This is a genomic window from Stenotrophomonas sp. EMP41 (assembly GCF_047495535.1).
Lineage (GTDB): Bacteria > Pseudomonadota > Gammaproteobacteria > Xanthomonadales > Xanthomonadaceae > Stenotrophomonas > Stenotrophomonas sepilia.
This window is the reverse complement of the sequence record NZ_CP179923.1, coordinates 3843502-3899997: the sequence shown is the minus strand read 5'-3', so window position 1 is coordinate 3899997 and position 56496 is coordinate 3843502. Positions and strand designations below refer to the sequence as shown.

Genomic DNA, 56496 nt, shown 5'->3' with positions numbered 1-56496 from the left:
CTACATCGTCGAGCGCGCCCGCCAGTGGGTGCGCGACGGTGGCAGTTACACCGAAGTGGCCGTGCTCTATCGCAGCAACGCGCAGTCGCGCGCGCTGGAAGAAGCGCTGCTGAGCGAGCAGGTGCCGTACCGCGTGTATGGCGGCATGCGCTTCTTCGAGCGTGCCGAAATCAAGGACGCGCTGGCCTACCTGCGCCTGCTGTCCAACCGCAACGATGACGCCGCCTTCGAGCGCGCGGTCAACACGCCGACGCGTGGCATCGGCGACCGCACGCTGGACGAAGTGCGCCGCGAGGCGCGCGCGCAGGGCATCTCGCTGTGGGAAGCAACGATGCTGGTCACCCAGGGCAACGCGCTGGCCGCGCGCGCGCGCAATGCACTGGCCGGCTTCCTGGGACTGGTCAACGAGCTGCAGGCGCAGACCGTGCACATGACCCTGGCCGAGCGCGTGGACCACGTGCTGGCCCGCTCGCAGCTGCGCGAGCACTGGAGCAAGGAAAGCCGCAATTCGCTGGATTCGGAATCGCGCACCGACAACCTCGACGAATTGGTCTCGGTCGCCTCGCGCTTCGTGCGCCGCGCCGACGACATCGAGGAAGTGGGCGAGGACATGGACGAGCTGGTCGCGTTCCTGGCCTATGCCGCGCTGGAGGCCGGCGAGGGCCAGGCGCAGGCCGGCGAGGACGGTGTGCAGCTGATGACCCTGCATTCGGCCAAGGGCCTGGAATTCCCGCTGGTGTTCCTGGCCGGCCTGGAAGAAGGCCTGTTCCCCAGCGCACGTTCGCTGGAGGAAAGCGGGCGATTGGAAGAAGAGCGCCGCCTGGCCTACGTCGGCATCACCCGCGCGCGCCAGAAGCTGGTGCTGAGCTACGCCGAATCGCGCCGCATCCACGGCCAGGACAACTACAGCCTGCCGTCGCGCTTCCTGCGCGAGATTCCGCGCGAGCTGCTGCACGAAGTGCGTCCGAAGGTGCAGGTCTCGCGGCCGGCCTCGATGGGCGCCAGCCGGGTGATGGGCCATGCCTCGATCGAGGCGCCGCCGCTCAAGCTCGGCGCACTGGTCACCCATCCCAAGTTCGGCGAAGGCATGGTGACCGACTACGAAGGCAGCGGCGCGCACGCCCGCGTGCAGGTCGAATTCGCCGACGCCGGCAGCAAGTGGCTGGTGATGGCCTACGCCAACCTGACGGTGATCTGATCACCGTCGGGGGGCGGGAATTCCTGTAGAGCCGAGCCCATGCTCGGCTGCTTCTGGCGGGAAAGAGCAGCCGAGCATGGGCTCGGCTCTACAACAGCGGTCGGCTGTCAGCCGATGGTGAATGTCTCCACGGCTGCCACCAACCCGGCGCGGTCCATCGCTTCTTCATCCTGGCGGTTGCGGATCAGCACGTAGTGGTCTTCCGCCGGCGACAGTGCCTCGATCACCTCGCCACGGTAGTTGGTGATCTCGATGAAGCCGTTGCTCACTCCGCTAACGTTGTCGATCTCCGCTATCAATGTCTCCAGACTCACAATGGCACCGTCCTTGTCCGTGCCGCCACCAGTGCGGGGATTGTCGAAGTACACGCTGATCTTCGGCTGCTTGGTCCTATGCCAGTTGTTGACGTCAACGATGTGATGTGTGGACCACTTGAAGTCCTCTGCTGATTCGTTGCCGTTGAACTCACACCGGAAGATCGGCAGGCACAGGAACAGCCCCGTGCGCTTCTCGATCCGATTCAGAAGTCCGTGATAGGTGCTGGGAACCGCCATCGCATGAGTGAACCCATAGGCGTTGGAAGGAATCTCGAAGATCGTTGGCCCATCATGTGAAAGATGGTGCGGTGCGTTCAGTACAACGCTGGCGGCGAATTCCGGATCATCGACATTCTTGGACGCGATCGCGAGGTCATGTCCCTTGGCATTCCTCACGCAGCAATAGAGTACGTACGTCGCGACTACGTACTTGCAGAAGTAGCAGCCGTAGATTTCGGCCACCTCTCCGAACGTCGTTAACAGGTCATCCTTGGTAATCATGGGAATCCGGGCGGTGGAAAAACCCATGATGGCCTTTCGAGTGTTTTCCCGCCATGCAACTTGACCGAATGTACCTGAGTGGGGTCAGAGCCCCTTTCCGTTGGAAAAAGGAGTCCGACCCCGATACGCTGCGGGCATGACCCGCAACGTGCTCTTCCTCTGCAGTCAGAACCGCCTGCGCAGCCCGACGGCCGAGCAGGTATTCGCCGGTTGGCCGGGCATCGAGACCGCCTCGGCCGGGCTGCTGGCCGATGCCGAGGAAGTGCTCAGCCCCGAGCTGCTGCAGTGGGCGGATATCGTGTTCGTGATGGAGCGCGCCCACCGCAACCGGCTGTCCAGCCGCTACAAGGCATGGCTGAACGGCAAGCGGGTGATCTGCCTGGATATTCCGGATGACTACGAGTACATGGACCCGGTGCTGGTGGAACTGCTGAAGCGCAAGGTCACGCCGTTCCTGCGTTGACAGGCTGTTGTAGAGCCGAGCCCATGCTCGGCTGCTTTTCCGGCCAGAAGCAGCCGAGCATGGGCTCGGCTCTACAATAGGCGGCACTTCTTTCAGGAACGCTCCCATGACCGAACCCGCGCTGCACGTCACCGTGACGTTGAATGCCCGGCTGCAGCCCGAACATCGCCACGAACTGTTCGAGGACCCACTCGATGCGCTGCTGCAGGCGGCCAATGTCGGCGAGATCACCGGCGGCGGCACGGCGATGTCCGACCTGGGTGAGGTGGAATACGGCGATATCGAAGTGGCGCTGGTCGATGCCGATGGCGTGCCCAAGCTGATCGACCTGCTGGAACAGCTGGGTGCACCGAAGGGTTCGCAGCTGCAGGGGGCTGGTGAGGCCGACCGTAGTTTCGGCGTGACCGAGGGCCTGGGCATCTACCTGGATGGCCTGAACCTGCCGGACGACGTCTACGAACAGTGCGACTCCAACCACGTGTTCGAGCAGCTGTCCGAGCGCATTGATGGCCTGGGTGAGATCTGCAGCTGGTGGCAGGGCCCGAGCGAGACCGCGCTGTACATGTACGGCCAATCGTTCGAGGCGATGCGCGATGCGATTGCCGAATTCGTGGGCAGCTATCCGCTGTGCCAGAACGCACGCGTGGTGCAGATCGCCTGAGACGTTCAATTGTGGAGCCGAGCATGGGCTCGGCTCTACAGAACCAGGTTATCGGCCGGCTGACTGCCGGGCGTTGTCGCGCTGGGCAAGATCCTTGCCCAGGTAATAGCCGCCGCAGAACAGGGCGAAGATGGCGGCGAGGCTCCACAGGATGATCCTGAGGGTGCTTTGTGATGTCGGCTTGCTGTCCTGCATCAACGTTCTCCCGGGGCGGCCCGATACCGCTGGGTCAGCATGCGCCGCGGTCAGTGAGTACGCAAGCCGGTAGTGCGCACAGGCCGCTGCACGGCGCCGGATTGATCCTGCTCAAGGCGCCGCCTGCACATCCGGTGTGCAATGGTGGCGTTCCCATCTGGCAGACCGCCACGGAGCCCCACCATGTACAAGCGCATCCTGATTGCCACCGACGGCTCCGAGCTGGCCGACAAGGGCCTGGCCAAGGGCCTGGAACTGGCCAAGGACCTCAATGCCGAGGTCGATATCGTGACTGTCTCCGAGCCGTGGGCCGTCGGCATGTACGACGCCATGGGCTGGAGCGTGGGCTACATGAACAGCCCGGAATACAAGGCTGACCGCGAGGAAGGCGCGCAGAAGGTGCTGCAGCCGGCGCTGGCCAAGGCCGCCGAGCAGGGCATCACCGCCAACCCGGTGCACGTGCTGGACCGCTACGCGGCCGACGGCATCATCGAGACGGCGGCAGAGCGCAACAGCGACCTGATCGTGATGACCTCGCACGGCCGCCGGGGCGTGACCCGGGTACTTCTGGGCAGCCAGACTGCCGAGGTGCTGGCGCGCAGCACGCTGCCGGTGCTGGTCATCCGCTGATCCACACCCGCAGATTCAAGCGTTCCCGGGGAGGGGACCCGACGCCGGCCGCAGGATGCGCGCCGGCGTTGCTTTTTTTGTGGGGGGATCGGCGGCCGTGCCGATGGCTTCGAGGGGGTCAGAGCCCTTTCCTGTGGAAAGGGATCCGACCCCGGTCACAACCCCGGTCACCTCACCAGCTGTACAGCTTCCAGTACACCGGCGACACGCCGTCCTTGTCGTTGTCGAATCGGCCATCGCCGTTCTTGTCGTACATGTAGAACGGGGCACCGCGCGACGGCGTCACCTTGACCATGCGCAGCTGGCCGGACACACGGTATTCCTCGATGACATCGCCGTTGTCCATGGTGCGCTTGGAGACATCGGCGCCCTTGACGTCCACCGGGGGAGCACCTGCGCCACCCATGCTGGCGCAGCCAGCGAGCAGGAGCAGGAGCAGGGAAGCCAGCATCAGGGTCTTCATCGGCGGGGGCCTTTGCCTGGAGAGAGCCCTGATTATGCCCCATCGCCAGGTGCGTGCCGTGTCGTCGCGGTGCAGGCACGGGCGCGTAGAATCGGCGCATGAGCAGATTAGTCCTGATCGACGGGTCCAGTTACCTGTACCGCGCGTTCCACGCGCTGCCGCCCCTGTCCAATGCACAGGGTGAGCCCACCGGCGCGCTGTTCGGCGTGGTCAACATGCTGCGTTCGACGCTGAAGGAGCGCCCGGCCTACGTCGCGTTCGTGGTCGATGCGCCCGGCAAGACCTTCCGTGATGACCTGTACGACCAGTACAAGGCCAACCGCCCGCCGATGCCCGATGAGCTGCGCAGCCAGGTCGAGCCGATGTGCCGCATCGTCGAAGCGCTGGGCATCAGCATCCTGCGCATCCCCGGCGTGGAAGCCGACGATGTGATCGGCACGCTGGCGCTGCAGGGCCTGGCGCAGGACCTGAAGGTGACCATCTCCACCGGGGACAAGGACTTCGCCCAGCTGGTGCGCCCGGGCATCGAGCTGGTCAACACCATGACCGGCAGCCGCATGGATTCCGACGCGGCGGTGATGGACAAGTTCGGCGTGCGCGCCGATCAGATCGTCGACCTGCTGGCGCTGATGGGCGACGCGGTCGACAACGTGCCGGGCGTGGAGAAGTGCGGGCCGAAGACCGCTGCCAAGTGGCTGGCCGAGTACCAGCACCTGGACGGGGTGATGGCGGCCGCGCCGACCATGAAGGGCAAGATCGGCGAGAACCTGCGCGCCGCGCTGGAGCGCCTGCCGCTGAACCGCGAGCTGGTGACCATCCGCACCGATGTGGAACTGGAGGCCAGCCCGACCACGCTGGCGCTGCGCGAGCAGGACGTGCCGGAGCTGACCGAACTGTATACGCGCTACGGCTTCACCCAGGCGCTGAAGGAACTGGGTGCGCCTGTGCCGGCGCCGGCAGCGGCCAGCGAGGCCACCCCGAGCCTGCGCGGTACCGCGGCCGGCTTCGCACGTGGCAGCGTCGAGGCGCCCGCCGCCGGCACGCTGGATCCGGCACTGTCCGCGCCGGGTGAATACGAGACCGTTCTGACCGCCGAGCAGCTGCAGGCCTGGGTCGAACGCCTGCAGCAGGCCGACCTGATCAGCTTCGACACCGAGACCGACGCACTGGATGCGATGCGCGCGCGCCTGGTCGGCATCAGCCTGGCGGTCGAGCCGGGCAGGGCGGCCTACATTCCGGTCGGCCACGATTACCCGGGTGCGCCGGCCCAGCTGCCGATGCAGCAGGTGCTGGACGCACTGCGCCCGGCGCTGCAGGACCCGGCGAAGAAGAAGCTGGGCCAGCATGGCAAGTACGACCTGCATGTGCTGCGCCGCCACGGCGTGGACGTGCGGGGCTACCACGACGACACCATGCTCGAGAGCTTCGTGCTCAACTCCACCGCCACCCGCCACGACATGGATTCGCTGGCCCTGCGTTACCTGGGCTACAGCACCATCAAGTTCGAGGACGTGGCCGGCAAGGGCGCCAAGCAGATCCCGTTCTCGCAGGTGGGCATCGACGAAGCCAGCCGCTATGCGGCCGAAGACGCCGACATCACCCTGCGCCTGCATCGCGCGCTGCAGCCGCAGCTGCTGGCCGAGTCGGCGCTGGACAGCGTGTACCGCGACATCGAGATGCCGCTGGTGCCGGTGCTGGCCAGTATCGAAGCCAATGGCGTGCGGATCGACACCGACGAACTGCGCCGGCAGAGCCAGGACCTGTCCTCGCGCATGCTGGCCGCGCAGCAGAAGGCCACCGAGCTGGCCGGCCGCAGCTTCAACCTGGATTCGCCCAAGCAGTTGCAGGCGGTGCTGTTCGACGAGCTGAAGCTGCCGGCGGTGGTGAAGACCCCGAAGGGCCAGCCCAGCACCAACGAAGAGGCGCTGGAGGCGATTGCCGACCAGCATGAACTGCCGCGGGTGATCCTCGACTACCGCGGATTGGCCAAGCTGCGCAGCACCTACACCGACAAGCTGCCGGAGATGGTCAATCCGGACACCGGCCGGGTGCACACCAGCTACCACCAGTCCGGCGCCGCTACCGGCCGCCTGTCCTCGTCGGACCCGAACCTGCAGAACATCCCGATCCGCACCGAGGACGGTCGTCGCATCCGCCGCGCGTTCATCGCCCCGGAGGGCTGCCAGCTGCTGGCCGCCGACTATTCGCAGATCGAGCTGAGGATCATGGCGCACCTGTCCGAGGACCCGGGCCTGGTGCGCGCCTTCGAGCAGGGCGCCGACGTGCACCGTGCCACCGCCGCCGAGGTGTTCGGGCGCACGCTGGAGGAGGTGACCCCGAACGAGCGCCGCGCCGCCAAGGCGATCAACTTCGGCCTGATGTACGGCATGAGCGCCTTCGGCCTGGCCCGCAACCTGGGCATCGACCGCGGCCAGGCGCAGGATTACGTGGCGCTGTACTTCAGCCGCTACCCGGGCGTGCGCGACTTCATGGAACGGATGCGCCAGCAGGCCCGCGACCAGGGCTATGTGGAAACCCTGTTCGGCCGCCGCCTGTACCTGAACGACATCCACGCCCGCAACCAGGGCCTGCGTGCCGGGGCCGAGCGCGCCGCGATCAACGCGCCGATGCAGGGCACAGCCGCCGACATCATCAAGCGCGCGATGGTGGATGTGGACCAGTGGCTGCGCGACAGCGGGGCACCGGCACGGATGATCCTGCAGGTGCACGATGAACTGGTGTTCGAAACCGAAAGCAGTTTCGTCGAAGACTTGCGCTTGCAGGTGGTGGAACGCATGTCGCAAGCGGCCAAACTGCGGGTGCCGCTGGTGGTCGACACGGGCGTCGGCAGCAACTGGGATGAAGCGCACTGACCGCATTCCGGGCCGAAAACGACGTGAATTTGTTCATGAGTCGGGGGTTTCTGACTCGACCATGAATGTTGCCCCGATTGAATTTCATTAAATGGGGCCCCTTCACGAACCGTTAGTGTTCGGAGTGCTTCTATAACTCCCGACAGGCGCAATGCCTGTTGTGGATCTCTCCCATCCCCTGGAGCAGATCTCGGAACGGGGACTCCTCCCCAAGTGCCCGTTCCCCGGCCCCGTTGACCTCCCCCTGGTCAGCGGGGCTTTTTATTTGTGCCGATGGCATACCCCGGGCGCTGATGGGGCAAAGGGATCTGACCCCAGGTGCTAGGCTGGGCCACCGTTCCGCAGGGGAAGACCATGCCCGACCTGTTCGCCCTGGCCATGCCGTGGTGGGAATTCATCCTGCGCGCGGTGGTGGTCTACGTCGTGGTGCTGGGCATGGTCCGGCTGGGCGGCAAGCGGGCTCTGGGGCAGATCACGCCGTTCGAAGTGCTGCTGATCGTGCTGCTGGGCAACGCGGTGCAGAACGCGCTGCTGGGCACGGATACCTCGCTGGGCGGCGGCCTGCTGCTGGCGGCGACCCTGATCCTGCTGAACTACGGGGTGGGCTGGCTCACCACCCGGAATCGGCGCATGGAGCGGTTGATCGAAGGAGAACCCACCGTAATCGCGCGCGATGGTCGCCTGTTCGAGGCGGTACTTCGCCGCGAGCTGATCAGCCGCGCCGACTTCGATGCCGCGCTGCGCCAGCAGGGCGGGCTGCAGATTGAAGATGTGCAGATTGCCCTGCTGGAGACGACAGGGCACATCACCATCATCGCGCGGAAGGGCAGCTGACCAGCGCCGAGCCCACGCCCCGCGCGAGGACACCCCTCAGAGCCAGTCGCGCGGCACCAGGTAGTCGGCCAGGCGCGATTCGGGGCTGCCGGGTTCGGGCGAGAAGCCGTATTCCCAGCGCACCCGCGGCGGCAGGCTCATCAGGATGCTTTCGCTGCGGCCACCGCTCTGCAGCCCGAACAGGGTGCCGCGGTCGTAGACCAGGTTGAATTCCACGTAGCGGCCGCGGCGGTACAGCTGGAACTCGCGTTCGCGTTCGCCGTGGGGTGTGTCCTTGCGCTGCTGCACGATCGGCAGGTAGGCGTCGAGGAAGCCATTGCCGACCGCGCGCAGATAATCGAAATCGCGCTCGAAGTCGCCGTGCAGGTCGTCGAAGAACAGGCCGCCGACGCCGCGCGTTTCGTTGCGGTGGCGCAGGAAGAAGTACTCGTCACACCAGCGCTTGTGCGCGGCGTAGCGTTCGTCGCCGAACGGCGCACACAGATCGCGTGCGACCCGGTGCCAGTGCTGCACGTCCTCGTCGAACGGGTAGAACGGGGTCAGGTCGAAGCCGCCGCCGAACCAGCTGGCCACCACTTCACCGTCGCGCTGCGCCTGGAAGAAGCGCACGTTGGCATGGGTGGTCGGCACGTACGGGTTGAGCGGGTGGAACACCAGCGACACGCCGGTGGCGCGCCAGGAGGCGCCCGCCAGTTCCGGGCGGTTGGCCGAGGCCGACGGCGGCAGGCGGCTGCCAGCCACGTCGGAGAAGCCGATGCCGGCCTGCTCGAACACCGCACCGTCGCGCAGCACGCGGGTACGCCCGCCACCGCCCTCTGCACGCTGCCACAGGTCTTCCTGGAAGCGGGCCCGGCCATCGACGGCCTCGATCGCCGCACAGATGCGGTCCTGCAGCTCGGTGAGGTAGGCGCGAACGCGCTCGAATTCGTTCATGGCGCGTACTTTACCGCAGGGCCCGGCCAACGCTGCGGACAGGCCCTGGCAGGCTCAGCGCTTGCGGTTGGAAGCGCGCGGCGCCGGAGTGTCCTCGGCCGTCGCTTCGTCCACCGCCTCCTGCAGGACGCGGCCCAGCTCCAGGGCGCTCCAGTTTCCGGTGTCCAGCACGTCGCAGGCGACGTGGCGCCCGCTGCGGTCGGCGGCACACAGCCGCTCCAGCGTCGCATGGGCGTCGACGTCGCTGCTGCGGCCCTGCGCTGCGACCAGGTTTTCGCAGCCCTCGCGCACGCCGGCACGGCACACGGTGGTGTAGTGCTCTGCCGCCTGTCGCCATTGGCCGGACAGCGCAAGACGGTTGCCAAGAATGTTGCAGCCCTGCAGCTTGCCCTGCGCGCAGCAGGCTTCGGCACCGCCGCTGGCCAGCGCCTGCGGGCAGTCCTGCGGCAGCGGCAGCACCGTGTAGTGTTTCGGCGGGCTGCAGGTGCTCGCGCCCTCGCCGGTCGGCACGAACACCTGGAAGCGTGTCCACGTGTCCAGGCCCAGCAGCTGGCCCCCGGGCAACGGCCGCAGCACGAAGTCGCCGCCCTTGTCGTGGCGGATGCGGATGTCGCCGTCTTCGACACGAGCACGCAGCTGGCTGTCCCAGCCGATGCCGACCCGTCCTGCATCGCCGAAGTCCAGCGTATCCATCAGGCCACCTGCGGCGCGGAAGGTGCCGCAGGGCAGCGCCGTAGCCGGCTGCGGTCGCAACGAGGCGCCCAGCGCCTGCAATGCAGGCAGGCGCTCGCAGGCGGCGCTGTCCTTGCCGGGCGCGCACGCTGTGGTCAGTGCCTGCACCGCCTGCAAGGGGTCGCCGGATTCCCACGAGAGCTCGGCCACGCGGCTGCAGAAGCCGCCATGGCCGACCTGCTGGCACAACTGCAACAGCTGCTGGCGCTGCACGGCCGGCACCACTACCGGCGTGGAGGGTGACAGCACGGAGCTCACGGCTTCGACCATCGCCGCACCCATCGCGGCCTTGACGATCTGCTCCTGCAGCGCCGGATCCGCTTCCAGCGCCGCTGCACAGGCCGGTGTCTCGTTGCTGAAGCCGCCATTCCGGCACGGCACAGGCAGTTCGATGCCGGCCAGTGCGGTATCGAGGAGGGCCTGTTGCTGCGCCTCATCCGGCGTGGCCGGCGCCCTGGCCTCGTCATGCCAGCGATCGGCCAGCTGCAGGCACATGCCGGGCACGCCTTCCCGGCACGCCGCTGCCAGCACGGTCGGGGTCGCCTCGTGGCGGTTGTCCAGGCAGGCCGCCGCATCGGCCAGGCAGCTGCCCGCAGCCGGCGCAGCGGCTGCGGCGCACTGTGCAGGGGCCTGCAGGGTGTAGACCGTGCCGTCCAGCTCGAGGGTGCGGCCACGGTCGCGCACCTGCAGCGCGCTGGGCAGGCCATATTCCAGATTCACCAGCTGCAGCTTGCCTTCGATCTGCTGGAACGCGACCGGGGTCGGAGCGCTGCCGAAGTGCTTCTGCTCGCCACGGTTGGATGAGCTGACGCGCAGCGTGCTGCTGCCTTCGTCGGCCTTGAACAGGCCGCATTGCGGTGCCTGTGCCGCGGCCACCGGCGTGGCCAGCAGCAACGCCCAGGCCAGCCAGTGGCGGTACGGTGCGAGTGAGAGCATGTCGACTCCTTGACGATCAAAGGCAAAACGCCGGGTGCTGCCGGAGGCCCTGGCCCACACCCGGCAGAACTCAGCGGAAGCGCGCGCGCAGGTCGGGGCGCAGCAGGCGCCAGGCCAGCCAGCCCTGCAGGCCGAGAAGCACGAACGACATGCCGACCACGGTCAGCGTGATCAGCCAGCGTTTCAGCTGCAGCTCCTGCAGCAGGGCCGGGTCATCGGCCAGCAGCGGAATGAAGTCGCCCATGAACAGGTCCAGCCACCAGGCGGCTGCGAAGTTGGTCAGGGCACTCAGCAGCAGCAGTACCACGAAGCTCCACAGGCCCCAGCGACGTTCACGCAGCAGGCCCCAGCTGGATACGGTCGAGGCCAGGCACAACAACGCGACGACCATTGACGCGGCGACCGGATGCGCCAGCAGCCAGACCAGGCTGTGCAGCTGCTGGTGCTGCACTTCGCTTTCCACCAGGCGCCACAGCGCTAGCTGGTGCAGCGGCCACAGCACCAGTCCCTGCAGCACGAAGTAGACCGTCAGCAGCAGTGACAGCCAGAACGAGGCCTGTGCCACCGGGCGCACCCAGGCGTGATAGGCCGGGGACGGCGGCGAGGGGATCGACGGGATCGACATTGACATCCGATGTCCTTGCAGTCGGCGCCCGCCTGCTCAGCGGGCCGTCACCCGGGTGGCGACCGCCGGCAGGATATGGTGTTCGCTCAAGGGTGCCAAGGGCAGGCCATGCGGTGGTTGCAGCGATACCCAGGCCAGTTCGGCAATTTCGGCGCGCGCCTGCGGCGTACCGTCCACCTGCACCCACCACGCCTGTGCCTGCACGCGGTGGCCGGGCTCGTTCACCGCCCAGTCCTCGAACGTGCCCAGCGCGATGGCGGCATCGGCGCGCAGCTGCACGCCCAGTTCTTCGTCCAGCTCGCGGGCCAGCGCCTGCAGCGGTGCTTCGCCGGGTTCGGGCTTGCCACCGGGCTGGATGAAGCGGCGGGCACCGTGCTTGCGCACCAGCAGCGCCCGGCCGCGGTCATCCAGGATGACCGCGGCCACGATCCGGATCGTGGCCGCGGCGTTGCTCACTTCAGGTTCTGCTCGAACAGCTTGAGGATGCGCTTGTACTGGTCCAGCCAGGAATCGGCGCGCACGTAGCCGTGGCGTTCCAGCGGGTACGGGGCGATCGACCAGTTGTCCTTGTGCAGCTCGATCAGGCGCTGGGTCAGGTTCACCGAATCCTGGAAGAACACGTTGTCATCCATCATGCCGTGGGCGATCAGCAGGTTGTCCTGCAGGTTCTGCGCGTACTCGATCGGCGAGGACACGCGGTACGCCTCCGGGTCGATGTCCGGGGTGTTGAGGATGTTGCTGGTGTAGCCGTGGTTGTAGTTGTGCCAGTCGACCACCGGGCGCAGCGCGGCGCCGGCCTTGAAGGTGCCCGGCGCACGGAACAGCGCCATGAAGGTCATGAAGCCGCCATAGGAACCACCGTAGATGCCGGCGTGGTCGCGGTCACCCTGCTGGGTGTCGACCAGCCAGTCCAGGCCGTCCTTGTAGTCTTCCAGTTCCGGGTGGCCCATGTTGCGGTAGATGGCCGTGCGCCAGTCGCGGCCGTAGCCCTCGCTGCCGCGGTAGTCCATGTCCAGCACGATGTAGCCCTTCTGCACCAGCAGGTTGTGGAACATCTGCTCGCGGAAGTAGGCCGGGTAGCGCTGGTGCACGTTCTGCAGGTAGCCGGCGCCATGCACGAACATCACGATCGGGTACTTCTTCCCCGGTTCCTTGTTTTCCGGCTCGTAGTACTTGGCCCAGACCACGCCGGCACCGTGCCTGGACGGCACTGCCACCAGCTTCGGCTGGACCCAGTGGCGTGCCTTGTAGTCGGCGGTGCGGGTGTCGGTCAGCACGCGCGCCTGGCCACCGGCACTGGGCAGCACCGCCAGCTGCGGCGGCAGGTAGGCACCGGAGTAACGCACCAGCAGCTGCTGGCCATCCGGCGACAGCGAGAAATCCTCCACGCCGTTGAGGCTGGTCAGCTCGCGCACCTGGCGGCTGCCGGTGTCGACCGCGCAGACTTCGTAGTCATGCGGGGCCTGCTGGTTGCACAGGAAGTAGAAGCCCTTGCCATCGGCCGACGGCACCGGCGCCGAGGTTTCCCACTTGCCGCTGGTCAGCGCCTGCGGCTTGGCGGTGCCGGCCTGGGTGTACAGGTGCGAGAAGCCCGATTCCTCGGACAGCAGCCACAGCGTGCGGCCATCGGCCATCCAGCCGAAATCGTTGAAGCCCCAGTTGATCCAGGCGTTGTCGGTCAGGCGGTGGCGGTTCTGCACGCGGCCGTCGGCGGCATTGACGCTGATGATCCAGCGGTCCTTGTTGTCGTTGGCACGCAGCATCACCGCGGCCTGCTGGCCGTCGGCGCTCCAGCGGATGCCGCCGCCCATGAAGTCGCTCATCACCTGCACGCTGCGCTCGCCCTTCAGCGCGTCCTTGCCGGCCTTGCGGCGCAGTTCGGCCAGCGGGTCGGTGCTGATGCCCGGCAGGCTGGCCAGCGAGAGCTTTTCGGCCTTGCCGGTACGCACGTCCACGTACCACAGGGTGTGCGGTTCGAAGCCGTTGCGGCCGACGCGGGTGCGGGTGTCCTCGGTTTCCTCGTATCCCGATTCGGTCACGTACAGCGGCATCTTGCTGGTGCGGCCGTCGTCGAAGTCCTTCGGCTTGGTCACCACGATCAGGTGGGTGAGGTCCGGCGACAGCACGCTGTCACCGATCTCGACGTCGGCGCCCAGGTAGACCGGGCCCGGTGCGCGGGTCGGGTCGGCCTGGCGCCAGCGCTGGTCCTGGTCCTTCAATGCCTCGCGCTGCTCGCGGTCGCGGCGCAGGGTTTCCAGCGTGCGCAGCTGCTGGTCGCGCAGCACGTCGGCCTTCGGCGGCGTGCGCGGGTCCTTCTCGGCCTTCAGGCTGGCCACCTGCTGCACGCCGCTGGCGGCGGTCCAGTGGAACCAGTTCTGGCCGACGCGCCAGATCACGCCGTTGTCGGCGGCAAAGTTCACGTTGCCCGCGCGCTCGTTGCTGCGGGTGAGCTGGGTCAGCGCGCCGCTGCGCAGGTCGCGCACGAACACATCGCCATTGCGCACGAAGGCGCTGCGGCTGCGGCTGCGGTCGTAGACCGGATCGGCCACGTCCAGGGTGCCGCGCTGGTCATCAGCCACCTGCGCGGCCACGCCGCCGGCCACCGGCTGGCGGAAGGTGTCGCGCACCGGGCTGCCGTTGCGCTTGAGCTGGTATTCCACCTGCTGGCTGTTCCACGACCACCAGGCTTTCTCGACCGGCGGACCGATCCAGTCCGGGTCGGCCATCGCCTGTTCGATGGTGATCGGCGTCGGCGCAGCATGCGCAGCCGGTGCGGCCAGCACGGCCGACAGCAGGAGGGACAGGGGCAGCACTCGGGACATGGGCGGACGGCACCAGAAGAGGAAACCGGCCAAGGGTACCAGCCGCCCCGGCCCGGGGCAGGGGCCACAGGTCATGGCAGCGGGATTGGCAAAGTGGTGCAACCGGTTGCCGTGGTCGCGCATCCATTCTCCTGAACCCGCATCATCCATCGAACAGGAGCCCGACCATGCAGGAACTCATTCCGATCACCCTCTTCATCTGCATCGCCTACGCGATCCATGCCATTGCCGATGCGCGCGCGCGCAGCAAGCTGGTGGCCCCGCACGTGCCGGAGGAAGTGATCCGCTCGCTGGCCGTGCTGGAAGAAGAGCGCCGCCGCCAGGGGGCGCTGCGCTGGGGCATCAGCCTGGTCTGCCTGGCCCTGGCCATGGCCCTGCTGGAAGCCATCGGTGCCCGTGACCTGACCTTTGGTGCCGCTGCCGCGCTGGTCGGTAGTGCCGGCCTCGGCCAGCTGCTGGCCTGGCACTTCACCCGCCCTGCGGCACGCAAGGGCTGAGCCGGAATATGCCACGGGCACAGGGGGCGCCCCGCGCATGAGCCTGCTGGGCGGAGCACTGGCCGCATTGCGGGGGCGTCGCCGCGAGGATAGGGCGGCGACGGCGGCCCCCGCCAAAGCGCTGGACGCGGACCAGGCCCTGGTGCGAGCCATCATCGATGGCTCGCAGTCGGCCTTCGCGCAGCTGGTGGAGACCCACCAGCGCACCTGCGCGCATGTGATCGGACGCATGGTCGGCGACCGCGACCAGGTTGCCGACCTGCTGCAGGAAACCTTCCTTGCCGTGTTCCGCCAGCTGCACCGGTTCCGTTTTGAATCCTCGCTGCGCACCTGGGTTTCCCGGGTCGCTTACACCACGGCGCTGCAGCACCTGCGCCGGCGGCGGCTGGAGGCGCAATGGATGGTGGCGGTGGAGGTGCCGGAGGAACTGGGGATCGGCGATGAAGGCCCCGGGCCCGCCGAGTTGAGCGAGGCGCTGCAGGCCGGGCGCCAGCTCGGCGCGGCACTGGAACGGCTGAGCGCGCCGCAGCGCCTGATCGTCGGCCTGCATTACCTGGAGGATTTCGATCTGGCCGAGATCGAGCAGGTGACCGGGCTGGCGCGCGGTACCATCAAGAGCCACCTGCACCGCGCGCGCCAGGTCCTGAAGCAGGAACTGACGCGGCATGCCACCGCCGGAGAGCTGCTGTGACTCAATCGACCGACCCTCGCGATGCGGAAAAGCGCGCGCTGGCGCAGGCGTTGCGTGAGCAGGTGCAGCAGGAAGCAACGCCGGATGTGAGCGAGGCGCTGCAGAAGCGCATTGCCGCTGAGTCGCGCGACAGTGGCGTGGGCTATGTGGTGGTGCAGGTGCTGTTGTTTGGCGCACTGCTGGCTGCAGCGGCCTGGTATTTCTGGCACTGAGGCACCCGCCGGGCGGTGGGCCGCTCCAATCGCGGTGGGTAGATGCCGACCTGGGTCGGCGTTTGGGCGTGTGTGCCAACCAGGGTTGGCAGCTACCAGAACGGTTGACCCCTGCGACAAAGTGAAGCAGCGCGTCACCCGGTCGCATCCCGTCTTAACGAAATCCTCCTAAAGTGGTCTGGTATCCCACCGGTCGCAGGCAGGAGGCGTCCCTTGGACGCGTTGTTGTTGTCCCGGATCCAGTTCGGATTCGTCATCAGTTTCCACGTGCTGTTCCCTGCCTTCACCATTGGCACGGCCAGCTGGCTGGCCTTCATCGAATGGCGCTGGCTGCGCACCAAGTTGCCCGTGTGGCGCGAGCTGTACTTCTTCTGGCAGAAGATCTTCGCGGTGTCGTTCGGCATGGGCGTGGTCAGTGGCATCGTCATGGCCTTCCAGTTCGGCACCAACTGGCCGCGGCTGAGCGAGGTGGCCGGTACGGTCATCGGCCCGCTGCTGACCTACGAGGTGCTGACCGCGTTCTTCCTGGAAGCCAGCTTCCTCGGCGTGATGATGTTCGGCTGGGGCCGGGTCTCGCCGCGCCTGCATTTCCTGTCCACCTGCATGGTGGCGCTGGGCACGCTGTTCTCCACGTTCTGGATCCTGTCGTCCAACAGCTGGCTGCACACGCCGGCCGGCTACGAGATGGTCAACGGCATCGTGCATCCGGTGGACTGGTGGCAGGTGGTGTTCAACCCCTCGTTCCCCTATCGCCTGGCGCACATGGCACTGGGCTCGTTCATCACCACCTGCTTCGTGATCGGTGGCGTCGGTGCGTGGTACCTGCGCAAGGGCACGCACGTGGAAGCGGGACGTCGCATGCTGATCGCAGCGGTGGCGTTCGCGGCATTGACCGTGCCGGTGCAGATCTTCGTCGGCGACATGCATGGCCTGAACACGCTCAAGCACCAGCCGATGAAGATCGCGGCGATGGAAGCGCACTGGCATGAAACCAAGGAAGGCGAGGGCGTACCGCTGGTGGTGTTCGCGCTGCCCAACGAGAAGGAAGAGCGCAACGATTTCGAAGTGGCCATCCCGAAGCTGGGCAGCGTGATCCTCACCCACTCGCTGGATGGCACCTTCGACCCGCTGACCTCGGTACCGGCCAGCGAGCGGCCGCCGGTGACGCCGGTGTTCTTTGCCTTCCGCATCATGGTCGGGCTGGGCACGCTGATGCTGCTGTTGGCCTGGGTGTCAGCGTTCCAGCTGTGGCGCAGGAAGCTGCTGGATTCACCGTGGCTGCTGCGCGGATGGAACTGGATGCTGCCGAGTGGCTTCGTCGCGCTGCTGTCCGGTTGGTTCGTCACCGAGATGGGGCGCCAGCCGTGGGTGGTGTACGGCGTGCTGCGCACCGCCGATGCGGTTGGCCCGCAGAGCGCGTGGATGACGGCGCTGTCGCTGGGCGTCTACGTGGTCGGCTACGCCTTCGTGTTCGGCTGGGGCATCTGGTACCTGGTGAAGATCCTGCGCCACGGACCGCAGCCCTACGCCGAAGGGCCGTCGCTGGACCACGGCAGCCACACCCCGGCGCGCCCGCTGTCGGCAGCCGACGAACCGCTGGAGGAGCGCTGACATGGACCTGATGACCTGGCTGCCGGTGGCGTGGTTCGCGGTGATCGGCTTCGGCGTGCTGATGTACGTGGTGCTGGACGGCTTCGTGCTTGGCATCGGCATCCTGGCCCCCTTCGCCGAGGACGAGGAGCAGCTGGACCTGATGATGAACACCGCCGCGCCGATCTGGGACGGCAACGAGACCTGGCTGGTGCTGGGTGGTGCCGGCCTGCTGGCGGCCTTCCCCAAGGCCTATGCGGTGCTGTTGTCGGCGCTGTACCTGCCGGTGCTGGTGCTGGTGGTGGCGTTGGTGTTCCGTGGCGTGGCCTTTGAATTCCGCTTCAAGGCACATCGGTCACGCCGGCTGTGGAGCGTGGCGTTCGGCCTCGGTTCGCTGCTGGCGACGTTCGCCCAGGGCGTGATCCTGGGCACGCTGGTGCAGGGCATCCCGCTGGTGGACGGCGCCTACCAGGGCGGGCCGTTCGCCTGGTTCAGCCCGTTCGCGATGCTGACCGGTGCCGCGCTGGTGGCCGGCTATGCGCTGCTGGGCAGCACCTGGCTGATCCTGAAGACCGAAGGGCGCGTGCAGGCGCTGGCGCGGCAGATGACCCGGCCGCTGGTGGTGGCGGTGATCGCGGCGATGGGCCTGGTCAGCAGCTGGCTGCCGTTCCTCGATTCGCGGCTGATGTCGCGCTGGTTCAGCGACGGCAACTTCTGGTGGCTGTCGCCGGTGCCGCTGCTGACCCTGGCGGTAGCCGCCGCGCTGTGGCGCAGCGCGACCCATCCGCGCCGCGACCTGCCGCCGTTCCTGCTCAGCCTGGCCCTGTTCGTGCTCGGTTTCCTCGGCCTGGTGCTGGGCATGTGGCCCTACCTGCTGCCACCGTCGATGACCCTGTGGCAGGCCGCCGCGCCGGCCTCCTCGCTGGGCTTTACCCTGGTCGGGCTGGTCGTTCTGCTGCCGGTCATCCTCGGCTATACCGCGTGGTCGTACCGGGTATTCCGCGGCAAGGTGCACGCCGATACCGGTTACCACTGATTGATTGACGCGGGGGCCGCCGGTGCCGGCTCCCGTGTTGGGGAATGTGAAACCTGCACACCCCGTGCAGGACGTGCTAGCGTGCGCTCCTTTCCGGCAGCCAGGGGGGCAGCCGGCGACGTCCTGGACGGACGCACGGCTGCAGGACTGGGGGGCCGCCGCGCGTCGCCGTAATGGCTCGTGCCTATCGTTCTCCCGTTGAAGCACCTTCGCTAAATGATCGAATTCTCCATCGTCGACTGGGCTGCCTGGGCGCCCGGCCTGAGCGAGCGTAGCCAGTGGCTGGGCTGGGCCGATGCGCCGTATCTGCCGGTTGGCGAAGACACGCCGGCGCTGGCCGAGATCCCGGCAATGCAGCGCCGCCGCATCGAGCGGCTGGGCCGGATGGCGATCCAGGCTGCCTGCTGGTGCGAGGATGGGCAGGGGGCGGACAGCCAGGTGCCGCTGGTGTTCGCCAGCCGCCACGGCGACGTGGCCCGTTCGATGGAGCTGCTGGGGGCGCTGGCCAGCGATCAGCCCTTGTCACCGACGGGGTTCGGCCTGTCGGTGCACAACGCGATCGCTGCGTTGTACTCGATCGCGCGCGGCCACCGTGGCAACTACCTGGCGCTGGCCGCCGGCCAGGCCACGGTCGAGACCGCCTGCCTGGAAGCGGCCGGTCTGCTCGCCGATGGCGCCCGCGAAGTGCGGGTGGTGGTGTATGAGTCGCGCCTTCCAGAGATTTACTCGACGTTCGCCGACGAACCCGACCCGTTCTTTGCCTGGTGTTGGCGTTTGACGGCGCCGGTGCCGGGCCAGCCGACCCTCTCCCTGCAGTGGGAGGCGGCGCCGGAGGCCACTGCCACCGCCCCGGGCGCACTGCCGCACGCGCTGGACCTGCACCGCTTCCTGCTGTCCGGCGCGCCGGCGCTGGAACATGTGGCCCAGGGCCAGCGCTGGCGCTGGGGACGCCGTGGCTGAGGCGCTGCGCCGCCTCGATCACGCCTGGCGGGTGCTCGGCACCGGCCTGAGCTTTGCCGCGTTCGGCGTGGGCGGCCTGCTGCTGGGCGTGCTGGTGATGCCGGTGCTGCTGCTGATGCGCGACCCGGTGGTCCGCCGCCGCCGCGCCCGCCGCGTGGTCCAGGTCGCCTTTGCCAGCCACCTGCGCCTGATGCGTGCGCTGGGGGTGATGACCTACCAGATCGAGGGCGGTGAGCGCCTGCAGCGCGACGGCCTGCTGGTGCTGGCCAATCATCCGACCCTGATCGATGTGGTCTGCCTGATCTCGCTGCTGCCCAACGCCGACTGCGTGGTGAAGCGGGCCGTGGCCTGCAACCCGTTCATGCGCGGGCCGGTGCGGGCGGCCGGCTACATCGCCAACGACGACGGGGCGGGCCTGGTCGATGACTGCGTGGCCGCGGTGCACGCCGGCGGCACCCTGGTGATCTTCCCCGAAGGCACCCGCAGCGTGCCGGGCCAGCCGCCGCGGCTGCAGCGCGGGGCCGCCAACATCGCCGTCCGTGGCCGGCTGGACATCACCCCGGTGCGGATCACCTGCACCCCGCCCACGTTGACCAAGGGGCAGAAGTGGTATCGTGTCCCCTCACGTCGCTTTCACGTTCGGCTGCAGATCGGCGAAGATATCCCGATCGCGCCCTTCCTGGCCGATGACGACTCGCCAAGGGGGGATGCCTTGGCAGCACGCCGCGTCACCGAGCACCTTTCTCGTTATTTCGACCTGTCTGGAGATCCGCCCCGTGCAAGCACTTGAGCACGAGATCAAGGAATTGATCATTTCCTCCCTTTCGCTGGAGGACATCACGCCGGAGGACATCGATCCGACCGCGCCGCTGTTCGTCGAGGGCCTCGGCCTGGATTCGATCGACGCGCTGGAGCTGGGCCTGGCACTGCAGAAGAAGTACGGTGTCAGCCTGTCGGCCGATTCGGAAGAAACCCGTCGCCATTTCTCCAGCGTGCGCGCGCTCGGCGAGTTCGTCGCCGCCCGCCAGTCGTAACGGCGCCAGGAATTGCCATGACCAAGAATGAACTGTTCGAACGCATCGTCAGCATCCTGACCGACAGCTTCGAGATTGAAACCGCCCGGATCACCCCCGAGGCCCGGCTCTACGACGACCTGGACATCGACAGCATCGATGCGGTCGACCTGATCGTGCAGCTCAAGCCACTGCTCGGCCGCAACCTGCAGCCGGAAGCGTTCAAGGCCGTGCGCACCGTGCAGGACATCGTTGATGTCGTGCATGGACTGCTGCCGGACCAGGCAGCCGCCTGACCGCAGCGCCGGCGGCTTCGCCATGGCTCGCGCACGTACCGTCGTGGTGGCAGCGATTTCGCTTGCCTACCCGCTGCTGGTGTACCTGGCGATGGGCCGCTTCGAGCCGCGCTGGCTGTCGCTGCTGCTGTTCACCCTGGCCCTGCTGCGTGCGCTGAGCACGCGCCAGCCGTTGTGGTGGGCCGCCGCCGCCGGCACCGGCCTGCTGGCGGTGCTGGCCACCGTGCTCAACCAGGCCCTGCCGCTGAAGCTGTACCCGGCGCTGGTCAATGCGGTGATGCTGGCGGTGTTCGGCACCAGCCTGCGCTTCGGGCCGCCGTTGGTGGAGCGCCTGGCGCGGCTGCAGGAGCCGGACCTGCCCCCGTTCGCGGTGGCCTATACCCGCCGCGTCACCCAGGTGTGGTGCGGCTTCTTCGTTCTCAACGGCAGCCTGGCCCTGCTGACCGCGCTGTACGCGTCGGACCGGGCCTGGATGCTCTACAACGGATTGTTGGCGTACGTGATGATGGGCGTGTTGTTCGCAGGTGAGTGGCTGGTGCGGCGGCGGGTGAAGGCGGCGCACGCGCATGGCTGAGTGGATTGCCCTGGACCGGCTGCTGCTGGAGGCGCGGCCGCAGCGCAGCGTCGGCCTGTGCGACGGAGACATGGTTGACCACGCCTGCTTCCGCCAGCGCGTGCTGGGCTGGCGCGCCGCCTTTGCGGCGGCCGAAGGCCGCGACTGGGCCCTGTATTTCGATGACGCCGTGGCCTTCGCTGCGGCGCTGTTCGGCGCCTGGCATGCCGGCAAGCGGGTGTTCCTGGCCGCTGACAACCTGCCGGCCACGCTGCAGGCGCTGCAGCCGCAGGTGAGCGGTTTCGCGGGCGACGTGTCGGCCGACTACCGCCCGCTGGCGGCGCTGGACGCCGCACTGGACGACGAACTGCAGGCGCTGGACGAGCGCGCCTGCGAGCTGTGCGTGTTCACCTCCGGCAGCACCGGCCAGCCCAGTGCGATCGGCAAACGCCTGGACCAGCTGGCGCGCGAGGTGGAAGCGCTGCAGGCCGCGTTCGGTGCGCAGCTGGATGGCGCGCAGGTGCACGGCACGGTGTCCCACCAGCACATCTACGGGCTGCTGTTCCGGGTGCTGTGGCCGCTGGCTGCCGGCCGCCTGATCCATCCGCGCCGGTTCTTCCACGAAGACCTGGTGGGCGCGCTGGCCGGTACCGACACGGTGCTGGTGGCGACGCCGGCCCATCTCAAGCGCCTGCCCGAGCAGCTCGACTGGGCCAGCCTGCATGGCCGCCTGCGCGCGGTGTTCTCCTCCGGTGGCCCGCTGCCGGAGGACGCGGCGCGACAGGTGCGGCAGTGGTTGGGCGTGGCTCCGACCGAGGTCTATGGCAGCAGCGAAACCGGCGGCATCGCCTGGCGCCGCTGGGACACCGACCTGCCGCCGTGGCAGCCGCTGCCGGGTGTGCAGTGGCGGATCGACGACGGCTGCCTGGCGGTGGCCTCGGCGCATCTGGAAACCCCCGGCTGGTGGCGCACCCAGGACCGCGTGGAAGCTTTGGCCGATGGCCGTTTCCGGCTGCTGGGCCGCGCCGACCGCATCGTCAAGATCGAAGAGCGCCGCGTCTCGCTGGATGCGCTGGAACGCGCGCTGCGCGAAGACACCGAAGTGGATGACGTGCGCGTGCTGGTGCTGCCCGGGCAGCGCGAGCAGCTGGCCGCCGTGGTGGTTCCGGCCGATCCGGCGCTGCTGGAGGGCGGCGACGCCGCGCGCCGTGCGCTGGGCCAACGCCTGGGCGCGCGCCTGGCGCATGCGCATGACGCGGTGACCCGGCCGCGCCGTTGGCGCCTGGTGCAGGCGTTGCCGATCAACGCGCAGGGCAAGGTGACCCAGGCGGCCTTGGCGACGCTGTTCCAGCCACTGATGCCGGTGCCGGTCTGGGACCGCCGCGACGCCGCCAGCGCCACGCTGCGCATGACCCTCGACCCGGCGCTGCGGCCGTTCCAGGGCCACTTCCCGCAGGCGGCGATCCTGCCCGGTGTGGCGCAGTTGGACTGGGCGATGCGTTTCGGCCGCCAGGCATTTGCGATGCCGCGGGCGTTCCTGCGCATGGACGCGGTGAAGTTCCAGCATGTGGCCCGCCCCGGCGATGAGTTGACCCTGCAGCTGGACTGGGATGCCGCACGCAACGTGCTGGCCTTCCGCTATACCTCCAGCCACGGTGTGCATGCCAGCGGCAAGGTGGTTTTCGCCGATGCGGACTGACCCGGCCGTTGCCGGTGCCGCGTTCGCGCCACTGGTAGTGATTCCCGTCTACGACCACGAGCACGCCATCGTGGCGGTGGTCGACGGTGTGCAGGCCGCTGGCCTGCCTTGCCTGCTGGTCGACGATGGCTCGCATGACGCGTGCGCGGCGGTGCTGCGTACGCTGGCACAGCGCCAGGGCGTCGACCTGCTGCGCCTGGACGCCAACCAGGGCAAGGGTGGGGCGATGCTGGCCGGTTTTGCTGAAGCCGGCGCGCGTGGCTACAGCCACGTGCTGCAGATCGACGCAGACGGCCAGCACGATACCGCTGATCTGCCACGCTTCATCGAGGCCGCGCGTGTGCATCCCGACGCGGTGATCTGCGGCATTCCGGCCTACGACGCCAGTGTTCCCAAGGCACGCCTGTATGGCCGCTACGCCACCCACGTCTGGGTCTGGATCAACACGCTGTCGCTGCACCTGCGCGACACCATGTGCGGCTTCCGCGTGTATCCGCTGCCGCCGGTGCTGCGCCTGATCGGTGAAGAGACCATCGGCCGGCGCATGGATTTCGATACCGAAGTAATGGTGCGCCTGTACTGGCGCCGGCTGCCGGTCGAGCACCTGGCCACGCGCGTGACCTATCCGTCCGATGGCGTGTCGCACTTCGATGTGTGGCGCGACAACGTGCGCATCAGCCGCATGCATACCCGCCTGTTCTTCGGCATGCTCTGGCGCGCACCGCGGCTGCTGTGGCGCCGCCTGCAGGGGCAGCGCTGAGATGGCGACCGCGCAGGACGCCCCGCACTGGGCCGACATCGGCGAATCGACGTCGGTGGCCGGCGTGCTGTTCCTGTGCTGGGTGCACCGCTGGTTCGGGCGCTGGCCATTCCGCCTGTGCGCGTGGCCGGTGGTGGCCTGCCATTGGCTGGGCAACCGTGTGGGGCGACAGGCCTCGATGCAGTACCTGCAGCGGCTGCAGGCATACAGCGGTGTGCTCGGCCGCGCGCCGACCCGGCGCGACAGCCTGCGCCACTTCTTCGCCTTCGCCGACACGATGCTGGACAAGATCCTCGGCCTGGGCGGGCGCTACCCGGCCGACCGTATCCACCTGCACCGCGACCTGGTGCTGCAGAAGATCGCGCGCCGCGAGGGCGGGCTGATCCTCACCGCGCACATCGGCTGCCTGGAGCTGTGCCAGGTGCTGGCCGAGCAGGTGCCGGGGTTCCGCATCACCGTGCTGGTGCATACCGCCCACGCGCAGCGCTTCAACCGTCTGCTGCAGCGGCTGGACCCGCTGGCGGCGGTGGAACTGGTGCAGGTGACTGAAATGGGGCCGGCCACGGCGGTGATGCTGGCCGAGCGCGTGGCGGCGGGGGGCTTCGTTGCCATCGTCGGCGACCGCACGCCGGTGCAGGGCGGTCGCAGCGTCACCGCCGATTTCCTCGGCCATCGCGCGCCGTTCCCGATCGGCGCCTATGTGCTCGCCGCGGCGCTGGGCTGCCCGGTCTACACCATGGCCTGCCTGCACGAGGGCGATGGCTATCGGGTGGCATTCGAACAATTCGCCGAACGCATCGTGCTGCCGCGTGGCTCGCGCGACGCCGCGCTGGCCGAACAGGCACAGCGCTTCGCGCGCTGGCTGGAACTCCAGGTCATCCAGTCCCCGTTGGACTGGTTCAATTTCTTCCCCTTCTGGGATCAGGCTCCGCATGACGACTGACGCCGTACCCGTGTGCCGCTTTGGCGACGCACCGTTGACCATCGAAGACGTGGTTGCCCTGGCCCAGCGCCAGTGCGAGGCCGCACTGAGCGAGGCGCCGGCGTTCCGCGCGCACATCCAGCGCGGTGCCGACTTCCTCGACCGCCTGTTGCGCGAGGATGGCGTGATCTACGGTGTGACCACCGGCTACGGCGACTCGTGCACGGTGAACATCCCGCCGGCACTGGTGGCTGAACTGCCGCACCACCTGTACACCTACCATGGCTGCGGCCTGGGCCGTTACCTGGACCCGGTCGAGACCCGTGCGGTGCTGGCTGCGCGCCTGGCGTCGCTGGTGCGCGGCATGTCCGGCGTCAGCGTGCCGCTGCTGGAAGGCCTGGCCACGCTGCTGCAGCACGACGTGCTGCCGATGATCCCGGCCGAAGGCTCGGTGGGGGCCAGTGGTGACCTGACGCCGCTGTCGTACGTCGCGGCGGTGCTGTGCGGCGAGCGCGAGGTGCTGCACGACGGCCGCGTGCAGCCGGCGGCCGAAGTGCTGGCGAAGATCGGCATGACCCCGCTGAAGCTGCGGCCGAAGGAAGGCCTGGCGATCATGAACGGCACAGCGGTGATGACCGGCCTGGCCTGCCTGGCCTGGCAGCGCGCCGACTACCTGGCACGGATGGCCACGCGCCTGACCGCGTTCAACGTGCTGGCCAGCGACGGCAACGCGCACCACTTCGACGAAACCCTGTTCGCGGCCAAGCCGCACCCGGGCCAGGGCCGCATCGCCGCGCGCCTGCGCAGCGACCTGCACAGCGAGCGTCCGCCACGCAATGAACAGCGCCTGCAGGACCGCTATTCGCTGCGCTGCGCGCCGCACGTGATCGGCGTGCTGGAGGACAGCCTGCCGTTCCTGCGCCAGCTGATCGAAACCGAACTGAACAGTGCCAACGACAACCCGCTGATCGACGCCGACGGCGAGCGCATCCTGCATGGCGGCCACTTCTACGGCGGCCACATCGCGCTGGCGATGGACACCCTGAAGAACACCGTGGCCAACGTTGCCGACCTGCTCGACCGGCAGCTGGCGCTGGTGGTGGATGCCCGTTACAGCCATGGCCTGCCGGCCAACCTGTCGGCGGCAACCGGCCCGCGCGCGGCCATCAACCATGGCCTGAAGGCGCTGCAGATCAGCGTGTCGGCCTGGACTGCCGAAGCGCTGAAGCAGACCCTGCCGGCCAGCGTGTTCTCGCGTTCCACCGAGTGCCACAACCAGGACAAGGTCAGCATGGGCACCATCGCCGCGCGCGATTGCCTGCGCGTGATCGAACTGACTGAACAGGTGGTGGCCGCGATGCTGATCGCCGCCCGCCAGGGCCTGGCGCTGCGCGAACGGGTTGGCCTGAACGCGCAGCTGCATGGCAGTCTGGCCGGCATGTACGCCGACCTGGGGCAGCGCATCGCCCTGGTTGAAGAAGACCGCGCGCTGGATCGCGAACTGCGGGAACTGCTGGTGGAGATCCGCGCGCAACGTTGGGAGCTGTATGCCGGTGAATGAGGCTATTGAACGGGTTGGCGAAATTGCGTTGACCCCCGCCTTCCATGACTGCGATCCGATGAACGTGGTCTGGCATGGCAACTACTTCAAGTACTTCGAGATCGCGCGCTGCGCGCTGCTCGGGCGCTACGACTACGACTACCCGCAGATGCTCGAATCGGGCTACCTGTGGCCGGTGGTCGATGCGCGGGTGAAGTACGTGCGCCCGCTGCTGTTCAACCAGGCGCTGCGCGTGATTGCGCGCATCGTGGAATGGGAGAACCGGCTGAAGATCGAGTACGAGATCCTTGATGCGGAAAGCGGCCAGGTGCTGACCCGTGCGATGACCATCCAGGTCGCGGTGGACGCGGCCAGCAGGGAAATGCTGTACCAGTGCCCTCCAGTACTGTGGGAACGGCTGGGAGTGCCTGCACCGTGAACACCCTTGCCCGTCTTTCGAGCGTGCTGCTGTGCGCACTGATCTTCATTGCCGCACCGCAGGTGCAGGCGGCCGACCCCGCCATGGATGCGATCACCCAGGCGGTGGCGCAGCCGGACGTGCTGCGTGGCCAGTTCAGCCAGGAAAAGCAGGTCAGCGGCTTCAGGAACCCGCTGCGCTCGCAGGGCCAGTTCGTGGTCGCGCGCCAGCATGGCGTGATCTGGACCACGCTCAAGCCGTTCCCCTCCGAAGTGGTGGTCACCGCCGACCGCATCCTCAGCCGCCAGCGCGATGGCAGCACCCGTGTCGAGCTCGATGCGCGGCAGCAGCCGGCGATGCGTTCGGTGAACGCGATCATGTTCGCGCTGATGAGTGGCGACGTGCAGGCGCTGTCCGGCCAGTTCAACGTGGCGGCCAGCCGTGAAGGGCAGGGCTGGCGGCTGCGCCTGACGCCGAAGTCGGCGATGCTGGCCAAGGCCTTCCAGTCGCTGACCCTGCAGGGTGACCGCTACGTGCGCCAGGTCGAGATCGTCGAGGCCAACAAGGACCGCACGCAGATCCAGTTCAGTGCACTGAGCGAAGCACCGGCCACGCTCACCGCCGACGAGGCGCGCCGCTTTGAGTGAGGGTGCAGCATCGAACGGGCCGGACCGGTTGCGGCGCTGGTGGCACTGGCTGGGCATCGCCTGGCTGGTGCTCCTGCTGGTGTTGGGCGCGCAGCAATGGCGCCTGTGGAGCCAGCAGTCGCGTATCGACACCGACATCCTCGCCCTGCTGCCGCAGGACGCGCATGACCGCCTGTTGAGTGACGTCACCCGGCGCATCGCTGATGGCAGCTCGCGGCAGGTGGTGGTGCTGCTGGGCAGCAAGGATGGCGCCGCCGCCAAGCGCGCACAGGCGGCGTTCGCTGCGGCGATGGCGGCGGATGCCGACAGCGCGTTGCTGGTGCCCAGCGGTTCGATCGAAGGCTGGTTCGACGAGGCGCGCGCGTTCTACGCGCCGTACCGCGACCGCCTGCTGACCCCGGCCCAGCGCGAGCAGCTGCAGGGCAGCGAGCCGGGCGCGCTGGCCGAGCAGGCGTTGGCTGCGCTGTACGGTCCGATGGGCGCCCCGCGCCTGACCGATTGGCGCCAGGACCCGCTGTCGCTGTGGCCGCAATGGTGGCAGCAGCAGGCGCAGGGGTCGGGGCTGCGGCTGGGCGATGACGGCCTGCTCGAAGCCGAGGGCAGGCATTGGGCCGTACTGCAGTTCGATACGCCGGGGTCGGCGTTCCAGCTGGATGGCGAGCGCCATCTCGATGGCCTGCTGGAACGTGCCGGGCAGGCCGCCAGGGCGGCGGCGCCGGAACTGGAAATCCTGCATGCGGGTGTGCCGCTGCACGCCGAAGCGGCGGCGGTGCAGGCCAACCAGGAGATCAACACGATCGGCTGGGGCTCGCTGGCCGCAGTGCTGCTGCTGGTGTGGCTGGCGTTCCGTTCGCTGCGCCCGATCCTGCTGGTTGCCGCGTCGCTGCTGATCGGCTGTGGCGTGGCGCTGGCGGTGACCGTGCTGGTATTTGGCAAGGTGCATGTGCTGACCCTGGTGTTTGGTGCGTCGCTGGTGGGCGTGGCCGAGGACTACGGCATCCATTGGTTCGCTTCGCGCCAGGCCGAACCGGCTGATCGTCGCTGGAAACTGCTGCGGCACCTGCTGCCCGGCCTGTGGCTGGCCCTGCTGACCAGCGCGCTGGCCTACCTGGCACTGGGCCTGGCCCCGTTCCCGGGCCTGCGCCAGATGGCACTGTTCTCGGTGGTCGGCCTGGCCGCCGCCTTCCTTACGGTGATTTTCTGGTTCCCGTGGCTGGATGGCGGCGAGATCCGCCAGACCCGTTTCTCGCAGTGGCTGGGCAACACGCTGGAGCGCTTCCCGCGCCTGCAGGGGCGCCGGCCGGTGATGGTGTTCCTCGGTGCCACCGTGGTGCTTTCGGCCATCGGCATCGCCCGCCTGCACAGCGACGACGACCTGCGCAGCCTGCAGTCCTCGCCGCCCGCGCTGATGGCACAGCAGATCCGCTTGAGCCAGCTGTTGGGCATGCCCAGCCCGGCACAGTTCTACCTCGTGCAGGGCACCGACGCGGCGCAGCTGCTGCAGCGCGAAGAGGCGCTGACCGGACGCCTGCGTGCGCTGGCCGCCGACAAGCGCATCGGCGGTTACCGCGCGATCAGTGACTGGCTGCCGTCGCCGGCACGCCAGCAGGCCGACGCCGCGCTGACCGCCAAGGTGGAACCGGGCGTGCTGCAGGCCGTGTCCGATGCGGTCGGAGAACCCTTGCCGCGCCCGGACTTCGCCACCACGCCGCTGACGGCCGAAGCGTTCCTGGCCTCGCCGGCCTCGCAGCCGTTCCGGCACCTGTGGGTGGGCCAGGTCGGCGGGCAGATGATCAGCGTGGTGATGGTCGATGACCTGTCGCGCGCCGATGCGCTGGCCACCCTGCGCGGGGCGGCCGAGGGCCTGCCCGGTGTGCGCTGGGTGGATCGCACCGCCGACTTCTCGCAGCTGCTGGGCCACTACCGCAAGCTGATGGGCGGGCTGCTGCTGGTCGGCATCGTGCTGGTGTTCGGCGCGCTGTGGCTGCGCTACCGCCGCCAGGCCTGGCGCGTGTTCGCGCCGACCCTGATTGCCGGCGCATTGACCTTGGGCCTGCTGGGCCTGTTCGGCCAGCCGCTGCAGCTGTTCAACGTGCTGGCACTGATGCTGTTGCTGGGCATGGGCATCGACTACGGCATTTTCCTGATCGAGCACCGCGGCGACGCCAGTGCCTGGCTGGCCGTGTGCGTGGGCGCGGCCAGCACCTGGCTGTCGTTCGGCCTGCTGGGCCTGTCGCAGACCCCGGCGTTGCGCGCGTTCGGCCTGACCCTGCTGTTCGGCATCGGCCTGGTCTGGCTGATCTCGCCGCTGTTCCGTCCGCCGCCGCACGATCTGCCGCCGGCCTGAGCCTGTTTTCCGACTTCCTTCTTTCCACTTGATCGAGCAACAAGGACGCACCGATGAACACTGCTGTGGATGCTGTCGAACGTACTGAAATCCTGATCATCGGCGCCGGCCCGGCCGGTTCCGTGGCCGCAGCGATGCTGCGCCAGCAGGGCCGCCAGGTGCTGATGCTGGAGCGCCAGCAGTTCCCGCGCTTCTCCATCGGCGAAAGCCTGCTGCCGCAGAGCATGGAGTACATCGAGGCGGCGGGCCTGCTGCAGGACGTGGTCGAAGCGGGCTTCCAGCACAAGAACGGCGCCGCCTTCGTGCATGGCCAGGCACGCACTGCGTTCGACTTCAGGAAGAAGTTCTCGCCGGGTTGGGGCACCACCTACCAGGTACAGCGCGCCGACTTCGACAACGTGCTGGCACGCGGTGCCGAGCGCATGGGCACCACGCTGCGCTTCGGCGACGAAGTGCTTGCGGTCGAGCCGGGCGAGCAACCGGCGGTGATGGTGCGCCGCCCGGACGGCAGTGAATACCGCATCGAGGCCGATTTCATCCTCGATGCCTCCGGCTTCGCGCGGCTGCTGCCGCGGCTGCTGCAGCTGGAGTCGCCGTCCAACTTCCCGGTGCGCGGCGCGATCTTCTGCCACGTGCGCGACAACATTCCGGCCGAAGCGGACTTCGATCGCAACAAGATCCTGATCACCACCCACCCCGAGCACATTGACGTCTGGTATTGGACGATCCCGTTCTCCAATGGCTGCTGTTCGCTGGGCGTGGTCGCCGAGCCATCGTTCTTCGAGCGCTACGAGGGTGACGACCTGCAGAAGCTGCAGGCCATCGTCGGCGAGGACCCCAACCTGACCGGGCTGCTGGCCAACGCCGAATGGGCGGTGCTGCCGGTGCGCCGCATCACCGGCTATTCGGCCAACGTCAGTTCGCTGTGGGGGCCCGGCTACGCGTTGCTGGGCAACGCCGGCGAGTTCCTCGATCCGGTGTTCTCCTCCGGCGTGACCATTGCCTTCAAGTCCGCGCAGCTGGCCAGCGAATGCCTCAAGCGCCGCTACGCCGGCCAGGCCGTGGACTGGGAGGCCGAGTTCTCGATCCCGCTGCGTGCCGGCGTGAAGACCTTCCGGCGCTTCGTCGAAAGCTGGTACGAGGGCGGTTTCCAGAAGATCATCTACCACCCGCAACAGCAGCCCGAAGTGCGCGACATGATCAGCTCCATCCTGGCCGGCTACGCCTGGGACACCAACAACCCCTACGTGGCCGACGACAGCGGCCGCCGCATGCGCGTGCTGGAGCAGCTGTGCGGCGCCTGATCGCCCCTGCCACGTCACTGCTGCTGTGCCTGCTGCTGGCCGCCTGCGCCAGCCGCATGCCGAAGCCGCAGGTGGAACTGCCGCCCCTGCGCCTGGCGCCGGCCAGCCTGCCAGCGCCGCTGGCGCTGCAGCAGCAGCTGCATTTCCGCTTCGGCACGCATGAGCGCGATCTCGACGCGCTGCTCGAAGCCGACGCCCAGCAGGTGCAGCTGGCCGTGCAGGCGATGGGCCAGACCGGTGTGCGCCTGCAATGGGACGGCCAGCAGCTGACCCAGCAGCGCGCGCCATGGCTGCCACCGCAGGTGCGCGCCGAGCGCGTGCTGGATGACCTGCAGTTCGCGCTGTGGCCGACTGCGGCCATTGCCGCCGTTCTGCCGGCGGGCTGGCAGGTCAGTGATGATGGCCATCAGCGCAGCCTGTCGCGTGAGGGCACCGTGTGGCTGCAGCTGCAGCGGCTGGACGATGGCAGCGTGCAGCTGGACAACCGCGCCGAAGGCTATGCGCTGCGCATCGAATCGATCGACATGGCCGGGCCGGACCGATGAGCGCACCGATCTACCTGAACGACCTGGGCGTGGTCTGTGCACTCGGCGCTGGCCGCGCCGAAGTGACGTCGGCACTGTTCGCCGACGCGCCGGGCGGGCTCAGCGACAACGACAGCCTGTTGCCGGGGCGCACCCTGGCGCTGGGAGAAGTACGCACGCCGCTGCCGGCGCTGGATGATCTGCCGGTGGCCCTGCGCGGGCGCAACAATGCCCTGCTGGACGTGGCATTGGCTCAGATCGCGCCGGCAGTGGCCGCGGCGATCGCCCGCCATGGCGCCGAGCGCGTAGCGGTGGTGCTGGGCACCAGCACTTCGGGCATTGGTGAATCCGAGCAGGCATTGCGCAGCCATGCCGAACAGGGCCAGTGGCCGCAGGGCTTTGATTACGCCCAGCAGGAAATGGGCACCGCCGCGCAGTTCGTGCGCCAGCGCAGTGGCGCACAGGGGCCGGCATGGACCCTGTCCACTGCCTGCTCGTCCAGTGCCAAGGCGCTGATGTCGGCCGCACGCATGCTGCGCGCCGGCATCGTCGATGCGGTGATCGCCGGTGGCGCCGATTCGCTGTGCCGCTTCACCGTGGCCGGCTTCAGCGCGCTGGAATCGGTCTCGGCCCAACGCTGCAATCCGTTCTCGCAGCATCGTACCGGTATCAACATCGGCGAAGGCGCCGCGCTGTTCCTGCTCACCCGCGAACCCGGCCCGGTATGCCTGGCGGGGTGGGGCGAGTCGGCCGACGCCCACCACATGTCCGCCCCGGACCCGCAGGGCCTGGGCGCCATCGACGCCCTGCAGCAGGCGCTGCAGCGTGCTGGCTGGGCCGCCGGCGAAGTGGACTATGTGAACCTGCATGGGACCGCGACCGGCCACAACGATGCGATGGAAAGCCTGGCCGTGTCGCAGGTGCTGGGCAGCCACGTGCCGGCCAGTTCGACCAAGCCGTTGACCGGCCACACGCTGGGTGCCTCGGGTGCCATCGAGGCGGCGCTGTGCTGGATCGTGCTGGCCGAGAACCCGCAGCAGCTGCTGCCGCCGCACTGGTGGGACGGCGTGGCCGACCCGGCACTGCCGGTGCTGCCGCTGGTGGCGCCGGGCACGCGCCTTGCGCAGCCGCCGCGGCGGGTGCTGAGCAATTCGTTCGCCTTCGGCGGCAGCAATGCCGTGCTGGCACTGGAGCGTCGATGAACACGCTGTACGCGATCGAAGACGTGGTGCCGCACCGCCAGGACATGTGCCTGCTGGAGCGCATCACGCAGTGGGACCAGGACGCCATCGAGGCCGAACTGGTGGTGCCCGAGGCCGGCCTGTTCGTCGAGGATGACCAGGTGCCGGCATGGGTCGGCATCGAGTACATGGCACAGGCCATCGCGGCCTGGGCCGGTTGCCGCGCGCGTGCGGCCGACAGGCCACCGCAGCTGGGCTTCCTGCTCGGCAGCCGCCGCTACAGCAGCGCGCGCAGCAGCTTCCCCAGCGGTACGCGGCTGCGCGTACAGGCGCGCTGCGAGCTGTTGGGTGACAATGGATTGGGGATGTTCGCCTGCCGCATCCTGGCAGGCGAGGAAGAATGGGCGACAGCCAACGTGTCGGTGTTCGAACCGGCCGACGCGATGGCCTATCTGGAGAGTGGACAGGCATGACAGGGAATCGAGGCGTGCTGGTGACCGGCGCCAGCCGGGGCATCGGCCGGGCCATTGCGCTGCGCATCGCGCGCGATGGTTTCGACGTGGTGGTGCATTGCCGCAGCCGCGTGGATGAAGCACAGGCGGTGGTCGCCGAGATCCAGGCACTGGGCCAGCAGGCCCGCGTGCTGGTGTTCGACGTGGCCGACCGCGCGTCTGCGCGGGCCGCGCTGGAGGCCGATGTCGAAGCACACGGCGCGTACTACGGCGTGGTCTGCAATGCCGGCATCGCCCGCGATGGCGCCTTCCCGGCGCTGTCAGCGGACGATTGGGACCAGGTCATCCACACCAACCTGGATGGCTTCTACAACGTGCTGCATCCGCTGATCATGCCGATGGTGCGGCGGCGCAAGCCGGGCCGCATCGTCACCCTGTCGTCGGTCTCCGGACTGGCCGGCAATCGCGGGCAGGTCAACTACAGTGCCGCCAAGGCCGGCATCATCGGCGCCACCAAGGCCCTGGCGCTGGAACTGGCCAGCCGCCAGATCACCGTCAACTGCGTGGCCCCGGGCCTGATCGAGACCGAAATGCTCAACGACGAAGTGGTTGAACACGCGCTCAAGCTGATTCCCGCCGGCCGCGTTGGCCGGCCGGACGAAGTGGCGGCTACCGTGGCATTCCTGCTGTCCGAACCGGCCGGCTACATCACCCGCCAGGTGATCTCGGTGAACGGAGGCATGCTCTGATGGTCGCCGATCGTCGTGTGGTGGTCACCGGCGCCGCCGCCATCAGTCCACTCGGCCACGACTGGCCGACCATCGAGGCCCACCTGCGCAGCTGCCGCAACGCGGTGCGTGCGATGCCCGAGTGGGATGTCTATGCCGGGCTGAACACCAAGCTGGCTGCGCCGGCGCAGGACTTCGAGCTGCCGCCGAACTACAACCGCAAGACCACCCGCTCGATGGGCAAGGTCGCGATCATGTCGGTGCGCGCCACCGAGGTGGCGCTGCGCGAGGCCGGCCTGCATGAGCATCCGGTGCTGCGCAGTGGCCGTACCGGCGTGGCCTATGGCTCCTCGTCCGGCAGCCACGAGGCCACCGGCGAATTCGGGCGCATGCTCAACGAGTTCACCACCGACGGCATCAGCGCCACCACCTACCTGAAGATGATGAGCCACACCGCGCCGGTCAACATCGGCGTGTTCTTCGGCCTGTCCGGGCGCGTGTACACCACCTCCAGCGCCTGCACGTCGGGCAGCCAGGGTGTGGGCGCGGCCTATGAAGCCATCCGCAGCGGCAAGCAGACGGTGATGGTGGCCGGCGGTGCCGAGCAGCTCGATGCCACTGCTGCGGCGGTGTTCGACACGCTGTTCGCCACCAGCGTGCGCAACGACGCGCCGCAGACCACGCCGCGCCCGTTCGATGCCGGCCGCGATGGCCTGGTGCTGGGCGAGGGCGCCTGCACGCTGATCCTGGAAGACCTGGAACACGCGCAGGCGCGCGGCGCCACCATCCTTGCCGAGGTGGTCGGCTACGGCACCAACAGCGATGGCCAGCACGTCACCCAGCCCAGTGCCGACACCATGGCCCAGGCCATGCGCCTGGCATTGGAGGACGCCGGCCTGGACGCGGCGCAGATCGACTACGTCAACGCCCATGGCACCGCCACCGACCACGGCGACATCGCCGAGACCCAGGCCACCGCACAGGTGTTCGGCAGCCGCGTGCCGATCAGCTCGCTGAAGAGTTACGTCGGCCACATGCTGGGTGCCTGTGGCGCGTTCGAGGCCTGGGTGAGCATCCAGATGATGCGTGCCGGCTGGTTCGCGCCCACCCTGAACCTGGCCGAAGTCGACCCGCGCTGTGGCCAGCTCGACTTCATCACCGGGCAGGGCCGCGAACTGCAGGCCGAGTACGTGATGAGCAACAACTTCGCCTTCGGCGGCATCAACACCTCGCTGGTGTTCCGCCGCTGGAGCGAGTGATCCACTGCGCCAACACACCGTTCCCGTTACCCCCCGCACCCTCGACAAGGAGATGTTCCGATGCGCCGCACTCTCATGATCGCCACGGCTACCGCGCTGCTGGCCCTGACTTCCACCGCTTCCGCCCGCGACACGCGTGTCGAACAGTCCCTGCAGGAACTGGTCAATTCGCAGGCCGCCAAGGACGCCGGCATCGACGGCAGCGTGCGCTTCTACCTGGCCGGCCAGCCGGTCAGCGTGCAGCAGCGCCTGGGCGAAGACGTGACCAACAAGAAGACCAACGCCGCCAACAAGAGCGATGCCGAGGCCTGCCGCTGGGTTGCGCTGTCGGCACTGCGCGCGCTGCAGGACGGTGCCAAGTCGCGCGGCGCCAACGCCGTGGTCGACATTGTCAGCTATTACAAGAAGAACGAGTTCAAGAGCAGCACCAACTACGAGTGCTACGCCGGTGCCATCCTCGCGGGTGTCGCGCTGAAGGGCACCTACGCCAAGGTCAAGTAAGCGCCCGTGTGGCGGCGGCGCAGCCTGAACGTCGCCGCCACATTGCTGAACCCCGCAGGCGAAACGCCGCTGATCGCGCCGCCATCGTCGGCTGACGGCTTTCCCCAGTGTCGGCTTTCCGACACAATCATGGCTCTTCCCGGGTTATCGTCCCGCGGACATGCACGCCTACGTCTATAAAAGCCAACTCAAGCCGGACACCTACGTCTACGTTCCCCGACGCGATGATTTCAGCGCGCTGCCCGCGCCGCTGCTCACCTCGCTGGGGACGCTCGCCTTCGTCCTGGAGGTGGCCCTGGATGCCCAGCGCCGCCTGGCGCAGGCTGACCCGGAAAAGGTCCGCAGCGAAATGAGCGAGCGCGGGTTCTACCTGCAGGTGCCGCCGTCGGTGGCCAGCCTGATGCCGCGCCACTATGACTGACGCCTCCCGTCCGCGCATTCTGTCAATTGCCTTCGCCGCGGGCGCGGTGCTGGCGCTGGGCGCCGCCGTGGGCGGCGTCCCGGGTGCCGTCCTTGCCGCACTGGCGCAGCCCGCGTTCGCGCTGGCGATATCGTGGTGGCGCCGCAGCCGCGCGCTGCGGCCGCTGAAGGTGGTCGCACGCCAGGACCTGCCGGCGCTGCTGGCATTGTGGGCAGCCGCCCCGCTGTTGCTGGCGCTGCTGCTGGCCTGGCCGCTCGCTGCGCTGCGTGACAGCGGCAGCCTGGCGGCAGTGCTTGGCCTGAGCGTACTGGTCAGTGCCGGTCTGCTGGCGGCCTGGCGCACCTGGCCCTTGTGGAACGATGTCGAACGCCTCGACGGCAGCCTGGCCCAGCACTGGCAGGCGCTGGCGGGGCGCGACCTGACTGCTTGGCGTGGCCTCGGCGTGGCCGCGCTGGTCATTGCGCTGGCCGCGCTGGTGGTGCTGCCGGCCTGGCCGGGCCTGTTGCCGGAAAGCGCGCGCTGGCCCGCCGCGCTGGCGGTCGTGCTGCTGTCGCCGGTGCTGCACCTGCTGCTGCAGCGGGTCGCGCCCGCGCCGCTGGTGTCGCTGCGCTCCAGCCCGTTGGCGGCGTCCAGCGCTGAACCCGAACCGATGTTCGCAGCGGCGGCCGAAACCGTGCCGCTGGAGGCGATGGCGCCGCAGGAACTGACACCGGCGCTGTATGAGGCCGCCCGCCAGGGCCGCATCGACCGGGGCCTGCAGCTGCTGCAGGCCGGTGCCGATCCGTATGCGCTGCCGGACCCGAACTGGCGTGACCAGCGCAGCCTGGCGGTGCTGGCCGCGGTGCTGCCGGACCTGCGCCTGCTGCGTGAACTGATTGCCCGCGGCGTCGATGTGAATGCGCCGCACCGGGGCATGACCCCGCTGCTGGCGGCGACCCGCGACAGCTGGCATGGCCGCCCCGAAGCGGTGATGACCCTGCTCGCCAATGGCGCCGACTCGCGTGCCACCGACAGTGATGGCAACACCCCGCTGCACCATGCCGCACGCAGTTCCGACCCAGGGGTGGCCGCGCTGCTGCGCGATGCCGCTGCCGAAGTCGATGCGCTGAACCGTGATGGCTGGTCGCCGCTGGCGGTGGCCTGCCAGGTGGGCAACTGGCGTCTGGCCCGCTTCCTGCTCGAACGCGGTGCACGCTGCGAACCGGCCGATGGCACCCCGGTGCTGCTGGCCGCCGCCGCCACCGAGGATGACGATCCGGCGGGTGTGCAGCTGCTGCTCAAGCACAAGGCACGGGCCGACGCCCGCGATCGCCAGCGCCGCAGTGCGTTGCATGAAGCGGCCCTGGCCGGCCATGTCGAGATCATCGGCGTGCTGCTCGGCGCGGGCGCCAATCTGGAAGCGCGCGATGCACTGGGGCGTACGCCGTGGCTGGAAGCGGCCCGTGCCGGTCGCGCAGCCGTGATCGAGCACCTGCTGCCGCACAAGCCGGACCTGGTTGCGGTGGACGGCGAAGGCCGCAATGCGGTGCAGCTGGCGGCGATGGCCGAGGATGTCTCGCCGCTGCTGATCAAGCGCCTGGTCGAACTGGGCATCGCGGCCGATGCCACCGATCCGGTCGGCCGCCGTGCGGTGGACTACGCCGCCGAAGCCGGCCGCTGGGCGATCGTAGCCCTGCTGGACCCGTCCTATCCGTTGCCGGCCGCGGTCAGTGATGGCCTGGCCGATCGTGGCGAAGCAGCCAGTGCCAGCGGCCTGCTGCCGGACCGTCCGCCACTGACCCTGCTGCGCGAGGCGCTGGGCTTCGGCAACACCGACGGCATGGCGGCACTGGCCAGGCTGTGCCAGCCGGAGGAACTGGGCGGGCTGCTGCTCGATCCGGAGTTGGCGCTGGAACCGCGTGCGGTGGACTGGCTGCTGGGCCACGGCGCCGATCCCTATGTGCGTGATGCCTGCTCCGATACGCCGATGTTCGCGCTGTTGTCGCGCGGCATCGATGCGGTGCCGGCGTTGCAGGTGATGCTGCAGCGTGGCCTGTCGCCGGCCGGCCGCGGCGGCCTGGCGCGCTTCCTTGCTGCCTGCGCACAGCACGACCAGGCCGCGCGTGGTCTGGAACAGCTGGCACTGGAACTGCTTGAGCGTGGCGCCGATCCGTTCGCCGCCTCGCCGGCGGGCGATCCGCCGCTGTCGCTGGCGGTGCGCCTGGGCTGGCTGCGGCTGCAGCAGGCCCTGCTCAAGGCCGGCGTTGATCGCGAAGCACGCGACAGCCACGGCATGACCGCACTGCACTTGGCCACCGCATTGGCCCGCGAAGGCGCGCTTAAGCTGCTGGTGCAGCATGGTGCCTCGCCGGAAGCACGTGCCGCCGACGGCCAGACACCGCTGGGCGTGGCGCTGTCGATCGGTCGCCGCGATCTGGCCGACTGGCTCGATTGGCGGGTGTGGCCGTTGCCGCGCCGCACCCTGCGCGAGGCCGATCTGCCGGCCGCCGCAATGGCCGGTGACGTCGATGCAGTGCGCCGCCTGATCGATCTGGGCTTCGCCGTCGACGCGGTCGACGCACAGGGCTGCACCGCGCTGCTGCGTGCTGCCGGTGGCGGCCACCTGGCGGTAACCGACCTGCTGCTGGCGCGCGGCGCCGATCCGCAGCACGCGGCGGCCAGTGGCGCGACGCCGCTGTCGGCGGCAGTCAGCATGCGCCAGGTGGACATCGTTTCGGCCCTGCTCGACGCTGGCGCCAAGCTGGAACACCGCCTGCCGGGTGGCGTGACGGTGCTGATGCTGGCCTCCGCGCTGGGCCTTCCGGACATCGTCGCGCGCCTGCTCACGGCGGGTGCCGACGTGCATGCCGGTGACGCGCAGCAGCTGGGTCCGCTGCACTGTGCCGCGCTGTACGGTTTCAGTGCCCGCGACCGCTCGCGCCTGCTGGCGCTGCTCGACACCCTGCTGCTGGCCGGTGCCGAACCGGACCAGGCCGCCGCTGGTTCGGTCACGCCGCTGCTGCTGCTGCTGGGCGCGCGCGCAGAGCCGGGTACCGCCTGCGACGAGCAGGTGGTGATGGCCGCAGTGGAGCGCCTGCTGGACGAGGACGTAAACCTGGACGTACGCGACCCGCGTGGCTTCGGCCCGTTGCATCTGGCCGCGCTGCATGGCCTGCCGCTGCTGGTGCAGCGCCTGCTGCGCGCCGGCGCCGATCCGGAAGCGCGCGACAGCCTCAACCGCAGCCCGCGCGAGATCGCGGTGATGCGTGGCTTCATCGACGTGGCCGGCGAGTTCGAGCCGCGCGTGCCGGGCGTTTCCTCGATGGCGCGGTTCCTGCGCGACAACGGCTGATCGCTGGAAAAGGGTAGTGCCGGCCGCTGGCCGGCTACCTCATGACATCTCCGGGATCACGGGATTGCCGGCCAGCGGCCGGCACTACCGGGTCCGCCATTGATCGGGTGGGTGCCGACCGTTGGTCGGCACACCTACTCGCCGTCCCTTTCCGCGTCGGCCTCGAACAGGTGCATCAGGTCGTTGCGCGCATCACGCGAGGTCTGGATCACCGCGGCCTCGTCGTCGTACACCAGGTACTGGTCACGCAGCAGCTGCTCATCATGCTCACGGAAGCGCTGCACATGGCGCTCGGCCACGTCCGGTGCCACGCCCAATGCGGTCAGCACGCGCCCGCTCATCTCCAGGCTGGTGCCGAACACTTCGCGGAACGGCTCGGCTGACATGTCCATCAGGCGCCATGCATGCTGGCGGTTGCGCGCTCGCGCCAGCACCTTCGCGTCCGGGTACAGCCGGCGCACCATGCGCACCGCGCGCAGGTTGGTCTCCGGGTCGTCCACGGTGATCACGAACACATCGATGTGCTCGCCGCCCGCCGCACGCAGCATCTCCGGCCGGGTCGGGTCACCGTAGTACAGCTGGTTGCCGAAGCGGCGCAGGTCGGCCACGGTATCCGGGTTCGCCTCCAGCGCCACGAACGGCACCTTCTGTGCGGTCAGCAGGCGTGCGATCACCTGGCCGAAGCGGCCCATGCCGGCGATCAGCACCTTCGGGCGGTTGTCCGGTGCCACCTTGTCGGCCTCGGCTGCCTCGCGCGGTGGGGCCTTCTCCTGGCCGAGCAGCTTGAGCAGCGCGATCATCAGCAGGGGCGTGATCGCCATCGACAGGCCGACGATCGCCACCAGCCGATCGTGATTGGCGTTGCCGAGCAGGTGCGCGCGCTGCGCTTCGTTGAACACCACGAAGGCGAACTCGCCCCCCAGCCACAGCACGCTGCCCAGCAGCAGCGACTGCCGCGGACTGAGGCTGGCGATGCGGCCAATCACGTACAGCAGGCTGAACTTGACCACCAGCAGGATCGCCACGCCGGCGGCGATCAGCCACGGCTCGGCGCCGATGCGGTCGAGATCGATGCCCATGCCCACCGCGATGAAGAACAGCCCCAGCAGCAGGCCCTTGAACGGCTCGATCTGCGCTTCCAGTTCGTGCCGGAACTCCGAATCGGACAGCAGCACGCCGGCCAGGAACGCGCCCAGGCTGGGGCTGAGGCCCGCTTCCTGCATGAACCAGGCAGTGCCCAGCACCACCAGCAGGGCGGTGGCGGTGAACACTTCCGGGCTGCGGGTGCGGGCGATGATGCTGAACACCTTGCGCAGCACCGGTCGCCCGCACAGGATCACCACGGCCAGCGCGCCGAGCGCCACGGCGGCGTCTTCCCAGCGCAGGGTCTCGTTCTTCGCCCCGCCCAGCAGCGGGATGGCCGCCAGCAGCGGGATCGCGATCAGGTCCTGGAACAGCAGGATGGCAAAACCCAGCCGGCCATGGTCGCTGTTGATCGCCTTGTGCTCGGACAGCAGCTGCAGGCCTACCGCGGTGGATGACAGCGCCAGCGCAACACCGACCACCAGCGCGCTCTTCCACTGGAAGTGGTCGAGCAGCAGCAGGCCGCCCAGCACCAGCCCGGACATCGCCACCTGCGCCGCGCCCGCGCCGAACACCGAGCGCCGCATCACCTTCAGGCGTGCCGGCGACAGCTCCAGGCCGATCACGAACAGCAGCATCACCACGCCGATCTCGGCGGCGCCGAGGATGCGGTCGGCGTCCTGCACGAAGCCCAGCCCGTCCGGGCCCAGCACCACGCCGGCCGCCAGGTAGCCCAGCACCGCGCCGAAGCCGAACTTCTTGAACACCGGCACGGCAATGACCGCCGCCAGCAGCAGCACCAGGGCCAGTTCCAGACCGCCGCTATGCATGGGAATACGTGGTCATCGGGGAAGCCCGCAGTGCGTCCGTTCGGGTGGGGAAAGCGTGGCGAGCGCCACCCGGCCATTATGCGCGCCGGTCTGTGTATGCACGAGAACAACCGGCCGGCCCGCGCCCGGCGCAGGGATGCCGGGTTGACCTGCATGGCCCACGGGTCCAGACTGCCCGCCGCTGGCGGCGCACCGCCGGCACGCGCATTCCGGAGTCCCCAACCCATGTCCAGCGACAGTAGAAGTCGACCTCGTTCGACGCCAGCGATGGCCACCGCCTGACATCGGGACGGTTTGCCTGCGTTGGCGTTGCGCGAGGTCGCATCCCCACAAGGCAAAACCGATGAACCAGAAGCAATTGCTGCGCCCGGTGGCCGATGCCGCCGCATTGGCCGCACCGCTGGCGAACTACAACACCGCCGATGCGGTGGAATTCCTCAACACACTGGAACTGGCCCGCGCCGCGGAAACGCTGGCCGCGCTGCCGTTGCCGCGTGCAGTGAAGATGCTGGAAGCGCCGGAGCTGCACCGCAGCGGTGAGCTGGTGGCCGCGCTGCCCCCGGCACGCGCCGCCGCCCTGCTCGGACTGATGGCTGACGACCGCGCCACCGACATCGTCCACGAGCTGGATGAGGAAGAACGCGCGCGGCTGATCCCGCTGCTGGGCACCGACGCCCGCCAGGCCATCCAGAAGCTGCTGAGCTATCCGCCGAACACCGCCGGCGCGCTGATGACCACCGAGTACGTGGCGGTGCCCGCCAGCTGGACCGTGGCGCAGACCCTGCAGCACATCCGCCAGGTCGAGCGCACCCGCGAGACGGTCTACGCGATCTACGTGCTGGAGCCGGCCAGCCAGCAGCTGCAGCAGGTGGTGACCATGCGCCGGCTGATCACCGGCCTGCCCGAGGAATCGATCCTGGACGTGGCCCAGGTCAATCCGCCGGTGACGGTGGACGCGCTGATGGACCAGGAAGAAGTCGCGCGTCTGATCCGCCGCCACGACCTGTTGGCGATTCCGGTGGTCGACGCGCAGCAGCAGATGCTCGGCATCGTCACCGTGGACGACGTGCTCGATGCGCTGATCGAGGAATCGACCGAGGACGCGCACAAGTTCGGTGGCATGGAAGCGCTGGACAAGCCCTACATGCAGATCGGCTTCTTCGAGATGCTGCGCAAGCGTGCCGGTTGGCTGAGCGTGCTGTTCCTGGGCGAGATGCTGACGGCCAGTGCGATGCAGCACTACGAGGACGAACTGGCGCGCGCGGTGGTGCTGACCCTGTTCATCCCGTTGATCATGAGCTCGGGCGGCAATTCGGGCTCGCAGGCCACCTCGCTGCTGATCCGCAGCCTGGCGCTGCGCGAACTGCGCCTGCGCGACTGGTGGAGGGTGGCGATCCGCGAGATCCCGACCGGCATGGTGCTGGGTGCCATCCTCGGCTGCCTGGCGATCGTGCGCATCGTGATCTGGCAGCTGGGTGGCCTGCATGACTACGGCGAGCACTGGATCCTGCTGGCGATCACCATCGGTGCCGCGCTGGTCGGCATCGTCACCTTCGGTTCGCTGTCCGGCTCGATGCTGCCCTTCGTCCTGAAGCGGCTCGGCTTCGACCCGGCCAGCGCCTCGGCCCCGTTCGTGGCCACCCTGGTGGATGTAACCGGCCTGGTGATCTACTTCAGCATCGCCGCGCTGATCCTGCACGGCACGCTGCTGTAACAAAAAAGGGGACGGAGGGGATCAAGTCGTTTGTGGCACAGACGACTTGATCCCCTCCGTCCCCTTTTTTGGGTACCGTAGGCGCATGAGTACCTACCACCTGCAGTCCGTATTCCGTCCGCAGTCGGTCGCGGTGATCGGCGGCAGTCCGCGTGAGCGTTCGGCCGGCCGCGCAGTGATGCGCAACCTGCGCGGAACCGGCTTCCCCGGCAAGGTGGCGTGGATCAACCCGCGGCACGCCGAGATCGATGGCATCCGCACGGTCAAGCGCTTGAAGGACCTGGACTGGGTGCCCGACCTGGTGGTGATCACCGCGCCGGCGGCGATCGTGCCGCAAGTGGTGCGTACAGCTGCAGAGCGTGGCGTGCAGGCGGCGATCATCCTCACCGCGCACCTGGGCGAAGGCCCGGGTTCGTTGTCCGCACAGGTAGAGGCGGTGGCGCGCAAGCATGGCCTGCGCATCCTCGGGCCGCATTGCCTGGGCGTCATCGCGCCGCACGCGCGACTCAATGCCAGCATCGCCGCGCACTTCCCGCAGGCCGGCGACCTCGCCCTGATCTCCGAATCCTCGGCCATTGCCGCCGCGCTGGTGGAGTGGGGCGTGGCGCGCTCGGTGGGCTTCTCCGCCGTGGTTTCGCTGGGCGACACGATGGACGTCGACTTCGGCGACCTGCTCGACTACTTCGCCACGGACTACCGCACCCGCGCCATCCTGCTGTATGTCGAGCAGATCAAGGACGCGCGCAAGTTCATGTCGGCCGCGCGTGCCGCCGCCCGCGCCAAGCCGGTGGTGGTGGTGAAGTCCGGTCGCGCCGAGCGCGTGCAGCCGGGCAGCCGTGATACCCATGTGCAGGCCCTGGCGCGTGCCGATGATGTGTACGGCGCGGCCTTCAATCGCGCCGGCCTGCTGCGCGTGGGTGCGCTGGACGAACTGTTCACTGCTGCCGAATCGCTGGGGCGGCTGGGCACCTTCCCCGGCCGCCGCCTGGCCATTCTCAGCAATGGCGGCGGTGTCGGCCGCCTGGCCGTGGACCAACTGATCGCGCTGCGTGGCACGCTGGCCACCCTTTCCGACAGCACGGTGGAGAAGCTCGATGCGGTGCTGCCGCAGGGCTGGTCGCGCAGCAATCCGGTGGACATCGTGGTCGACGCCGATGGTGAGCGCTATGCCACCGCCATCGAAGCACTGCTGGCCGACAACGAGAACGACGCGGTGTTGGTGGTCAACGTGCCAACCGCGTTCACCTCGTCCGCCGATGCGGCGCAGGCCCTCACCCGCACGCTCGGCCTGCGCCCGCGCCATCATCGCGACAAGCCGGTGTTCGCCGTATGGCTGGGCAACGACGACCAGGCCACCGCCACGCTCAACGCGGCACGGGTGCCGACCTATCCGACCGAGGCCGAAGCCGTACGTGGCTTCCAGCACCTGGTGCGCTACCGCGAAGCGCAGAACGCGTTGATGGAAACGCCGCCCAGCCTGCCGCAGGATTTCAGCGTCGACACGGCTACCGCGCGCGCACTGGTCGATGCCGCGCTGGCCAACGGCCAGCAGTGGCTGGACCCGCTGGCCACGCATGAGCTGCTCAAGGCCTACGGCATCCCCTCCGCGCCGGTGATGCACGCGCGCGATGCGCACGAGGCAATGGACCTTGCGCAGCCGCTGCTGGAGCGTGGCGCCAGCGTGGCGCTGAAGATCCTGTCACCGGACATCCCGCACAAATCGGAAGTGGACGGCGTGCGCCTGAACCTGTCCACGCTGCCGGCGGTGCAGAGCGCGGCCAACGCGATCCTGTCGCGTGCGCGCCAGCTGCGGCCGGATGCGCGCATCGATGGCCTGCTGGTGCAGCCGACCATCGTCCGCCCGAAGGCGCGCGAACTGATTGTCGGCATCGCCGATGACGCGACGTTCGGCCCGGTGATCGTGGTCGGTCGTGGCGGCACCGCGGTCGAAGTGATCAACGACAAGGCGCTGGCCCTGCCGCCGCTGGACCTGCGCCTGGCCCACGAGCTGATCGGACAGACCCGTGCTTCGCGCATCCTCAAGGCCTACGGCGATGTGCCCGCCGCCGACGAGCGCGCACTCGCGCTGGCGCTGGTCAAGCTGGCACAGCTGGCCGCCGACATTCCCGAAGTGCGCACGCTGGACATCAACCCGCTGCTGGTCGACGGCAAGGGCATCCTCGCCCTCGACGCGCGCGTGGCAGTGGCACCGTCGCGCATCCTGCACAAGGGCCGTGGCCATCCGCGCTTTTCGGTGTTCCCGTATCCGAAGGAGTGGGAGCGCACCATCGAACTGTCCGATGGCGGCCGCGCGTTCGTGCGTCCGGTGCGGCCGGAAGACGATGCGCTGTTCCGTGCGTTCTTCGCCCGTGTCAGCGACGAGGACCTGCGCCTGCGCTTCTTCCAGTCGGTGAAGCACTTCAGCCACGAGTTCATCGCGCGCCTGACCCAGCTCGACTACGCACGCTCGATCGCGCTGGTGGCGATCGAACCGCGCAGCGGCGAAATGCTTGGCGCGGTGCGCCTGCACGCCGATGCCGATTACCATCGCGGCGAGTACGGCATCCTGATCCGCTCGGACCTGAAGGGCCACGGCATCGGCTGGCGGCTGATGGCGATCATGATCGAGTACGCCAAGTGGCTGGGCCTGGACGTGGTCGAAGGCCAGGTGCTGCGCGAAAACAGCACCATGCTGGCGATGTGCCAGAGCCTGGGCTTCAAGACCAGGCTGGACCCGGATGACCCGACGGTAATGATGGTGACCCTGCCGGTGCAGCAGGTCGAGGTGCCCGAAACCCCATTGTAGAGCCGAGCCCACGCTCGGCTGCCTTGCATCTCACGGGCACGCCTGAGCGGAGCATGGGCTCGGCTCTACAGCTTCAACGCAGTGGTTCCACCACCACTGCCGTGCCGTAGCACAGCACTTCGGTCAGCCCGGTCATCACGTCGGTGGCGTCGTAGCGCATGCCGATGGTCGCGTTGGCACCCAGCCGCCGTGCGTGCTTGACCCTGCTGCGCCAGGTTTTCTCGCGGGCCTGTTCGCACAGCGCGGTGTAGATGGTGATGGTGTCGCCGAAGAGCGCCTCCGCCGCTGCGTTCTGTAGCGTCGAGCCATGCCCCACTGGCTGTGCAGCCGTCGAACGTGGCTCGACGCTACAATCCAACCCCCGTTGCGGCATGGCTCCGTCACCGTGATGGCGCGACAATACCCCCATGACCGACCGTACTCCCCTGCTGTTGCTGCCCGGCCTGCTCAACGACGCCGAGCTGTGGCGCGCACAGTTGGCTGATCTTGCCGACATTGCCGATTGCACCGTAGGCGACCAGACCCGTGGCGAGACCCTGCAGGCGGTGGCCGAGGACGTGCTGGCGCAGGCGCCGGAACGCTTTGCGTTGGCTGGATTCTCGCTGGGCGGTTTCGTCGCCCAGCAGATCCTGCGCATCGCGCCGGAGCGGGTCCTGCAGCTGGCGCTGATCGATACCTCGATCCACGCTGACTCACCGGAACGTGCCGAACAGCGCCGCAGCCAGCGCGCCAGCGTGCGCCTGCCCGGCAAGTTCCATGGTTTCGGTGATGTGCTGATGCGCAGCTACATCGATGCGTCGCGGCTGGATGATTACGTGCTGGTGCAACGTGTGCGTGACATGACCGCCCGCCTGGGCGCGGAAGTGTTCCTGCGCCAGAGCGCACTGGAACGCCGCGATGGCCATGATGTGCTGGCTGGTTACCGCGATCCGCTGCTGATCGTCTGCGGTGCGAACGACCGCATTACGCCACTCGCGGTGAGCGAGGAAATGCACGCGATGGTGCCGCACTCGCAGCTGGTGGTGGTGCCTGATTGCGGGCACCTGGCACCGATGGAGAAACCGGACGAAGTGAGTGCGGCAATGCGTGGGTGGTTGCTGCAGGCGTGACACGGTCCAGCTTGATGGATTCTTCGTTCCAACCCATGCCGTTGTAAACGTGGTAGCGCAGGACGCCGATGTACTCGTGCAGCATCACTTCGATCAGCAGCAGGTTGTATGCAGAGGGAAGCCACCCCGGCGAGGCGCGGAGGCGATCACTGGGCAAGCCCTCGGCCACGACACCGAAGTGCCGGAAGTAGATCAGACTGCGCCTTAGGTGCAGGCCAGAGGTCACCAGCACTACCCGGACACTGTCGCGCTGGATCATTCGGCTGCTGTTCCTAGCGTTCTGCCAGGTGTTCACGCTGGCGTGCTCGCGCACAATGTGTTCCGCAGGTACGCCCAGCGCAATCAGTTCACGCGCGTAGACGTTGGCTTCTGGGGCATTATCCGGCGCAGCAGCGCCTCCGCTGACCAGCACCACGCAGGCTTCACCGATGCGTTCGCAGGCGAGGTAGCGCTGCGTTGCGGCCATCAACCGGCTATAGCCAGCCAGGCCGGGCCTGGAGCCGTGAGCGTCCTGATCGATGCCAGCGCCTAGAACGACAATCGCCGTGCGTGGATGGTGCGCTGTTGCAGTCCTTGGCGGCGCATCCTGTGCCAGGTCCAGCAGCCGTTGCGTGATGGGCGCGCTCGCGCTGGCCAAGATGGCCAGTGGCGCTACGGCGAGCAGGGCGCCGCTACGCACGTGTCGCTTTCGAACCAAAACCGCACACGACAGCAGCAGAAAGAGTGCCAGGGCGAGCATGACGAACCTCAGGAAGATTTGAAAGGAATCCGATGGCGTTACGCGATCGTTGCTTCCATGCTGGATGCCATGGATCTGAAGCGAATGTCACTCCCGGTCAGATGTGTTGCCATCGTGGGCGCCATCCTGCTCGCGGCCGCTGCCGGGCATCTGCTGGGTAGCACGTTTCCGCAGCTGTTCCTGCAGATCCATCAACGGATGCAGTAGGCCATACGCTCCGCACGCTGTCGCTTCAGGCCTCTGTTTGGGCGTCGCGGAACGCGCAAATGCATCTCTTCAGGTGTTGAATGCGACAAGCAGAGGAGAGCAATGCGGCGCTTGAACTCAACGCAAGGCGTAGAGCCGCGGCAACGTCCCGCAGACGGACCTGAGCTCGGGCAGCGATCGATGCTCAGCCTGATTGCAGCGACCGCGCCAGACCAGTTTCCATCGTTTGCCGTTGCCCTGGACGAGGCGATATCGCGCTGGATGAGCGCTGCGGAGAGTGAATCCCCGGGTTGCCTGGAACAGGAGCTTTCGCGCATGCATGCCCTGAAAAGTGTGACCTCGGCGTTGGGCAGCTGCAGGATTGCCGATGCCTGCGAAGATCTGGCTGATGCTCTCCGCTCCGGCGAAGCAATCGGCAGCGTGCGGCTGCGCGGCTGTGCGCTGGCAATCTCGGCAAAGCGCCTTCTGGGACGCACGACGGGTCAATCACTGACCGGGGGACGCTCACATGCATGATCCGTACACGCCCTCTCCAATGTCGTCCCCGGCAGCGCTGCTGCATGCTGCGCGCGTGCTGGAAATGCATCGTCTGGCTCTACTGCTGTCATGCTTCCAGGAGCCGCGCGCCAGTGGGTTCCGGGTGCTGTTGCAGGCGCTCGCGGTGCTGTGGTGCTGGCTCTGGATCGAGGGCCCTCAGCCTGTTCTGGCCGATGAGGCAGCGCGGGTGCTGCCTGCAGCCGTTGCGCTTCTGGCGGTCTCTGTAGCGTGGGCACTCTTTGTAAACCTTCGCAGGGCGCGTCACGACAGGTGGTACGACGTGGCGGGTCTCCTGCTCAGTCTGGCGATGGTGACCATCCAGGTGCACGCGGCCTTCATCCTGTTGATGGCGCTCAATGCAATCCTGCCGTTCCTCGTCATCGCCGCGACGGTGGCTTACGGACGCAAGGCCATGGCGCCGGCAATCGCGGTAACGGCCGTGGCGCTGCTGTGGGCAGCCCCCGAAGGCTACTGGTTCTCGCGGCCCGCCTATCTGGCCTATGCGCTGGCGCTGACCATCCTGTTGCCGCTGGTCGTGGCGTCACTGGTGGCAGCGATGCGCGAAATCGCGTTGCGTGCCATCGCGTCGCGTGAAGCGCAAGGGCGATTCGTCGGCACCATGAGTCATGAGCTTCGCACGCCGCTCAATGCGATCATCAGCGGCATCCAGCTTCTGGAGGTCAGTACGGCGAGTGCTGGCCAGCGACACGCACTGGCCACCGTTGCAGGGCAGGCCCAGGCGCTCCGACATCGCATCGATGATGTACTTGATGTTGCCAGCATCGATGGTGGCAAGCTGAAACTGCGGCCACACCCTTGTTCGCTGCGTTCCATCATTGAGGCGGCGCGGGCGAACTGCATGCCTGCGGCTGCAGACAAAGGCGTGGTAGTGCAGGTGGATGTTGGCAGAGCAGACGTATGGCTGTTGGCAGATGGCGGTCGCATCGAACAGGTGGTGACCAATCTTCTCTGCAATGCCATCAAGTTCAGTCCCATGGCGGGCGAGGCGAGGGTCTCGGTTGGCGCCGTTCGATCGGTGGATGACTGGCAGGTGCGGATCTCGGTCTGCGACTCCGGGACGGGCATCGACGAAGCGCAGAGAGGCATGATTTTCTCGCCTTTCGTGCAGGTCAGTCAGGGCGAAGCACGTTGCGAACAGGGCGTCGGCCTCGGGCTGTACATCGTTCGGTTGATTTCCGATGCCATGGGCGGAACGATCAGCGTCGGCCGCAGCGACGCCGGCGGCGCTTCATTCGTTTGGTGCTTCGCTGCTGCCGTGAGCGATGCGGCTGAGCCGCTTCCTTCCCTGGATGAGCTTTTCCAGTCGCACGCGGCGGTGGTTCGTCCGCTCCACTGCCTGCTGTTCGAAGACGTGGAGACCAACCGCGAGGTGGTGCAGCACCTGCTGCAGTGTGCAGGCCATCGCCTCAGCTTCCGGCAAGATGGCCACGATGCTCAGGCCGTCATCAAGACGCTGGCGCCCGACGTAGTTCTGCTGGATCTGCACATGCCAGGTTGCAGTGGATGGGACGTACTGGAGGCGCTGGTCAGGGACCCTGCGGCGCCTCCCGTTCTGGTAATGAGCGCAGACACCCGGTTAGAGGTAATTGACAGGGCGCAGGCGCTGGGCGCGGCTGGTTTTCTGTGCAAGCCACTGGACATCGAGAGCGTCCTGGACATGTTGCGCGGTGTTGCCGAGCGCTGACCGTCCGGCAGGTGCCGACCAAGGTCGGCACCTGCCGATTCCGATCCGTAGCCGCGGTGGAATCAATCCCAGGCGGGTGCAATCCCTTCCGGGTTGGCCAGGCGATGGCCGCGGTCGAGCTTGGCGATCTGTGCCATGTCTTCGTCGGTCAGGCGGACCGCGGCCGCTTCCAGGTTGCTCGCCAGGTTCTCGCGCTTGGTCGAGGACGGAATCACCGAGAAACCCTGCTGCAGTGCCCAGGCCAGCGCGACCTGCGCCGGCGTGGCCTGGTGGCGGCCGGCAATGGCCTGGATCACCGGGTCCTTGATCACCTCGCCATAGGCCAGGCTCATGTAGGCGGTGATGTGGATGCCGTTGTCCTGCAGGAACTTCACCAGCAGGCGGTTCTGCAGGTACGGGTGGATCTCGATCTGGTTGGTGGCGATCGCATCAGCGCCAAGGATCTCGATCGCCTTGCGGGTCTGCGCGATGGTGAAGTTGGAGATGCCGATTTCCGTCGTCAGGCCCTGTGCCTTGGCCTCGGCCAGTGCGGTCAGGTACTCCTCCATCGGCACGTCGACCTTGTCGTTCGGCGATGGCCAGTGGATCAGTGCCAGGTCGACATGGTCGGTGCGCAGCTTTTCCAGGCTGGTACGCAGGCTGGCCAGCAGCGCTTCGCGCCTGAACGCGGTGATCCAGACCTTGGTGGTCAAGTAGATCTGATCGCGCGGCACGCCGGAATCGGCGATGGCCTGGCCGACCTCGGCTTCGTTGCCGTAGATCTGCGCGGTATCAATCGCGCGGTAGCCGACCGCCAGCGCGTTGCGCACGGAGTCGATCACGGTCTGGTCTTTCAGGCGGAAGGTGCCGAGACCGAAGGCGGGGACAGTCATGGGGGCTCCAGCAGAGGGGGAGGGAGGCGGGAATGTCCACGAAAGGGTAGGCCAGCGGCCGTGTGCATGCCGGCAACGGTGCATTGCATCGACGTGTACGACGGCAGGTGGTGGTGGGTGCGGACCGTTGGTCCGCACTGTTCATGCCACCACCCATGCAGCGTTGGACGCTGCCGGCCAGTGGCCGGCACTCCTCCTGTCTGCGCTCCACGGTAGTGCCGGCCGCTGGCCGGCAACCGGATCAATCAAGCCGCGCGTGCCAGCCCGCCCTTCGCCGCCGCCGTGGCCGACAGGTCGAACACATCCACCGCATCGATCAACCGGTTCGCCTGCTGTTCCAGGCTGCGCGCCGCGGCGCTGGCTTCTTCCACCAGCGCGGCGTTCTGCTGGGTGGTGCCGTCCATCTGGATCACCGTCTGGCTGACCTGTTCGATGCCTGCGCTCTGCTCCTGCGACGCCGCAGAGATCTCGGCCATGATGTCGGTCACGCGCTGCACCGAGGCGACGATCTCGGCCATGGTGTCACCGGCCTCGCGCACGCGCTGCGCACCCTCACCGACCTGTTCCACCGACGCCTCGATCAGTGACTTGATCTCCTTCGCGGCCGCCGCCGAGCGCTGCGCCAGCGTGCGCACTTCGCTGGCGACCACCGCGAAGCCGCGGCCCTGTTCTCCGGCGCGTGCCGCTTCCACCGCAGCATTCAGCGCCAGGATGTTGGTCTGGAACGCGATGCCATCGATGACGCTGATGATCTCGGCGATCTGCCGCGACGAGGTCTCGATCGCGCCCATGGTCGCCACCACCTGGCCGACCACGCTGCCACCGTGCGAGGCGACCGTATGTGCGCCGATCGCCAGCTGGTTGGCCTGGCGCGCATGTTCGGCGTTCTGGCGCACGGTGGAGGTCAGCTCCTCCATCGATGCCGCCGTCTCCTCCAGGTTGGCGGCCTGCTGCTCGGTGCGGCGCGACAGGTCATTGTTGCCGGCGGCGATCTCTGCGGCAGCGGTATGGATGTTGCCGGAGGCATGCTTGATGTCGGTGACGATGGTTGCCAGCTGCGCGGCAGTGGTGTTGGCATCGCCGGCGATGCGCGCGAACACGCCCTGGAAATCACCGTGCATGCGCGCGCCGAGGCGGCCGCCGGCGATGGCACGCAGCATGCTGGAGACCTCGCCCAGGTTCAGCTCGGTAGTCTGCATCAGGCGGTTGAGGCCCTCGACCATCGCATGGAAATCATGCTCGAAGCGCGCACTGTCGCCGCGCTGGCTGAAGTCACCGGCGGCCGCCGCTTCGGCCAGGCGGCGGATTTCGCCGTTGATCGCACCGAGGTTGTGCTTGACCGCATCCAGCGCTTCGGTGATCACTGCCTTCTCGCCGGGCAGGCGTTCCATGTCCTGGCTGAGGTCGCCGACGGCGTAGCGGCCCATGATCGAGATCGCGCGCATCTTCACCCGGATGTGCGCGTCGACCAGCGTGTTGCAGTCGGCCACCATGGTGCCGAACGCGCCGGGGAAGGCAGCGGCGTCCATGCGATGGCTGATGGTGCCGGCCTCGTGCGCCTGGGCCATCGCGGCCTGCGCATCCAGCACGCCGCGCAGCGTGGACTGCAACGCTTGCATCGCCTGCGCGAGGCGTCCGATCTCGTCGCGGCTGCGTACCTGCACCACGTGCTGCAGGTCGCCGGCAGCCACTGCGCGCGCAGCGGCTTCCACCGCCAGTACCGGCTGCACCACGGCGCGCCGCAGCCACCAGGCCAGGCCGATCAGCAACAGCACGGCGGCCAGCACCGTCAGTGACGCGCACAGCAGCAGGGTCTGCCGCGCCTGCTGCGAACGTGCCGCCAGCGCCGCTTCGGCCACCTGCGTGGCATGCGCGCTCAATGCATCCAGAGCGGTCGCCACCGCGCGATCCTTGCCGCGCACCAGGTTGTCGCCGGCGGCCGGATCGTAGCCGGCCGCGGCAAATGCCTGCAGCGCCGCGTGATAGTCCTGCTGCAGCTGCGCGTGCAGGCCAACGAACGCCTGCGCCAGTTCACGCGTGCGCGCGTCCGGGCTGGTCACCAGGCCCTTGGCCAGCCGTTCGACCAGGCGGCCTTCGTTGTCGAAAGCGTCCAGGTGGCGCTGACGCAACGCGTCGTCGTGGCCACGCAGCAGCACGTTCTTCCATTCCTGCACCTGGCCGCGGAACTCACGCTGCAGGCGTTCGGCGTCGCGGCTGTGCGCGACTTCGGGTGGAACCTCGGTGGACAACTTGAACCAGGCGGAGGCCAGGCCAGCCAGCGCGCACAGCAGGACCACGGTCAAGCCAACAGAGACCGCGCCGAGCAGCTTGGACTGCAGGCGCGGAGCACGGACAGACGCATTCATCGGGAAGCACTCTCGGGAAGGGGCAATGCGGTATCGACCTGCCAAGCTCCCGCTGAAGTGCGACGAACATCACATTAGCGTTTCGTTTAGTGATGTGAAGGAAGTGTTTCATAGGACAAATGTGTCCATATGGAACGAATACGGACCCTGGACAGGGGATATAAATGTAACTACTGTAGTTACATGAAATCCGCGAACCCGCTCTCTGACGCCCTGCACGTGATGGCGCACCTGGTCGGCCAGGATGGCCCGCGCACCTCCGAGCAGCTGGCGTCCTGCCTGCCGACCCATCCGGTGGTGATCCGCCGTCTGCTGGCGCAGCTGCACAAGGCCGGCCTGGTACGCAGCACCCGCGGCCATGGGGGGGGCAGCCAGCTGGCCCGTGCTGCCGCAGCCATCACCCTGCATGACGTCTACCTGGCGGTGGGCGCACCGTCGCTGGTACAGGTAGGCACCCGCGATTCCGGCGGTGGCTGCCCGATCCAGCAGCTGGTCAACAGCGCCCTGCTGGAGGGTGCACGCGAAGCACAGCACCTGCTCGAACAGCGCCTGCGGGCGGCCACGCTGGACAAGCTCGGCGCCGACTTCGCCCGCCATCTCGCCCATCACCGTTCCCTGGAAGGTCACCATGAATCCTGATGTGCTCATCGTCGGCGGCAGCTATGCCGGCATTGCCGCCGGCCTGATCCTGGCCCGTGCCCGCCGCCCGGTCACCGTCATCGACGCCGGTTCACCACGCAACCGCTTCGCCAGCCATTCGCACGGGGTGCTGGGGCTGGATGGCATCAGCGGCGCCGAGCTGCTGAAGACCGCGCGCCAGCAGCTGCTGGCTTACCCCAGCGTGCGCTGGGTGCATGCCGAGGCCGTGCAGGCCAACGCCAGCGCAGAGGGCGTGGAAGTACGTACCGCCGATGGCCAGGTGCTGGCCGCGCGCAAGCTGCTGCTGGCCAGCGGTATCGCCGACCAGCTGCCGGAACTGCCCGGGCTGGCCGAGCGCTGGGGCAGCACCGTGCTGCACTGCCCCTACTGCCATGGTTACGAAGTGGGGGGCGGCGCCATCGGCCTGCTTGGCGGCCATCCGATGTCCGCCGGCAAGGCGCCGCTGTTTGCCGACTGGGGCAATGTCACCTTCTTCAGCCAGGGCCTGCCGATCACCGATGAGGAACGGGCTGCCATGCAGCAGCGCGGCGTGCAGATCGAGACGTCGCCGGTGCTGGGCGTGCAGGGCGACCAGCCGACCTGGCTGGAAGTGGAGCTGGCCGATGGCCGCCGCATCGCCCAGCGGGCGCTGTTCGTGCCGGCCACCCAGGTGATGGCCACGCCGCTGGTGCAGCAGCTGGGCTGCACATTGGCCGAGAGCCCGCTGGGCGAGTTGATCGAGGTCGACATGATGAAGCAGACCTCGGTACCGAACGTGTATGCCGCAGGCGATGCGACGACGGTCGGCAACATCACCCTGGCCATGGCCGAAGGCGTGCGCGCGGGCATCGGCGTGCACCACGCGCTGGTGGCCGAAGACAGCGTGCCGCGCTGAATGTGCCGGGTTCAGATCCCTTTCGCAGAAAGGGATCTGACCCCCGACGCGACGTGCTGCTCTGGTAGAGGCCGGCCTTGGCCGGCACCGCTCCGTTACCCCTTCACGCACAACACCTGGCGCAGGGTGTGCACCACGTCGACCAGGTCCAGCTGCGCGGCCATCACATCGTCGATCGACTTGTACGCGGCCGGTGACTCGTCCAGCACGCCGCTGTCCTTGCGGCATTCCACGTGCGCGGTGGCCTCGCGATGCTGGGCCAGCGTGATCTGCTGGCGCGCGGCGCCACGGCTCATCACCCGGCCGGCACCGTGGCTGCAGCTGTGGAAGCTGTCCGCGTTGCCCTTGCCACGCACGATGTAGCTGCGCGTGCCCATGCTGCCGGGAATGATGCCCAGCTCACCCTCGCGGGCGCTGACGGCCCCCTTCCGGGTCACCAGCAGCTCCTGCCCGTGGTGCGTTTCCTTCTGTACGTAGTTGTGGTGGCAGTTCACCGCCATTGCCGCCAGCTGGAACTTCGGCAGCCGGTGGCGCATCTCGGCCAGCACGCGCGACATCATCGCCTCGCGGTTCTGCCGGGCGTAGTCCTGCGCCCACGACACGGCTTCGACGTAGTCATCGAACAGCGGCTCGCCTTCCATGAAGAACGCCAGGTCCTTGTCCGGCAAGTGGAAGCCCAGCACACGCCGGGCCAGTTCCTCGCGCGCCTTCTCGATGAAGTAGGTACCGATCAGGTTGCCGGTGCCGCGCGACCCGCTGTGCAGCATCACCCACACCGTGTCGGTCTCGTCCAGGCACAGTTCGATGAAGTGGTTGCCGCCACCCAGCGTCCCCAGCTGGCGGTCGAGCTTGTCGGTGCGGATCCGGCGGTGCCTGTCCTTGATCTTCTCCAGGCCGGCGGCCAGCCCGGACTGCACCAGCCGGGTATGGATGCTGTCGGGCATGCGCTGATGTTCGCCGCCGCGCCCATTGCCGACCGGGATGCTGCGCTCGATGCTGTTGCGCAGCTGCCGGAGGTCGTCGGGCAGGTCATTGGCGCGCAGCGTGGTGCGCACCGCCGCCATGCCGCAGCCGATGTCGACGCCGACCGCGGCCGGGATGATCGCACCGCGGGTCGGGATCACCGAGCCCACGGTCGCGCCCTTGCCCAGGTGCACGTCCGGCATCACGGCCACCCACGGCCCGACGAACGGGATCGCCGCGATGTTGCGCAGCTGCTCATGCGCCTGCGCTTCCAGCGGCACACCGTTGACCCAGCCCTTGATCGGCGTGGTGCCCTCGGCATGCAGCCATTGATAGTTGTGTTGAGTGTCCATGTCTTCGTGTTTGTCCTTGATGGGCCGGCGGCGCGTCCCTGCACCGCCGCTACCCCCTACCTGATCGTCACCAGCTGCTTCAGCACGCCATCCAGGCCGCCGAACACGGTGAGCTTGTCGATCTTCTCGGTGACCTTCTCCAGTGCCTCCAGCTCCTTCAAGCGCATCAGCACCGGGTTGTCCTCGATCAGCTTTGCGGTGTTGAGCTGCGATCGCGTGGCGTTGGCCTCCTCGCGGCGACGGATCACGCTGGCCTGGGCCTGCTTCTCGGCCAGCACCACGCCGTTGAGGATCTCCTTCATCTCGCCCGGCAGGATCACGTCCTTGATGCCCACGCCAAGCAGACGTACACCGTGGCCCTCGATCGCGGCCTGCACATGGGCGGCGATCTCACCGTCCAGTGCTGCCTTGTCACCCAGCAGCTCGTCCAGGCTGCGCGCGGCAATCGCCTGGCGCAGGCCGAACTGCAGCTGCCGGTAGACGAACTCATCGGCATTGCTGAGCGTGCGGTGTGCACGCACCGGGTCGACCACCTGCACGGTCGCGGCCAGGTTCACCCGCAGGGTCACCTTGTCGCGGCTGAGCAGCTCCTGGCCGGATACGTCCAGCGACC

Annotated in this window: 53 protein-coding genes and 2 pseudogenes (2 of these 55 cut by a window edge); 40 read left to right on the top strand and 15 right to left on the bottom strand. The window is 68.0% G+C overall.

Features of this window, described 5'->3' with window-relative positions; genetic code table 11:
- A protein-coding gene (gene uvrD, locus ACMGRF_RS17910; RefSeq protein WP_049438282.1) for a DNA helicase II crosses the window boundary here: on the top strand, positions 1-1198 show its 3' portion. It extends 995 nt beyond the left edge of the window; 1198 of the gene's 2193 nt are visible here — the last part of the coding sequence; its start codon lies beyond the left edge, outside the window; its stop codon occupies positions 1196-1198.
- Positions 1199-1305: 107 nt separating this feature from the next.
- On the opposite strand, the gene ACMGRF_RS17905 is transcribed toward uvrD, so the two are convergent.
- Positions 1306-2043, bottom strand: coding sequence for a hypothetical protein (locus ACMGRF_RS17905; RefSeq protein WP_049415962.1), 738 nt, complete (start codon positions 2041-2043; stop codon positions 1306-1308).
- 109 nt (positions 2044-2152) lie between these two features.
- On the opposite strand from ACMGRF_RS17905, the gene ACMGRF_RS17900 reads away from it, so the two are divergent.
- The gene (locus tag ACMGRF_RS17900; protein WP_049415964.1) at positions 2153-2479 is read left to right on the top strand and encodes a low molecular weight protein tyrosine phosphatase family protein; all 327 of its coding nucleotides are present in this window, start codon (positions 2153-2155) and stop codon (positions 2477-2479) included.
- Positions 2480-2585: 106 nt separating this feature from the next.
- A complete protein-coding gene (locus tag ACMGRF_RS17895; protein WP_180880122.1) occupies positions 2586-3140 on the top strand; it encodes a hypothetical protein in 555 nt (184 codons plus the stop codon).
- Between the two features lie 48 nt (positions 3141-3188).
- On the opposite strand, the gene ACMGRF_RS17890 is transcribed toward ACMGRF_RS17895, so the two are convergent.
- Complete coding sequence (locus ACMGRF_RS17890; protein WP_162838146.1) at positions 3189-3335, bottom strand: hypothetical protein; 147 nt, start codon at positions 3333-3335, stop codon at positions 3189-3191.
- A 183-nt stretch (positions 3336-3518) separates the two neighbouring features.
- Between ACMGRF_RS17890 and ACMGRF_RS17885 the strand changes: the two genes are divergently transcribed.
- Positions 3519-3965, top strand: a complete 447-nt coding sequence (locus tag ACMGRF_RS17885) for a universal stress protein (RefSeq protein WP_005420335.1) — start codon at positions 3519-3521, stop codon at positions 3963-3965.
- A 172-nt stretch (positions 3966-4137) separates the two neighbouring features.
- On the opposite strand, the gene ACMGRF_RS17880 is transcribed toward ACMGRF_RS17885, so the two are convergent.
- A complete protein-coding gene (locus tag ACMGRF_RS17880; protein ID WP_049413173.1) occupies positions 4138-4428 on the bottom strand; it encodes a DUF2782 domain-containing protein in 291 nt (96 codons plus the stop codon).
- Between the two features lie 98 nt (positions 4429-4526).
- On the opposite strand from ACMGRF_RS17880, the gene polA reads away from it, so the two are divergent.
- Both polA and ACMGRF_RS17870 read left to right on the top strand, forming a co-directional pair.
- Positions 4527-7301, top strand: coding sequence for a DNA polymerase I (polA, locus tag ACMGRF_RS17875; RefSeq protein WP_134709179.1), 2775 nt, complete (start codon positions 4527-4529; stop codon positions 7299-7301).
- Positions 7302-7655: 354 nt separating this feature from the next.
- Positions 7656-8135 (top strand): DUF421 domain-containing protein, encoded by a 480-nt coding sequence (locus ACMGRF_RS17870; protein ID WP_414485446.1) that lies wholly within the window; start codon positions 7656-7658, stop codon positions 8133-8135.
- 36 nt (positions 8136-8171) lie between these two features.
- Here ACMGRF_RS17870 and hemF read toward each other — a convergent pair whose 3' ends face one another.
- The 5 genes from hemF to ACMGRF_RS17845 all read right to left on the bottom strand — a co-directional run bounded on the left by hemF (position 8172) and on the right by ACMGRF_RS17845 (position 14183).
- On the bottom strand, positions 8172-9068 hold the full coding sequence (gene hemF / locus ACMGRF_RS17865) for an oxygen-dependent coproporphyrinogen oxidase (protein ID WP_099494924.1): 897 nt from the start codon (positions 9066-9068) through the stop codon (positions 8172-8174).
- A gap of 54 nt (positions 9069-9122) precedes the next feature.
- A complete protein-coding gene (locus ACMGRF_RS17860) occupies positions 9123-10736 on the bottom strand; it encodes a hypothetical protein (protein WP_164283095.1) in 1614 nt (537 codons plus the stop codon).
- 70 nt (positions 10737-10806) lie between these two features.
- Positions 10807-11367, bottom strand: a complete 561-nt coding sequence (locus tag ACMGRF_RS17855; protein ID WP_099494926.1) for a hypothetical protein — start codon at positions 11365-11367, stop codon at positions 10807-10809.
- Positions 11368-11397: 30 nt separating this feature from the next.
- Positions 11398-11817 carry an NUDIX hydrolase gene (locus ACMGRF_RS17850; RefSeq protein ID WP_049438277.1) on the bottom strand — a complete coding sequence of 140 codons (420 nt, stop codon included), beginning with the start codon at positions 11815-11817 and terminating at the stop codon, positions 11398-11400.
- Positions 11814-14183, bottom strand: coding sequence for a prolyl oligopeptidase family serine peptidase (locus tag ACMGRF_RS17845; protein WP_414485445.1), 2370 nt, complete (start codon positions 14181-14183; stop codon positions 11814-11816). The genes ACMGRF_RS17850 and ACMGRF_RS17845 overlap by 4 nt, the downstream gene beginning before the upstream one ends.
- Positions 14184-14350: 167 nt before the next feature.
- On the opposite strand from ACMGRF_RS17845, the gene ACMGRF_RS17840 reads away from it, so the two are divergent.
- The 26 genes from ACMGRF_RS17840 (at position 14351) to ACMGRF_RS17715 (ending at position 39065) form a co-directional block, all read left to right on the top strand.
- Positions 14351-14680 carry a hypothetical protein gene (locus ACMGRF_RS17840; RefSeq protein WP_005414880.1) on the top strand — a complete coding sequence of 110 codons (330 nt, stop codon included), beginning with the start codon at positions 14351-14353 and terminating at the stop codon, positions 14678-14680.
- A gap of 37 nt (positions 14681-14717) precedes the next feature.
- The gene (locus ACMGRF_RS17835) at positions 14718-15371 is read left to right on the top strand and encodes an RNA polymerase sigma factor (RefSeq protein ID WP_049438275.1); all 654 of its coding nucleotides are present in this window, start codon (positions 14718-14720) and stop codon (positions 15369-15371) included.
- Positions 15368-15583 (top strand): hypothetical protein, encoded by a 216-nt coding sequence (locus tag ACMGRF_RS17830; RefSeq protein WP_049415989.1) that lies wholly within the window; start codon positions 15368-15370, stop codon positions 15581-15583. Before ACMGRF_RS17835 ends, ACMGRF_RS17830 begins: the two co-directional genes overlap by 4 nt.
- Before the next feature lie 213 nt (positions 15584-15796).
- Positions 15797-17194, top strand: a complete 1398-nt coding sequence (locus ACMGRF_RS17825; protein ID WP_414485444.1) for a cytochrome ubiquinol oxidase subunit I — start codon at positions 15797-15799, stop codon at positions 17192-17194.
- Between the two features lies 1 nt (position 17195).
- Positions 17196-18209 carry a cytochrome d ubiquinol oxidase subunit II gene (cydB, locus tag ACMGRF_RS17820; RefSeq protein WP_414485443.1) on the top strand — a complete coding sequence of 338 codons (1014 nt, stop codon included), beginning with the start codon at positions 17196-17198 and terminating at the stop codon, positions 18207-18209.
- Between the two features lie 216 nt (positions 18210-18425).
- Positions 18426-19169 carry a beta-ketoacyl synthase chain length factor gene (locus ACMGRF_RS17815; protein ID WP_111096669.1) on the top strand — a complete coding sequence of 248 codons (744 nt, stop codon included), beginning with the start codon at positions 18426-18428 and terminating at the stop codon, positions 19167-19169.
- A complete protein-coding gene (locus tag ACMGRF_RS17810; protein WP_049416042.1) occupies positions 19162-19959 on the top strand; it encodes a lysophospholipid acyltransferase family protein in 798 nt (265 codons plus the stop codon). Before ACMGRF_RS17815 ends, ACMGRF_RS17810 begins: the two co-directional genes overlap by 8 nt.
- On the top strand, positions 19946-20203 hold the full coding sequence (locus tag ACMGRF_RS17805) for a phosphopantetheine-binding protein (protein WP_005411610.1): 258 nt from the start codon (positions 19946-19948) through the stop codon (positions 20201-20203). Before ACMGRF_RS17810 ends, ACMGRF_RS17805 begins: the two co-directional genes overlap by 14 nt.
- Before the next feature lie 17 nt (positions 20204-20220).
- Positions 20221-20478, top strand: a complete 258-nt coding sequence (locus ACMGRF_RS17800) for an acyl carrier protein (RefSeq protein ID WP_005411609.1) — start codon at positions 20221-20223, stop codon at positions 20476-20478.
- A gap of 22 nt (positions 20479-20500) precedes the next feature.
- Positions 20501-21052, top strand: coding sequence for a membrane protein (locus ACMGRF_RS17795; protein WP_049416044.1), 552 nt, complete (start codon positions 20501-20503; stop codon positions 21050-21052).
- Entirely contained in the window at positions 21045-22730 is a 1686-nt protein-coding gene (locus ACMGRF_RS17790; RefSeq protein WP_099485695.1) for an AMP-binding protein, read from the top strand. The genes ACMGRF_RS17795 and ACMGRF_RS17790 overlap by 8 nt, the downstream gene beginning before the upstream one ends.
- Positions 22720-23490 carry a glycosyltransferase family 2 protein gene (locus tag ACMGRF_RS17785; RefSeq protein WP_099485698.1) on the top strand — a complete coding sequence of 257 codons (771 nt, stop codon included), beginning with the start codon at positions 22720-22722 and terminating at the stop codon, positions 23488-23490. The genes ACMGRF_RS17790 and ACMGRF_RS17785 overlap by 11 nt, the downstream gene beginning before the upstream one ends.
- 1 nt (position 23491) lies before the next feature.
- Positions 23492-24433 carry an acyltransferase gene (locus ACMGRF_RS17780; RefSeq protein ID WP_049416012.1) on the top strand — a complete coding sequence of 314 codons (942 nt, stop codon included), beginning with the start codon at positions 23492-23494 and terminating at the stop codon, positions 24431-24433.
- Positions 24423-25973 carry an HAL/PAL/TAL family ammonia-lyase gene (locus ACMGRF_RS17775; RefSeq protein WP_049416016.1) on the top strand — a complete coding sequence of 517 codons (1551 nt, stop codon included), beginning with the start codon at positions 24423-24425 and terminating at the stop codon, positions 25971-25973. The genes ACMGRF_RS17780 and ACMGRF_RS17775 overlap by 11 nt, the downstream gene beginning before the upstream one ends.
- Entirely contained in the window at positions 25960-26391 is a 432-nt protein-coding gene (locus tag ACMGRF_RS17770) for an acyl-CoA thioesterase (protein WP_005420298.1), read from the top strand. Before ACMGRF_RS17775 ends, ACMGRF_RS17770 begins: the two co-directional genes overlap by 14 nt.
- Entirely contained in the window at positions 26388-27017 is a 630-nt protein-coding gene (locus tag ACMGRF_RS17765; RefSeq protein ID WP_049438269.1) for a LolA family protein, read from the top strand. The genes ACMGRF_RS17770 and ACMGRF_RS17765 overlap by 4 nt, the downstream gene beginning before the upstream one ends.
- Positions 27010-29364, top strand: a complete 2355-nt coding sequence (locus tag ACMGRF_RS17760) for an MMPL family transporter (protein WP_111096667.1) — start codon at positions 27010-27012, stop codon at positions 29362-29364. Before ACMGRF_RS17765 ends, ACMGRF_RS17760 begins: the two co-directional genes overlap by 8 nt.
- A gap of 53 nt (positions 29365-29417) precedes the next feature.
- Entirely contained in the window at positions 29418-30668 is a 1251-nt protein-coding gene (locus ACMGRF_RS17755) for an NAD(P)/FAD-dependent oxidoreductase (protein ID WP_049416022.1), read from the top strand.
- Positions 30656-31213, top strand: coding sequence for a DUF3261 domain-containing protein (locus ACMGRF_RS17750; protein WP_180880138.1), 558 nt, complete (start codon positions 30656-30658; stop codon positions 31211-31213). Before ACMGRF_RS17755 ends, ACMGRF_RS17750 begins: the two co-directional genes overlap by 13 nt.
- A complete protein-coding gene (locus tag ACMGRF_RS17745; protein WP_134956203.1) occupies positions 31210-32394 on the top strand; it encodes a beta-ketoacyl-[acyl-carrier-protein] synthase family protein in 1185 nt (394 codons plus the stop codon). The genes ACMGRF_RS17750 and ACMGRF_RS17745 overlap by 4 nt, the downstream gene beginning before the upstream one ends.
- Positions 32391-32846 carry a hypothetical protein gene (locus tag ACMGRF_RS17740; RefSeq protein WP_099485706.1) on the top strand — a complete coding sequence of 152 codons (456 nt, stop codon included), beginning with the start codon at positions 32391-32393 and terminating at the stop codon, positions 32844-32846. Before ACMGRF_RS17745 ends, ACMGRF_RS17740 begins: the two co-directional genes overlap by 4 nt.
- Positions 32843-33574 (top strand): 3-ketoacyl-ACP reductase FabG2, encoded by a 732-nt coding sequence (locus ACMGRF_RS17735; RefSeq protein ID WP_111190458.1) that lies wholly within the window; start codon positions 32843-32845, stop codon positions 33572-33574. Before ACMGRF_RS17740 ends, ACMGRF_RS17735 begins: the two co-directional genes overlap by 4 nt.
- The gene (locus tag ACMGRF_RS17730; RefSeq protein WP_414485442.1) at positions 33574-34812 is read left to right on the top strand and encodes a beta-ketoacyl-ACP synthase; all 1239 of its coding nucleotides are present in this window, start codon (positions 33574-33576) and stop codon (positions 34810-34812) included. Before ACMGRF_RS17735 ends, ACMGRF_RS17730 begins: the two co-directional genes overlap by 1 nt.
- Before the next feature lie 60 nt (positions 34813-34872).
- Complete coding sequence (locus ACMGRF_RS17725) at positions 34873-35313, top strand: hypothetical protein (protein ID WP_005420284.1); 441 nt, start codon at positions 34873-34875, stop codon at positions 35311-35313.
- Positions 35314-35473: 160 nt separating this feature from the next.
- Complete coding sequence (locus tag ACMGRF_RS17720; protein ID WP_014648833.1) at positions 35474-35734, top strand: YcgL domain-containing protein; 261 nt, start codon at positions 35474-35476, stop codon at positions 35732-35734.
- A complete protein-coding gene (locus tag ACMGRF_RS17715) occupies positions 35727-39065 on the top strand; it encodes an ankyrin repeat domain-containing protein (RefSeq protein WP_414485441.1) in 3339 nt (1112 codons plus the stop codon). The genes ACMGRF_RS17720 and ACMGRF_RS17715 overlap by 8 nt, the downstream gene beginning before the upstream one ends.
- A 134-nt stretch (positions 39066-39199) precedes the next feature.
- Here the strand turns inward: ACMGRF_RS17715 and ACMGRF_RS17710 are convergent, their stop codons facing one another.
- Complete coding sequence (locus ACMGRF_RS17710) at positions 39200-40978, bottom strand: monovalent cation:proton antiporter-2 (CPA2) family protein (protein ID WP_164283075.1); 1779 nt, start codon at positions 40976-40978, stop codon at positions 39200-39202.
- A gap of 343 nt (positions 40979-41321) precedes the next feature.
- Between ACMGRF_RS17710 and mgtE the strand changes: the two genes are divergently transcribed.
- Together mgtE and ACMGRF_RS17700 are read left to right on the top strand one after the other, a co-directional pair.
- Positions 41322-42692, top strand: coding sequence for a magnesium transporter (gene mgtE, locus ACMGRF_RS17705; protein WP_049411514.1), 1371 nt, complete (start codon positions 41322-41324; stop codon positions 42690-42692).
- An 85-nt stretch (positions 42693-42777) separates the two neighbouring features.
- On the top strand, positions 42778-45498 hold the full coding sequence (locus ACMGRF_RS17700) for a bifunctional acetate--CoA ligase family protein/GNAT family N-acetyltransferase (protein ID WP_134709183.1): 2721 nt from the start codon (positions 42778-42780) through the stop codon (positions 45496-45498).
- A gap of 73 nt (positions 45499-45571) precedes the next feature.
- On the opposite strand, the pseudogene ACMGRF_RS17695 reads toward ACMGRF_RS17700, so the two are convergent.
- Positions 45572-45769: pseudogene (locus ACMGRF_RS17695) on the bottom strand (YbjQ family protein); the annotation flags it as partial.
- Between the two features lie 136 nt (positions 45770-45905).
- On the opposite strand from ACMGRF_RS17695, the gene ACMGRF_RS17690 reads away from it, so the two are divergent.
- Entirely contained in the window at positions 45906-46607 is a 702-nt protein-coding gene (locus ACMGRF_RS17690) for an alpha/beta fold hydrolase (protein ID WP_049411508.1), read from the top strand.
- A 76-nt stretch (positions 46608-46683) separates the two neighbouring features.
- Here the strand turns inward: ACMGRF_RS17690 and ACMGRF_RS17685 are convergent.
- Positions 46684-47346 (bottom strand): annotated as a pseudogene (locus tag ACMGRF_RS17685) (YdcF family protein); the annotation flags it as partial.
- Here ACMGRF_RS17685 and ACMGRF_RS17680 point away from each other — a divergent pair.
- The 3 genes from ACMGRF_RS17680 to ACMGRF_RS17670 all read left to right on the top strand — a co-directional run bounded on the left by ACMGRF_RS17680 (position 47287) and on the right by ACMGRF_RS17670 (position 49795).
- Positions 47287-47553, top strand: coding sequence for a hypothetical protein (locus ACMGRF_RS17680; protein ID WP_180880151.1), 267 nt, complete (start codon positions 47287-47289; stop codon positions 47551-47553). The pseudogene ACMGRF_RS17685 and the gene ACMGRF_RS17680 sit on opposite strands and share 60 nt — an antisense overlap.
- A 180-nt stretch (positions 47554-47733) precedes the next feature.
- Positions 47734-48069: a hypothetical protein gene (locus tag ACMGRF_RS17675; RefSeq protein WP_239666635.1), complete on the top strand. Its 336-nt coding sequence runs from the start codon at positions 47734-47736 to the stop codon at positions 48067-48069.
- On the top strand, positions 48062-49795 hold the full coding sequence (locus ACMGRF_RS17670; protein ID WP_099485717.1) for an ATP-binding protein: 1734 nt from the start codon (positions 48062-48064) through the stop codon (positions 49793-49795). Before ACMGRF_RS17675 ends, ACMGRF_RS17670 begins: the two co-directional genes overlap by 8 nt.
- Positions 49796-49857: 62 nt before the next feature.
- On the opposite strand, the gene dkgB is transcribed toward ACMGRF_RS17670, so the two are convergent.
- On the bottom strand, positions 49858-50667 hold the full coding sequence (gene dkgB / locus ACMGRF_RS17665; RefSeq protein ID WP_049435810.1) for a 2,5-didehydrogluconate reductase DkgB: 810 nt from the start codon (positions 50665-50667) through the stop codon (positions 49858-49860).
- 245 nt (positions 50668-50912) lie between these two features.
- On the bottom strand, positions 50913-53033 hold the full coding sequence (locus ACMGRF_RS17660; protein WP_262256495.1) for a methyl-accepting chemotaxis protein: 2121 nt from the start codon (positions 53031-53033) through the stop codon (positions 50913-50915).
- Between the two features lie 183 nt (positions 53034-53216).
- Here ACMGRF_RS17660 and ACMGRF_RS17655 point away from each other — a divergent pair, with 183 nt between their 5' ends.
- Together ACMGRF_RS17655 and ACMGRF_RS17650 are read left to right on the top strand one after the other, a co-directional pair.
- Complete coding sequence (locus tag ACMGRF_RS17655) at positions 53217-53672, top strand: Rrf2 family transcriptional regulator (protein ID WP_414485440.1); 456 nt, start codon at positions 53217-53219, stop codon at positions 53670-53672.
- Complete coding sequence (locus ACMGRF_RS17650) at positions 53662-54567, top strand: NAD(P)/FAD-dependent oxidoreductase (RefSeq protein WP_414485439.1); 906 nt, start codon at positions 53662-53664, stop codon at positions 54565-54567. The genes ACMGRF_RS17655 and ACMGRF_RS17650 overlap by 11 nt, the downstream gene beginning before the upstream one ends.
- A gap of 95 nt (positions 54568-54662) precedes the next feature.
- Here the strand turns inward: ACMGRF_RS17650 and ACMGRF_RS17645 are convergent, their stop codons facing one another.
- Both ACMGRF_RS17645 and ACMGRF_RS17640 read right to left on the bottom strand, forming a co-directional pair.
- Positions 54663-55883: an RtcB family protein gene (locus tag ACMGRF_RS17645; protein ID WP_049413214.1), complete on the bottom strand. Its 1221-nt coding sequence runs from the start codon at positions 55881-55883 to the stop codon at positions 54663-54665.
- Between the two features lie 56 nt (positions 55884-55939).
- On the bottom strand, positions 55940-56496 hold the 3' portion of the coding sequence (locus ACMGRF_RS17640; protein WP_134709185.1) for a slipin family protein. 568 nt of this gene lie beyond the right edge of the window; only the last 557 of its 1125 coding nucleotides appear in the window; the start codon falls outside the window, past its right edge — the gene reads right to left on this strand; the stop codon is at positions 55940-55942.

Coding starts and splice junctions, on each gene's coding strand:
- ACMGRF_RS17905 (WP_049415962.1), bottom strand. CDS start 2,043: ATGGGTTTTTCCACCGCCCGGATTCCCATGATTACCAAGGATGACCTG.
- ACMGRF_RS17900 (WP_049415964.1), top strand. CDS start 2,153: ATGACCCGCAACGTGCTCTTCCTCTGCAGTCAGAACCGCCTGCGCAGC.
- ACMGRF_RS17895 (WP_180880122.1), top strand. CDS start 2,586: ATGACCGAACCCGCGCTGCACGTCACCGTGACGTTGAATGCCCGGCTG.
- ACMGRF_RS17890 (WP_162838146.1), bottom strand. CDS start 3,335: ATGCAGGACAGCAAGCCGACATCACAAAGCACCCTCAGGATCATCCTG.
- ACMGRF_RS17885 (WP_005420335.1), top strand. CDS start 3,519: ATGTACAAGCGCATCCTGATTGCCACCGACGGCTCCGAGCTGGCCGAC.
- ACMGRF_RS17880 (WP_049413173.1), bottom strand. CDS start 4,428: ATGAAGACCCTGATGCTGGCTTCCCTGCTCCTGCTCCTGCTCGCTGGC.
- polA (WP_134709179.1), top strand. CDS start 4,527: ATGAGCAGATTAGTCCTGATCGACGGGTCCAGTTACCTGTACCGCGCG.
- ACMGRF_RS17870 (WP_414485446.1), top strand. CDS start 7,656: ATGCCCGACCTGTTCGCCCTGGCCATGCCGTGGTGGGAATTCATCCTG.
- hemF (WP_099494924.1), bottom strand. CDS start 9,068: ATGAACGAATTCGAGCGCGTTCGCGCCTACCTCACCGAGCTGCAGGAC.
- ACMGRF_RS17860 (WP_164283095.1), bottom strand. CDS start 10,736: ATGCTCTCACTCGCACCGTACCGCCACTGGCTGGCCTGGGCGTTGCTG.
- ACMGRF_RS17855 (WP_099494926.1), bottom strand. CDS start 11,367: ATGTCAATGTCGATCCCGTCGATCCCCTCGCCGCCGTCCCCGGCCTAT.
- ACMGRF_RS17845 (WP_414485445.1), bottom strand. CDS start 14,183: ATGTCCCGAGTGCTGCCCCTGTCCCTCCTGCTGTCGGCCGTGCTGGCC.
- ACMGRF_RS17840 (WP_005414880.1), top strand. CDS start 14,351: ATGCAGGAACTCATTCCGATCACCCTCTTCATCTGCATCGCCTACGCG.
- ACMGRF_RS17835 (WP_049438275.1), top strand. CDS start 14,718: ATGAGCCTGCTGGGCGGAGCACTGGCCGCATTGCGGGGGCGTCGCCGC.
- cydB (WP_414485443.1), top strand. CDS start 17,196: ATGGACCTGATGACCTGGCTGCCGGTGGCGTGGTTCGCGGTGATCGGC.
- ACMGRF_RS17815 (WP_111096669.1), top strand. CDS start 18,426: ATGATCGAATTCTCCATCGTCGACTGGGCTGCCTGGGCGCCCGGCCTG.
- ACMGRF_RS17800 (WP_005411609.1), top strand. CDS start 20,221: ATGACCAAGAATGAACTGTTCGAACGCATCGTCAGCATCCTGACCGAC.
- ACMGRF_RS17795 (WP_049416044.1), top strand. CDS start 20,501: ATGGCTCGCGCACGTACCGTCGTGGTGGCAGCGATTTCGCTTGCCTAC.
- ACMGRF_RS17790 (WP_099485695.1), top strand. CDS start 21,045: ATGGCTGAGTGGATTGCCCTGGACCGGCTGCTGCTGGAGGCGCGGCCG.
- ACMGRF_RS17785 (WP_099485698.1), top strand. CDS start 22,720: ATGCGGACTGACCCGGCCGTTGCCGGTGCCGCGTTCGCGCCACTGGTA.
- ACMGRF_RS17780 (WP_049416012.1), top strand. CDS start 23,492: ATGGCGACCGCGCAGGACGCCCCGCACTGGGCCGACATCGGCGAATCG.
- ACMGRF_RS17775 (WP_049416016.1), top strand. CDS start 24,423: ATGACGACTGACGCCGTACCCGTGTGCCGCTTTGGCGACGCACCGTTG.
- ACMGRF_RS17770 (WP_005420298.1), top strand. CDS start 25,960: ATGCCGGTGAATGAGGCTATTGAACGGGTTGGCGAAATTGCGTTGACC.
- ACMGRF_RS17755 (WP_049416022.1), top strand. CDS start 29,418: ATGAACACTGCTGTGGATGCTGTCGAACGTACTGAAATCCTGATCATC.
- ACMGRF_RS17745 (WP_134956203.1), top strand. CDS start 31,210: ATGAGCGCACCGATCTACCTGAACGACCTGGGCGTGGTCTGTGCACTC.
- ACMGRF_RS17740 (WP_099485706.1), top strand. CDS start 32,391: ATGAACACGCTGTACGCGATCGAAGACGTGGTGCCGCACCGCCAGGAC.
- ACMGRF_RS17735 (WP_111190458.1), top strand. CDS start 32,843: ATGACAGGGAATCGAGGCGTGCTGGTGACCGGCGCCAGCCGGGGCATC.
- ACMGRF_RS17730 (WP_414485442.1), top strand. CDS start 33,574: ATGGTCGCCGATCGTCGTGTGGTGGTCACCGGCGCCGCCGCCATCAGT.
- ACMGRF_RS17725 (WP_005420284.1), top strand. CDS start 34,873: ATGCGCCGCACTCTCATGATCGCCACGGCTACCGCGCTGCTGGCCCTG.
- ACMGRF_RS17720 (WP_014648833.1), top strand. CDS start 35,474: ATGCACGCCTACGTCTATAAAAGCCAACTCAAGCCGGACACCTACGTC.
- ACMGRF_RS17715 (WP_414485441.1), top strand. CDS start 35,727: ATGACTGACGCCTCCCGTCCGCGCATTCTGTCAATTGCCTTCGCCGCG.
- ACMGRF_RS17710 (WP_164283075.1), bottom strand. CDS start 40,978: ATGCATAGCGGCGGTCTGGAACTGGCCCTGGTGCTGCTGCTGGCGGCG.
- mgtE (WP_049411514.1), top strand. CDS start 41,322: ATGAACCAGAAGCAATTGCTGCGCCCGGTGGCCGATGCCGCCGCATTG.
- ACMGRF_RS17700 (WP_134709183.1), top strand. CDS start 42,778: ATGAGTACCTACCACCTGCAGTCCGTATTCCGTCCGCAGTCGGTCGCG.
- ACMGRF_RS17690 (WP_049411508.1), top strand. CDS start 45,906: ATGACCGACCGTACTCCCCTGCTGTTGCTGCCCGGCCTGCTCAACGAC.
- ACMGRF_RS17675 (WP_239666635.1), top strand. CDS start 47,734: ATGCTCAGCCTGATTGCAGCGACCGCGCCAGACCAGTTTCCATCGTTT.
- ACMGRF_RS17670 (WP_099485717.1), top strand. CDS start 48,062: ATGCATGATCCGTACACGCCCTCTCCAATGTCGTCCCCGGCAGCGCTG.
- dkgB (WP_049435810.1), bottom strand. CDS start 50,667: ATGACTGTCCCCGCCTTCGGTCTCGGCACCTTCCGCCTGAAAGACCAG.
- ACMGRF_RS17660 (WP_262256495.1), bottom strand. CDS start 53,033: ATGAATGCGTCTGTCCGTGCTCCGCGCCTGCAGTCCAAGCTGCTCGGC.
- ACMGRF_RS17655 (WP_414485440.1), top strand. CDS start 53,217: ATGAAATCCGCGAACCCGCTCTCTGACGCCCTGCACGTGATGGCGCAC.
- ACMGRF_RS17650 (WP_414485439.1), top strand. CDS start 53,662: ATGAATCCTGATGTGCTCATCGTCGGCGGCAGCTATGCCGGCATTGCC.
- ACMGRF_RS17645 (WP_049413214.1), bottom strand. CDS start 55,883: ATGGACACTCAACACAACTATCAATGGCTGCATGCCGAGGGCACCACG.